The organism is Labrys miyagiensis (assembly GCF_030160835.1).
Lineage (GTDB): Bacteria > Pseudomonadota > Alphaproteobacteria > Rhizobiales > Labraceae > Labrys > Labrys miyagiensis.
Genome location: NZ_BSPC01000008.1, coordinates 1 through 55,380, shown reverse-complemented (window position 1 = coordinate 55,380; position 55,380 = coordinate 1). Strand labels below are relative to the sequence as shown.

Sequence of the window (55,380 nt, the reverse complement as noted above, 5' to 3'; positions counted from 1 at the left end):
ATTTTTATTCGGAGCGCCACCTCGTCAGCCGACAAATATACAAACAGAGACGCTCGGCCGCCCTGGCCGAAGGGCGGACCGTCGCGGCCTAAACCGAGCCTCGGTTTGACCTCCGTGCATCTGGCAGAGACAACTTAGGGTTAGTCTGACAACACCCTCGGGAGGTCTTCCTCAGTAGCCATTGCAATATAGTCCCAAAAGTTGGGCGCTAAATCAGGCGCCCGCACTCGAAGCTCGGCTGGACGACGCCGGCCGCATTTGCCGCGACCTTCCACTCGCGTCGGGATCTAGCGCTGCGCTCCGCGAACAGCTCTCCGGCGGCGCCGCCGGGATGAGCCCTAACCTTGGAAAATTCCAGCACCCGCTGGCCTAAAATCGGGGGCACTTTACTGTTCAGCGCGCGATTTCGAACTGCTCTTGTTCTGCCCCTACTTGGGTGCTGCTCCAAGAATATAGCCGCCCTCCCAATGCCAGATCTTCTTGTCGTCGACCGTAACGTTGAGGATAGCCTGGAAACCTGCCAACGACCCACTTCCGGCCGAGAATGCGCAGTGTCCGGTGGGCGGAGTCGCGGTGTCATAGACGATGCAATATCCTATCGTGGAATCACCTGGCGCTACTGCGAGAACAACGGAACTACTGGTAAAGAGGGGGCTGTTGGTTACGGGGCCGTAGTAAAGAACTTTTGTGCCAACTGGTATCTCTTTCAAGGTTGATTCAACAATCGTACAAAAGCTAGGGGTCTCGCCGGAGTAATTGCTGCAGTCTTTGGAGAACTTGAGCGGCTGGAGTTTTGGCTCATCCGCCGCTATCGCAGGTGCACTCAGAGCGGAAATAACAAAGAGACTCGCGACCAGAAAAGTGCTGCTTGCGGACATTTTCGGCTCCTGTGTTTGATTACCCCAACTTGCATATCATTAAGCGTGCGCTTTTTACGTGCACAAGTCCAGACAGGAAATCCGAAGTGTCTGAAAGAGGTCTTGTAAGAAATCCCGGTAACCCGGAGGGTATTTGCGCAATCTTATTCGTGAGGATTGGCGCCGTCAGATCATATTTTCTCGTGACCGATATTTCAGGAGACAGGCCCAATAACTCAAGCAGTCCGCCTGAGCCGGTCAGAGATCAGACCGTGGAACAAGGCATCACGATGAATGGGCTGGCGTTGAACCGACTCCGCATCGATTTATACGACCCGAACGGCCAGGCGGCCGATGTTACTACCGCGACCATGTTATCGGCGGACCAGACGCTTTCTTGGTCATAATCAATATTGCCCATGATTTTGCACGAGCCATCCGGCAAAAGCTTCTGCGCGAAATCGCGGCAAGATAAACCGAGGCAGGCGGCCCTCGTTCAATGAGTGCTGCGAATTCGGAATGGGCAGCTATTGACGCTTCGCCTCATCCCAGGCCGGCTTTGCGAAGTCCTTCGATATAGATGGCCCGGTCCTCCGGACGGACGAGCGGATGGTACTTCTCAACCCAATCGGCAGAGAGCTCAGGCTGGAGCCGTTTTGCTTCGGCGAGCGCCGCCGTAGCGGTGTCAGCATCGCCGGTTTTGCCGGCGGCCGCCGCGAGCGTCCGCCACGCCGATGTGAACCGTGGTCGAAGCTGTACCGCGCGCCGGTTTTGAACGATGCTTTTCTCGTACCGTCCGGTCACGAAGTAGCAAAGCGCACTCGCGGACTGATGAAGCGATTGGTGAGGGTCGCGCGGACTGAGCCGCATTGCCTTGGCAAGATGCTGAAGTCCCTCGTCGCCGGCGCCTGCAAATCCATGAGCCGCACCGAGCACGAGATATCCCAGGGCGAAATTAGGGTTTAGCCAGACGGCCTCTTCCAGCTCATTGACGGCGGCTCTGGATCGCCGCGATAGCATGTGTACAAAGCCAAGCGCCAAGTGCCCCCATGGATCCTCACCGTCGCGTTCCACCGAGCGGCGGGCCGACTCCAAGGCGAGACCAACGCCATCCGCGTGGGGTACCCAGCCCATATGGGCCCCCGTGATGTATGCCCAAGCCAGCAAGCTACGAGCTCGGGCGTAGTCCGGATCAATTGCGATCGCCTGTTTGAGATTGGTCAGCGCCGTCTCGATTTCCCTTTCCCCCCAGGTCCAGAGTTGAGGCATCGCACGCATCACATAGGCCCACGCATCGATGCTCTCGGGCGGCTTGTTTTGGAAGCGCCGGTTCTCCGCTGCGTATAGCTGGGGTTCGATCGAAGCTACGACGTTCTCGGTGATCTCGTCCTGCACCGCGAATATGTCGGTTGCCGCTCGGTCGTAACGATCTGCCCAAACATGAGTGCCAGTGCTCGCATCGATCAACTGGCTCGAGACGCGGAGACGGTCGCCAGCCTTGCGCACGCTGCCCTCCAGGACATAGCGCACACCGAGGTCGGCTGCGACCTGGCGCACATCTGGAGTATCGCCCTTGTATGTGAAGGTAGAATTGCGGGCGATGACGGAAAGCCAGCGGAGCCTGGAGAGCCCTGCGATGATGTCTTCGACCATTCCGTCAGCGAAATATTCCTGTTCCCGATCGTCGCTGAGATTGACAAAGGGGAGGACTGCCAATGAGGGCCCGTTTCCAGCTTCCATGATTGAAGACGCGACCGCGTTCCTGCGCTCGATATCCGTGTTGCCTTCGACAGAGCCCACGAAGCGGTACCCCACCCGTGGTATCGTCGTGATCCACTCTGAACCATCGGGCGACGTCCCGAGATGCTTCCTGAGCGATGCGATCTGAACCGAGAGGTTCGTCTCCTCGACGGCGGAACCTTGCCAGGCGGCATCTATGAGAGCGGACTTGGTGAGCACTTCGCCTGGGCGGCTCAAAAGGGCTTTCAGCAGAAGAAACGCGCGATAGCCGATTGGCACCGGCTCACCATGGCGCAAAAGGGTTCCCGCCCCAGGACGGAGAACAAAGGGACCAAAAGCCAACCGCTGCTCAACCATAGCGGTAATTTACAACTTTTCGCACCTTTTCGGAACCATTAGGGCTCGCTTTAAGACATCGGGCCACGAGTCGCTCATCTTCTTTCGACAGAATAAGGAGGAGCGATCATGTCGGCGATTGCATTTGAAAGGCCGTTTGCCGATGTTGCGGATCCGACGGCGCGACCAGCAAACGAAGCGTGCTCTCGCGAGGAGGAGTTCCGCGCCACTCTTGATAGCTACATCGCTCGCTACGTTGCCGAACAGGCAAAGCGCGCCCCAGTGGTCGGCTGCAGCAATAATCCCTACTCGCTGATATGGCTTCAGCCCTTGCGCCGTCTCCTGGAGGCGATCCGCGAGATTTGGCTGTTTTCGAACGAATTGGGCGATCGGCCGATGCCTGAGCCAGTAGTCGTGTGCGGTGCCAAAGACGAGCCTGGCAGGGGATTCGCATAACGACGTTAATGGCTCTCACATACCGCATTTAATTCTGAGCCCCCACATGCGAGCCCGACGCGCCCAGCTCAGAGGTGGCGGAAGCGATAGACGCGGGCCAACTTGTTTGGCGCCGTCATCAACTCGTCGGCTCGATCGAAGCCTGCGTCAAGACCCATTCCGCTCCATGTCGCTGACGTCTCGGGATAGTCCGAGGCACGATGATGACTATCAAAAGAAGCGAATTCTTCATCGTTGATCGCTGGCCATTGTGGGCGGATCTGACGGAAGCGTTCCATCCAACCCTCCCGATCTTCACCCTCAAAACAGGTCGTCTCCCAAATCAGAAACAGGCCATGACGAGGAAGGAAATTGTGGGCTGTGTCAGAGTAAATTGCCCGAGGCTGGCCCGGAAGGGTAGGGAGCGAGGATGGCGCGCCCCAAACCCAATCTGTTTCGCTATTTCAATTCGTCGCCGGAGGTGATCCGCCTGGCCGTGATGATATACGTGCGTTACCCCTTGTCTTTGAGGAATGTTGAGGACCTGCTGCATGAGCGCGGCATCGACATCTGCCATGTGACGGTGAGATTTTGGTGGAACCGCTTCGGCCTGCTGTTCGCCGGTGCCATCCGCAAGAGGCGGATGAGGGATGGCAACTTAAGCTGTGAACGCTGGCATATCGATGAGGCTTTCGTGAAGGTCAACGGCGAGCTCCCCTATCTTTGGCGGGCCGTCGATCACGAGGGCGAGGTGTTGGAGTTCTTCGTCAGCAAGACCCGGGACAAGACCCAAGCGTTGAAATTCCTTAAGAAAGCCATGAAGCGCTATGGTCGTCCTGAGGTCATCGTCACCGACGGCTTGCGCGGGAAATCGGCAACCTCGAGCGCCGGCAAATCGGCCGCTGGAAGAACAACCGGGCCGAGAATTCTCACCAACCATTTCGACGGCGAGAGGCGGCGATGCTCCTATTCCGGAAGACAAAGAGTCTCCAGAAATTTGTCGCGGTCCATAGCCAGATCCACAACCACTTCAATTCGGAGCGCCACCTCGTCAGCCGAGAAACCTACAAGCAGAGACGCTCGGCCGCCTTGGCAGAGTGGCGAGCCATCGCAGCCTGAACCAAGGTTCGGTTTGGCCTTCTTGCACTTGCTGGAACCAGCCTGCAGTTGCGCCGACAGCGCCCGTTCTTCGAATTCGATCCGATTTTTCCGTTCGGCGGTTACAAACAATCCGGTCTTGGCAGGGAATATGGCGGAGAGTCCGTGGATGCTTATACGCAGATCAAGTTTGTCGTTATGAGGTTCTAAGCGGAAAGGGTGCCTTGGGAAATTTCGAGGCGCCCATGTCGCCGCTCCGTTCCACAGTCATTCGACGTCGACATTCTCGGGTCACTTTGAAATCGGCGACAGAACTGGCTGAAGCCATTGGAGGTCCAAACGCGAGATTGCCGCCTCATCACATCTGTTCAGAAAACCAGCTGCACCTTCATTGCCTGTCGCCGGTCATTCGCCATTTCGAAGGCTTGCTTTGCCTCCTCCAGCCCAAAGCTCGTGGCAAGGAGTGGCTGGAGATCAACCTTGCGCTCATCAATGAGCCGTACGGCCAAAGCAAATTCCGCATGAAAGCGGAAGGAGCCCATGATTGAAATCTCCTTAGCGACGACGAGATTCTGCGGGAGGGATACGTCACCGCCGAGTCCAAGCTGAACGACGATGCCGCGTGGCTGCATGACGTCGAGCCCGGCACGCAAGGCCCGCTCATTGCCGGAACATTCGAACATCACACCGACACTGCCTTTGTCCGCCGCGAGCGCCGCGAGCGTTTCCGGCTCTGTCGCCACATTGATGGTGCAGTCGGCGCCCAGCGTGCGCGCGATAGCCAGCGGCTCGTCTACGACATCCGTCACGATGATCTCGGCTGCTCCATGAAAACGTGCGGCAGCCACGACCAGGGCGCCGATCGGCCCGCAGCCCGTTATCAGGATCCGCTGGCCCAGCAGAGGCCCGGCGCGTGAAATGGCGTGGAGCGCAACCGCGAAAGGCTCGACCAGGGCGAGTTGGGCCGCGGTGGCGTTCATCGCCGCCTCGCATTGCACCGCGTCGCAGACGAGCAGCTCGCGGAAGGCGCCCTGTACGTGGGGCATGCGCATGGCACTGCCATAAAAGCGCATATCTACGCACTGGTTGGGCAATCCTTGCAGGCAATAGCGGCAATGAGCGCATGGCCTGCTGGGATTGACGGCGACCTGATCCCCCAGGCTGAGCGAGCTGACATCCGATGCGATCTCGATGATTTCGCCGGCAACCTCGTGACCGAGGATCATGGGCTCCTGCAGCTTTATGACGCCGAAACCACCATGGTTGAAATAATGCAGGTCCGAACCGCAGATGCCGCCGGCCTTGACCCGCACCATGACCTGTCCTGCGCCAAGGCGACCGGGATCACGGTCTTCCACGCGAAGATCCCTGGCAGCGTGAATTACAAGAGCGCGCATGACGACCTCTCAGGCGACCGGAGTGAGGAGGGGCCGGCCGGCAAAATGGGCCGCAAGATTGTCGCGGACGAGCTGGCCCATCGCCTGCCTGGTTTCCACCGTGCCGCTGGCGTGGTGGGGCTGGAGCACGACGGTATCGATCGCGGCAAAACGCGGATCTATCGATGGTTCGTTCCAGAATACGTCGAGCCCGGCGCCGGCGATGATCTTGCTTTCCAGCGCGTCGAGCAGTGCCGGCTCATCGATCGTGGAGCCACGAGAAACGTTGACGAGAAAGCCCTTTGGCCCGAGCGCCCGGAAAACCTCGGCGCCGACGAGCTTGTGAGTCGATGCGCCGCCGGCCAGGGTTACGATCAGGACGTCCGACCAGGCAGCAAGTGCGAGAATATCGGGGAAGAAAAGGTGCGGCGCATCCGACCGGGCCGATCGGTCAAAGTAGCCGATCTCGACATCGAAGCCGGAGACGCGCCGGGCGATGGTCGAGCCGATACGCCCGAATCCGACAATGCCGACTTTCTTGCCATGAAACCGCGTAACCAGCCCCATGTTTCCCTGTGCCCAAGCACCGGAGCGGACATGGGCGTCCCCCGCCGGAAGGCGCCGCATGGTCGCCAACGCCAGGCCGACGGCAATATCGGCGACGTCGCCGGTCAGGACATCGGGGGTGTTGGTCACCCGGATGCGGCGCTCGCGGGCCGTCGGAAGGTCGATGGCATCGGTGCCGACGCCGTAGCAAGCAATGATCTCAAGATTGGGCAGCGCGTCGATCAGGGCCTTGTTGGCCCCGAGTTCGCCGCGCGTTGCAATGGCACGGACAGAATTGCGGTTCTCGGCGAGCGTGTCGCTCCCCTCTTGCTCCCATAATTTGTGCAGGCGATAGGAGGCTTCCATCGGCAGCATATCCCAGTCGGGATAGGGGCCGAGCATCAAGACGTGGGGCATCGAGAAATAAGATTGCGGTGCCGATACGGGGCCGCTGACATTCACGGGCGTCTCTCCTGATGATTCTTGTGTTATCGATATCATATATTTCGCTCAACACAAGCCGCCTATGTGGCCGATGGTACGAAATCCGGCAGGAATTAGAAAGATTTACCTCCAGGACACGATTGTGTTGACAATAAAATTGTTATCGATATCATTTCCAACACTTCGAGTGTCAGGTATCTCGGCCGCTATGAGGTACCTAAAGGGAGGTTTTCGTGGCGTTGTTCGATCTCAGCGGGCGTAGGGCGCTCATTACCGGTTCCAGCAAAGGCATCGGCTTTGCCGTCGCCGAGGCGTTGGCGTCTGCCGGCGCAGCGATCGTTCTCAATGCCCGCGATCCCGATCGTCTGGAAGTAGCCCGATCAGTCCTGGCCGCCAAGGGCTACGACGCCGTGTCGGCGGCTTTCGACGTCACTGATCCGGACGCCGTGGCGCTGGGCGTAGGCGACATCGAAGATACGTCCGGCCCGATCGACATTCTCATCAACAATGCCGGCATTCAGCATCGTGCTCCCTTGGAAGAGTTTCCGCTCGAGGCCTGGCGGCGTCTCTGCGCTACCAATATCGACAGCGCCTTCCTGATGGGGCAGGCGGTTGCACGACGGATGATTCCGCGCGGCCGCGGCAAGATCATCAACATCTGTTCGGTGCAGAGCGAATTGGCGCGGCCGGGAATCGCGCCCTATACCGCTACCAAGGGGGCCATCAAGATGCTGACCAAGGGCATGGCAACCGACTGGGCGCGTCACGGACTTCAGATCAATGCCATCGGGCCTGGTTATTTCAAGACCGAGCTCAATGCCGCGCTGGTCGCCGACACCGCCTTTTCCGGATGGCTGGAAAAGCGTACTCCGGCCGGCCGCTGGGGCGAGGTGCATGAACTGGCCGGGGCGGCGATCTTTCTGGCGTCCGAGGCATCCAGCTTCGTCAACGGCCATATTCTCTACGTCGACGGCGGCATTACGGCGAGCCTGTGACCATGCGCAGGGCGATCGTTGTGATGGGCGTGAGTGGTTCCGGGAAATCGAGTGTCGGCGCGGCCCTGGCGGCGAGCCTCGCGATCCCGTTTGTCGATGCAGACAGTCTCCATGCACCAGAAAGCATAGCCCGGATGGCTGCTGGTCTGCCGTTGACCGACGACGACCGCTGGCCGTGGCTGTCACGCGTCGGGACGCATCTGGCCGATACGGTCACCTATCCACGCGGCATCGTGATCGCGTGCTCATCCTTGAAGCGCGCATATCGCGACCGCATTCGTGCGGGAGCGGGACGTACTGTGGCCTTCGTCTTCCTCGATATCGAGCCTGAGACGGTGCATACGCGTCTCGCCATGCGCAAGGATCACTTCATGCCCGCCAGTTTGATCGAGAGCCAGTTCGCGACCCTGGAGAATCCCTCAGCGGACGAAAAGGATGTCCTGAGGCTGGCGGTCACGCGTGGTGTCGAAGAGATTGCAGGTCTGGCCTGGATTGCACTTTGCAAACGCGGCACGGATGAGGGCACCGGACAGGAGACCAGCCGATGAGCGTACACGACAGGCCTGCTGTCTCCATTGTCGGAGCGGGAATCATGGGCTCCGCCATCGCCACGCGGTTGCTGGCAAGCGGACATCATGTGACGGTGTTCGATCTCGAGCCGGTCAAGGTTGCGGCTGTTGTCGCAAAGGGTGGCAAGGCAGCGCAAAGCGCGGCTGAGGCGGCGAGGGCGAGCAGCTTCGTCATCACCAGCCTGAACTCGGCCGCCATTGTCCACGCTGCCGTATTCGGGGTAGGCGGCATCGCGGAGGGAGCAGATGCCGAGGGATTATTGATCGATATGTCCTCGATCGATCCGGTCTCGACCCGTTTGTTCGCAGGGGACCTGGCCTCGAGCACAGGCATGCGCTGGGTCGATGCACCGTTGTCAGGCGGAGCGCCGGGAGCGCTGGCGGGGAGACTCACCGTGATGGCCGGCGGAGCGCCGGAAGACGTGCAGCGGGCTCGGTCCGTGATGGACAGCCTTTGTGCCAATTACACCCATATGGGGCCAAGCGGAGCGGGGCAGACCACCAAGCTGGTCAACCAGATACTCTGCGCCATCGGTTTTCAGGCGGTGGCCGAGGCGGTTCGACTGGCGGAAGCGGGTGGTGTGGATGCCACCCGTCTCGCCGAAGCCTTGAAGGGCGGGCGGGCCGACAGCAGCATTCTGCAGGAATTCGGCCCCAAAATGGCTCGCCGCGACTATTCGCCGACCGGGCGCATCGACAACATGATGAAGGATCTTGAGGCCGTGCAGGCGTTTTCCAGCGGCGCGCGCCTGCCTCTGCCGTTAACGGGCCTGATAACGGAGCTGCATCGCTCCTTGTTGGCCGCCGGCCTCGGCCCGGCTGACACAGCCGCTATCATGCTGCAGTTTTCGGGCTTTCGCGAACAGTAGCAGACATGTGAATCGTCGAGGTCGGTAAACGAAAGATAGGCCTGCCTTGCCGGAAGACAAAATGTTATCGATAACATCTTCAAGCGGCGCAGCGCCAAGTTCAGTTCAAAGAGGGCCCTCATGGCCCCAACCTGGGAGGGGAATGTCATGGCAGGGGAGGGAGCTCTGCGCTTCGAGAACGTCGTCAAGACGTTCGGAGGCACACGTGCCCTTAAGGGCGTGAGCCTCGAGGTATCCCGCGGCGAGGTCGTTGCGTTGTTGGGGGAGAACGGCGCCGGCAAATCCACGCTCATCAAGATTTTGGGTGGCATTTTCCGGGCCGACAGCGGCCACATCACCATCGGCGGCGAGCCCTATCGCCATCGAGCCCAAGCCCGCGGCGCGCGCCAAAGCGTTGCCTTCATTCATCAGGATCTCGGCCTGGTCGAGTGGATGACAGTGGCTGAGAATATGAGCCTGCCGCAAGGCTTTTCCGGACGTCGATGGTCCGGTGTCATCGATTGGCGGCAGGCCGAGCGCCGCGCCGAGACGGCACTGAAACTGGTGGGCTGCGATATCGATCCGACCATGCGGGTCCACAGTCTCAGCCGTACGGAAAAATCGCTCGTCGCCATTGCCCGCGCCTTGGTGGTGGATTGCGATTTTCTCGTGCTCGACGAGCCCACCGCCAGTCTTCCCGCCGATGAAGTCGAGCGATTGTTCGAGGCGGTGCGCCGCCTGCGCTCGCGCGGTGTCGGCATGATCTACGTCTCCCATCGCCTCGACGAGATCTTCCGTATCGCCGACCGCGTGGTGGTGATGCGCGACGGCCTCAAGGTCGGCGAGAAGCCGGTGGCGGAAACCACCCCTGATGAGCTCGTCAGCCTCATCGTCGGCCGCTCCACGCTCGATCTCTTCCGCAAGGCCGAATACCACTCCGGACCGGCCCGCGTGGTGTTGCGCGACGTGGTCACGCCGGCCGCCGGCCCCGTGAGTTTCGACGTGCACCAGGGCGAGCTTCTCGGCCTCGTCGGATTGCGCGGAGCGGGCCAGGAGGAAATTGGCCGCACTTTGTTTGGGGCAGCGCCCCACCGCGGCAAGATCACGCTCGACGGCGGGAGCCCGGACCTTTCCTCGCCCAGGGCGGCGCTCAAGGCGGGCATCGGACTTGTCGCCCGAGATCGCATGGAAGAGTCGCTCGCACCAGCGCTCAGCATTCGGGAAAATGCCTTCCTCAATCCCGGTGCGGCAGGGCGGGGCCTGTTCTCGCCGCTCTCTCCTTCGGCAGAGGCGCGCAATGCTGTTCAACTTGGCGAGTCGGTCGGGTTGCGGCCCAATGATCCGGATCTGCCGATCGAAGGACTGTCGGGTGGCAACCAGCAGAAAGTCGTGGTCGGGCGTTGGCTCGCCACCGGGCGCCGCCTTCTCGTGGCAGAGGACCCGACCGCCGGGGTCGATGTCGGTGCCAAGGCAGACATCTACCGCCTTATCGCCCGCGCCCTTGAACAGGGGCTCGCCGTCATCGTGGTCTCCACCGATTTCGAGGAGATCGCCCATATCTGCCACCGCGCCCTGGTGTTCAACCGAGGCAGGATCATCGCGGAACTCGCCGGCGCCGGCCTTACCACCGAGGCGGTGATATCGGCCGCCTCCGCTTCTGAAGCCGCGTGAGCGATACAAGGAGACGTCATGTCAACCAACTCGATCAAATCCGATGCGCTCGAGCCGACGCGCGGCGAACTCAAGAATGCTTCGGGCACCGAGCGCCTGCTTCGGCGCCTGCCGGTCTACGGCTTGCCGATCCTGACGGTTCTGCTGATCATGCTCTTCTCGCTGATCCTCCCGCAGACTTTCCCGACCATGCTCAATGTCCGTTCGATCGTGTCGGACAAGGCGATCATCGCCATGCTGTCCCTGGCAGCCATGATCCCGATGGCGGCCGGCAAGATCGATCTCACCGTCGGCTACGGCATCGTGCTCTGGCACATTCTCGCCATCAGCCTGCAGACGCTGTTCGGCTTGCCCTGGCCGGTCGCCGTGCTGGTGGTGATTCTGCTCGGGGCGCTGGTGGGCCTGCTCAACGGCCTGCTGGTCGAGGTGGCACGTATCGACAGCTTCATCGCAACCCTCGGCACGGGCACGGTGCTTTACGCCGTCGCACTCTGGCACACCGGTGGCCGGCAGGTCGTGGCGACGCTGCCGCAGGGCTTCCTCTCGCTCAACGGCACCATGGTGCTCGGTCTGCCGATCACGGGCTTCTACGTACTCGGCCTTGCCTTCCTGCTGTGGCTCATCCTCGAGCATCTGCCGATCGGCCGCTATCTCTACACCATTGGCGCCAATCCGAAGGCTGCGGCGCTCAACGGCATTCCGGTGCAACGCTACACCATGGGCGCCTTCGTTGCCTCGGGCGCGCTTACCGCTGTGGCGGGCGTGCTACTCGCTTCGAAGCTTCGCATCGGCCAGGCCAGTGTGGGGCTTGAATATCTGCTGCCCGCCCTGGTCGGCGCCTTTCTCGGCTCGACCACCATCAAGCCCGGCCGCGTCAATGTCTGGGGCACCGTGGTTGGCGTTGCCATCCTCGCCGTCGGCATCGCCGGCATCCAGCAATTCGGCGGCTCATTTTGGGTCGAACCCATGTTCAACGGCGTGACCCTGCTCATCGCCATCGGCATTGCCGGCTACGCCCAGCGTCGCCGTGGCTCTGCCATCCGGAACTTCAAGAAGACGGGCGCATGACGAGCCGTCGCAATCAGGAGGGAACTATGTTGAGACGAACTGTACTAATGGCGGCTGCCAGCGCGGCAACGCTCATGCTTGCGCCTCTTGCCGCACATGCCGACGCCTTCGTCGACGAGGCGAAGGCGGTGGTGGCCAAGGCGGGCGCTCGCGCCGACAAATGGGACGGCCCAACCACAGGCCCCAAGGCCGCCGGCAAGAAGATCGTTGTCTATGTGGCAGGCGACATGCGCAATGGCGGCATCCTCGGCGTGGCCCAGGGTGTGAAAGAGGCGGCCGGCGTGATCGGCTGGGATTATCGCGAGATCGACGGGCAGGGCACTGTCTCAGGCCAGGCGACGGCGCTGAGCCAGGCAATCGCGCTCAAGCCCGATGCCATCGTCGTCGGCGGCAGCGATGCGGTGGAGCAGAAGGCAGGTCTCGAGGAAGCGGCCAAGCTGGGCATCACCATCGTCGGTTGGCACTCAGGTCCCAAACCGGGCCCCCTGGATGGCACGCCCGTATTCGCCAATGTCACCACCGATGCCATGGAAGTGGCAAAAGTCGCGGCAATGAAGGCGATCGCCGATTCCGATGGCAAGGCCGGTGTCGTGATCTTCGCCGACTCCACCTACGCGATCGCTATCGCCAAGGGACGCGCGATGGAAGCGGTGATCAAGCAATGCGCGGGCTGCTCGGTATTGTCCTTCCAGGACACGCCGCTTTCGGATGTATCGACCCGCATTCCTCAGCTCACCACCACGCTGCTGCAGCAAAATGGCGCCAAGTGGACGCAGTCACTGGCAATCAACGACCTCTATTATGACTTCATGCCTCCGGCTCTCTCCGCCGCCGGCATTGCCGGTGATGGCGACCCGCAGAACATCTCGGCCGGCGACGGCTCCGAGGCTGCCTACCAGCGTATCCGGGCCAAGGATCATCAGGCTGCGACCGTGCCCGAGCCGCTTTCCATGCAGGGCTGGCAGCTCATCGATGAGCTCAACCGCGCCTTCGCCGGCGAGAAATGGTCGGGCTACGTGCCCGGTGTGCATCTGGTGACGCCGGACAACATCGCCTTCGACGGCGGTCCGAAGAATGTCTTCGACCCCGACAATGGCTATCGCGACGCCTACAAGAAGATTTGGGGCGTGAACTGAGCCGGCTGAAGGCCGAACTAGTCGTAGCTGGCGGCGGTGATTGCCGCCGGCCCCTTCTCTCTCCCGAGGCAGTCTTTTCATGTACATACGTTGCGCCTTTTTCCGCGGCCGTGCGAAGCCCGGCTTCGAGGATGCCTTCACCCATTTCGTCCACGAGAGGCTGGTCCCACTCTGGACCCAGTTTCCGGGTGCCGAGGAGGTGCGCGTGTTGCGTCAGGAGGAGGCCGACGTCATCGAACCACACTACGAAATGGTGCTCGCCATCCGTTATCCCTCCCGAGAGGCCATCGAGCAGGCACTCGCCTCGGACGTGCGGACCCAAAGCCGCTCTGTGACGGCTGATCTCGTCGAGTTGTTCGACGGCGATATCTTCCACACCGTATTTCGAGCCGACCAGTATCCCTTGTTGGTGGTTTGAGGGCGGTGTCCGGAAGATGAGCGATTACGATATCCTCGACGAACGATTTGCAGCCCTGATCATCGGCCACGCCCAGCTGGAAAGACTGTGGACTGGGTGCCGTTGGGCGGAGGGGCCGATCTATGTGCCGGCGGCCAAGTCCGTCTTGTGGTCTGATATTCCCAACGACCGCTTGATGCGCTTGGATGAGACGGATGCCTCCGTCAGTGTTTTCGAGAGCCCCTGTGGCTATCACAACGGTCACGCCCTCGATGCAGCCGGCAGGGTCGTGGCTTGCGAGCATGGTGGAAGACGCATTTCCCGGCTGGAGGCAGATGGGCGATGGACGATGCTCGTCGATCGTCATGAGGGCAAGCGGCTGAACTCCCCCAACGACGTCGTGGTGAAATCGGACAGGTCGATCTGGTTCAGCGATCCGACCTACGGCATCGACAGTCACTATGAGGGCCACGCGGCGCCATCCGAGATTGGCGCATCACAGCTCTATCGTCTCGATGCATCGTCAGGCGAACTGACGGCTGTTGTCACCGATCGCGTCCGCCCGAACGGCCTGGCCTTCTCGCCGGATGAAACAATCCTCTATGTTGCCGACACCGGCGCCACTCATGTTCCAGGCTTGCCCAAGGCCATATATGCCTATGACATTGAGCCAGATGGACAAAGTATCGGCGCGGCCCGGACTTTCGCCATTTGCGATGCCGGCTTCTTCGACGGCTTCCTGGTTGATCGCGACGGCAATCTGTGGACCTCCAGCGCCGATTCGGTGCGCGTCCATGCGCCGGATGGTGTCCTGATCGGCCGTATCCTTGTGCCGGAGATCGTGTCGAACCTGTGTTTCGGCGGGCCCAAGCGCAATCGTCTTTACATCACGGCGCAGACTTCTCTCTACGCTATCTACGTTAACAACCACCCGCCGGGGTGGTAACGCGTTCCGGCGACAAATATCATTGGCCTGAAAAGACCACCACTGGACATCTTGATGGCGAGCGAAACCGACAGACCGCTGAAAAGCCCGCCAACCATGGCTGACGTGGCCGAGCTTGCGGGCGTATCTACCATGACCGTGTCGCGCGCGCTCAAGAAAGGCGGCCCGATCTCCGAGAAGACCCGCCGCAAGATCATGAATGCGGTCGACGAACTGGGCTATGTGCTCGATCAGACGGCCGGAACGCTCTCCTCGAAGCGATCGGGTTTCGTTGTTGCCCTGGTGCCTTCGATCAATAGTTCGAACTTCGCTGATACGGCGCGTGGCATCACCGAGGCGATCGAAAACACCGGCCTTCAGCTTCTTCTCGGCTACACGGATTATCTGATCGAGAAAGAGGAACGGCTGGTCGAGTCAATGCTAACGCGCCGGCCTGAGGGGATCATTGTCACCGGCGGTCGGCATGCCGACAGAACGCGTCGGCTGCTTTCAGCCGCAGGGATCCCGGTGATCGAGACCTGGGATATTCCGGACAATCCGATCGAACATGTGGTGGGGTTTTCCAACGCCGCCGCTACGAATGCACTCGTCCATCACCTGTATGGTCTCGGCTATCGCAATATCGGCTTCGTGGGCGGTACCAGCAACCGCGATACCCGCGGCGCCGATCGGCGGCTTGGCTATGCGCAGGCGATCGAGCAGCTTGGCCTGCCGCGCGGAAGGGTCATCTCCTTCGGCAAGCCGCCCATCTCCATGGAGCAAGGTGGGGAGGCGATTGCGCATCTGATGTCGCAATGGCCAGATGTCGACGCAGCCGTTTGCGTCTCCGATCTTTCGGCCTTCGGGGCACTCATGGAGTGCCACAGGCGCGGCTGGGCCGTCCCCGGCCGTATTGCGATCGCTGGCTTCGGTGACTTCGAGGTGGCGCGTTGTTCCTTTCCGCGCATTACCACCATCTCCGTGGATGCGTTTGAAATCGGCCGTGCTGCCGGGGATCTCCTGCTGAATGCGATCGAGGCGAGCAGGGAAGGGCGGCGCATACCGCCCGAACTTATGCTCATGCCGTTCAAGGTGATCCAGCGCGAGAGTACATAGTGCAGGGCCTGTCGAAAATAGAAGGGAGGCTGACAGCATTAGCCGCCAACCGGCCCTTCATCGTCGATTTTGTCGCGCGCTAGGGCAAGAAACTTGAAGGACCGGGCCTTGAAGTCGGTGTAATAGACCGTCTCGCCATTGCCGTTGGTATATTTGGCCTGGCCCATAGTTCCCTTGGCGTGAACCAGGTCACCAACGCTGCGTTGGGCCTCCACCCAATCCGCTGTGGCACCAAACGCGGTTACCGTGTTCCAAAGGGTTTCTGCCTCGTACTTTCCCTCGGCGATCTTAACGTCAACGTTGGCGCTCAAGTTGACCCTAACCACCTTTCCGTGGCGCGTGATTTTGCCGATCCGGCCTATGATCCTTGTAAATCGGCTTCAAAGATTAGCCCCCGTCGCGCGAACGTTAACCTATTGATATTATGTGCAAAATTCCATGATGGATGGGGACAGGATCGGTGCCGATCGAGACCCCCTCAAATTCCAAATTATCGTGCTTTTTCAGCCGACTATGGTCGCGCCGTTAGGGGTCAACCTTTGGCGCCGATTTACATAAATACCCATCGATCGCGAAACAACAGTCGAGGAGATCCCCAAGGTTGATCGATGGCATCCTTCATCAAACGCAGACTCGTAAAGAGGATGAGTGACCCGTCACCTCAAAATGGTGTCTTCCATCAACTAGGGAGCTCTTGGCGCTCGCGCGAGAAACAAGCTAAGAATCACTGGCGGCGCGCCTCGAGGCAGCACCTTCGTCTCAGCACCTTGTGGGCCAATCGCTCCCAACTTCGAGCCGTGGAGCGGGCCGTGGGGGTGCCAATACTGCGCAGCTAGCGGCAAATGACAGGCACGGGCATGGACACCCCCAACGTAGTAATCTTCAATTTCCTCTCGAAGCTACCAGTTACGATCGCGCGCGATATCCAATTTCAGGTTTTACTTCATGCCTTTGACATGCAGCCAGCGCTGCACCTGGACTTTGTCGCTATCCTGGACAGCAAGCTTGTGAAAAGTACTGGACTTGAAATGTTCAGTTCCACCCTCAAGGTCGTGGGTGTGACCGAATACGTGCTCGGGCGCACAGTCACTGACGGACCCAGGAACGAAGTAAATTTGAAAATACTGGCAGCGCGACTGCCCGACGACCCGATCGCTCAAAAAATAGCACTAGGCCAAGGGCTGCGCGCTCGACACTTCGAGGCTGCATTTCATTCCTGGAGAGGGCTTCGAGATGCTGCGCTATCTCAAATGCAGCTTTCGGACTTTGAAACCAGATGTCTACTGGAACGCCTCAGTTGAGGGTATAGGCGAGACAGGTCAAAGCGGCCGAATTCGGGGTCGAGAAGTTCGTTGGCAATGCCGACCTGAATGTAGTCGTGGAAATCGTCCGCGGAGTGCTCCACCATTTCGGCCTGCATGGCCTGCTTGGGCCGTCCGCAATGAAGGTCAGAGCTTCTCGACGCAGCTTGTCATTGAGGAGACGGGCACTGACCTTGGCATAGTACGGCTCCGTTTCGATAAGGGTGCAGGCGGCGAGGATCGGCGCCAACGCCAACTCTTCCTGGCTGATGCCGTCGTAGAGATTGCGTTGCGTCTCCGAGACCATTGCCTTGGCTTTTCTGTCTGCAAGTTCGGCACAGGCTTTGAGCACAAGGGCCTGCAAGCGAATGAGATCGAGCGGCACAAGCGAGCCATCGCGGGTCTTCATTTGTAGGTCGGCATCGACAGCCGTGTTCACAAGCTCCTTGCCGGCTCCCTCCTCGTCTGCTTGATCGAGGACACGGCTAAAGCATTGTATTTGAGCACCCAGCCAGGCCGGATCGTTGGGCGAAACTCAAAAGGATCTTGGCTTTGTCGAGCTAGTTGGGAACAACGGGGGGAAGTATCGGCCTTCAGCGTCGACCTTCTCGTCTGGCACTTCCTCCTCCGTGTGTAGCTGCGCCGTCACTCCGACCCGACGGATTGAAGCCATCGTGCGCTTAACGCCTGATACAAATACGGTGCCCCCATCCTCGACCTCATAATTGTATACCTTAGCCATCTTGCCGTCCTAAACCTCAGCGTTCATCGTAAAATCTCGTGCGTGTCACCGAATAGATGGCTGGCCCGACAAGGGAAGTAAGGCCGAACGCCAATGGCCGACCACTGGCGTCGATACAGCCGACCTCGGTCATCGAAAGCATGGCTTTTCCCTTTGCGGCGTTGGAGGCCTGGTGCTTGCCTATCAGCAATAAACCCTGCTGATGGTGGCCAATGCGACATCGCATGCGGAATTGGATATTGTCCACAGTCCGTGCCAATCTCAACTCCCGCCTGACAAAGTGGGGACAGAAGGATGGTTGGATAACGGCGAGCGCCGTTGTCAAAGCTTCCTCCCGGAACACCCCGTCCGGTCAACTGATGGTGATGGCAGGTCTCCTGGCTCACGGGTCGTAGCGACATCCGCCTTCCCAGCCTTCGGCCAGTGGCATGGTGGATGTTTGCTTGCCGCTCACAGTTGCGGGGGCAGCCGCGGCTTTGGCACGAATACCTACCGCGTTCCCTTTTCATCCCGAACCTCGCGGTCCAGGAACCATCGCAGTGACCATAGGATGCCTTCGACGCGCTGACAACGGCAACGTAGATGCAGGCCCGCAGAACTGCCGGGTAACGAACGGAGGCGAGGACTTTCATCCCGCCTTATCGAGTCGATCGTCTGGGCAAATCGTGTTGCAGCCTTAGGGAGCGTGGGCGCAGAACAGGCGCCCGTTTAATGGCTCTCAAGATTGGCTTGCTAGCGAACGGCTATTTCCAACCGGTGACGAGGGTCGAACTTTCGAAAATGTTCGGGCGGGAGATATCGCGGGACCTGATCGCCAATCTGCGCAGCGATGGCTTAGTCGGGACCGGGCCACGCAGCCCCCAGCTGGGCGCGCCCTATACCTATGTCACCACGCTGGGGTTCCTGGAGCGTTTTGGCTTCCAGACCCTGCGCGACCTGCCCGACCTCGAAAGGCTGGAGGATGCCGGCCTGCTCAGCAAGGCGCGGCTGCTGGCAGAGAACCTGCCGGCGGTTCCGGGTGAAATGGAGGGCGAGGGCAGCCGGGAGGAGGATGCAATTGAAGAGGTAGAAAGCTCTTCGGGATTCGGCGTTGCTTCATCCGAATGAAGGGTCGCGATCTGCGGTTTTGCCCATGGTTTCGAAGCTAGGAATGCCCTATATGACGGTTATTCCCCTGACCTATGTTGAGGCGCGCGGCGTACATCCATGCCAACAAGCTGATTGCTCGCGCGTATCCCGGATCGATCCAAAAGACCGTCAGATTGGGCGCATTGCGCTGACGGTCTTTTCCGGAGCGTGATTTGTTTCTGAAACGCACTGGAGGGGACTTTTTTGCCCGTACATTGCAGTTTCTCCGACGGAACGACGATGGCGAGTTGGGTTATTGAAATATTAGGATGTGATACAAGGTAGCTGACCGGAACCGATAGGCCCGCACGCATGACTTTTCTCATTCACAATCGCCGTTATGAGGGAAGCAAGCTTCACAGTTCCCTCGAACGGCCGAACATACGGATCGAGCATCGGAGCTTGAATTCGACTGTTCTTCCGCCTGTTACATGCACATGTAATGCTATTTCGAGCGCTCTTGCAGGCCGCACACCTGTCCGTTGGAAGGAGGCAGGCGCCGTCCGGCGAGTAGTGGCGGTTCAGCCCGGCATCGCAAGCATTCTGCCTGTGGGTTTTGACGAAACGGAGACCGAGATCGTTTCCCCGCTCGAATGCCTTTACATTTTCCTCTCCCCTTCGGTGACAGCCGCAAGTTCCTTAGCTGATTTTGACGTCGATCCGCCGAGAGCGGAGCTGGTCCGCGCGCCAAGAGTGTCGGATCCCCTTCTGAAGGAGGTTGCGGCCGCCCTTCATGGCATCATCTCTCGACCGCCCGAGCCCACCGATCGACTGTTCATCGACAGCGCCAGTTCAATGCTCGCGGCGCATCTCGTCTCCAAGTACTCGAACATCTCGCGGCGCGCCGCGCCGCCCTCGCCAAGCCTTTCCTATCAGAAGCTGACGCGGGTGCTGGACCTGGTCGAGTGTCGCTTTGCGGACGCGATCGGGTTGGATGAACTAGCTGCGGAAGCATGCCTTAGCCCGTTCCATTTCTCTCGTATGTTCCAGAAAGCCACAGGTCTCTCACCTCACCGATACGTTGCCGAACGCCGCGTTCAGGAAGCGAAGAGCAAACTCGCGGAGGGGCGCTTGTCGTTGGTTGAGATAGCGCTGGAGGCTGGCTTTGGATCGCAGGGCAATTTCAATCGCATTTTCCGAAAGCACACAGGCCTGACTCCGGGCCAGTTCCGCAACGAGCATCGCGGCTCCCGGACTTGAGCAAGAACAGCCCATAGCTCCGCAAGATCCGCAAATACGCGGGCCGCTCAGACGTCGTTTCTGAAGCTCGACCCTGATCCCGAGGCCGTTGTTGGCGGAAGCAATCAGGCGCAACTTTCGGAGGTATCCATGTCCACCAAGCCAAGCATCGTTTTCTGTCACGGAATCTGGGCCGACGGTTCATGCTTCAACAAGGTGATCCCGGCTTTGCAAGCCGACGGACACGAAGTGATCTCTGTCCAATACGGTCTGACCTCATTCGAATACGATGTGGCGGCCGTGAAGCGCACGCTCAATCGTGTCGGCAATCCGGTCCTTCTTGTGGGCCATTCCTATGGCGGCGCCACCATCACTGCCGCGGGCGTCGACAAACGCGTCGTGGGCCTCGTCTACATCGCGGCGGTTGCCCCAGATGCCGGCGAGACCGTGCAGAACCAGCTCGACAAATTCCCATCGGATATTTTCTCTCGCGTCGAGGTCGCCGATGGGCGCGCCTGGATGTTGCCGAACGGCACCGAGTTCTTCGCCGGCGACCTCTCCGCGGAAGATCAGAAACTCGTCTGGGCCACGCACTACCCGCCGGCATTTGACCTGTTCCATCAGCAGAAGCTCGGGGCGAACGACATTGCGTGGAAGTCGAAGCCGAGCTGGTACGTTCTGGCCACTCGGGACCATACCGTGCATCCCGATCTCCAGCGCTGGGTCTCCAAGCGCATGGGAGCGACGACCACCGAGGTGGAGAGCAGCCACGTCCCGATGCTGTCCCACCCCGATATCGTCATCGACGCAATCCGCAAGGCCGTGGCTGTCGTTAAATAGAGCTGACGGTTGCCGATAACCGCGCGTATCGAAGGGCGAGAGAGACCGTCGCGAAACGGTCTCTCTCGTCTATACGATTTACTGCTGACGGTCCTTTTTCAGGCGCAATGCCGAACGCGTGCGTGCCCGAGAGGCGAATAATCGACCGATCGATGTCGATAGTCGCTGAACCCGAGCAAATCGCGGATGTCGAAATTCTCCTTTGAATTCAAGAGCGCAATTTTTCTGACGGATCACGGAGACGGCTCTTCATCACAGCCAGAAAATGTTTTCCTTGCCAGATCAATACGTTACCATGTCTCAAAACAATCGAGTGGGGACCTTCAATCGGGGTCAACCTAGCGGATTCGCAGAACGGGGTTTATGGCAGGTCGGTGGTCGACCGATCGCGCCTCATGGAAGCGTTGAACAAGCTGTCAATGCCTGAACGACAGACCCTCGTTGCTCACTCCAGATCGGGAAGTGAGGCGCCTACAAGGTTCCAGCAAAGGCGGGAGCGAATTCGATTGCCATGGACCTCGTAACGCGTTACATAACTGTAACGCGTTACGAGACTGAGGTGTCAAGATGACCGCAGCAGAAAGAATGAAGGCGATGCGCGAGCGGCGTCGATCTCGCGACATGCGGGAGGTGCGTCTGAGCCTTCCTGATGCAAGAGTTAGCGCGGTTAGGAAACGTATCGCCGCCCAGGTGGCGCGGCTCGATCGGAAGGCTGAGCACGACGCATTGGACTGGATTGAGGCCGTGTCAGAGTTTGATGACGATGCGGCGCGGTGACGTTGTGACAGTGGCGGCTTCCGGCGATTATGGCAAACCTCGACCAGCGGTTATTGTGCAAACAGATGCATTTCCAGCCGAACACGCATCCGTGGTGATCTGCCAAATGACGTCCGACCTGTTTGACGCTCCGGATTTTCGAGTGACAGTCGAACCCGGACCCGCCAACGGCCTGCGACTGAGATCCCAGATTATGGCCGACAATCCCGTGACGGTTCGTCGGGAGAGGATCGGAAACAGGATAGGTGCTCTGTCGCCATCCGACATGACGCGCCTAAATGCAGCGCTAGCCTTCGTCATGGGCTTGGCTGACTGAGCACGCTAACACAAGAGCCCTCGCAGGTTCCAACAAAGGCAAGATTGCCCTCGGCGAAGCTGAGAGGAGGCGGCCGGCCGATCTGGACAGCGACGGCCGGCCCGTGCATCGATGAGCGCGTGTCGCTCACGGACGAACGCGGATGATCGGCTTCCCCTTGCGTCGTTCGGTCGGGATGAGGGCGGCGACGGCGTCGTCGAGGGTCGCGATGTTGCCGATGTTCGTCCGCAGTCGTCCGTCCCGCACTCGCTGGACGATCTCACTCAGTTGGGCACGATCGGACTCGACAACGAAGTCGACCGCGAGGCCGTCGACGGGCCGCGCCTCGGTCGGCCCGACGATGGACACCAGCGTTCCTCCCGCTCGAATCAGGCCTGCGGACCGCTTCTGGATGTCGCCACCGATGACATCGAACACCAGATCGACGCCGCCGACGTCTTCCAGCGCGTCGTTGTCGAGGTCGACGAACTCCTGCGCGCCGAAGTCGAGCACCTTCTGACGGTCGGCCGCGCGTCCGGTGCCGATGACATACGCGCCAGCCTCGCGCGCGAGTTGCGTCACCATCGTCCCGACTGCGCCCGCCGCGCCGTGCGCGAGGACGCTCTGCCCCGCCTGAAGGCGGCCGCGCTGGAACAGTCCCTGCCACGCGGTGAGGCCCGAGATTGGCAGGCTCGCGCCCACCGTGAAGTCGACGTCGCCTGGCAGGGGCGCGAGGTTGCGTGCCTCGATGGCTACGTACTCCGCCAGGGTGCCGTCACGATACCAATCGGCGAGGCCGAACACTCGCTGTCCTACCGACAGTCCCGTTGTGCCGTAGCCGAGAGCGGTGACCACTCCGGCCAGCTCGTGGCCGGGGATCGACGGTGTTCGGTCACGGTCGCGGCGATCGGTCCAGGTCGAGGGCCACTCCATCTCAGTCGGAACGAACCCCGACGCATGAACCTGAACGACGACGTCGTTTATCGCTGCTTGCGGCTCGGGCCGCTCCGCTAGCTTCATCCCAGCCATTCCCGCAGCCTGGTCCGTCACAATGATTGCTTTCATCGTCCACCTGCCTGTGTGTGTTAGCTCGTCATCTTCCGAATTCCTTTGCAGACGAGCGAAAATGAGAAGGCGAAACTCGATGGGTCCAATGACCAGTGGTAATTGAATCGATGCCATCGACGCGGCGTGCAAAAATCAACGGTGGCAGCGACGATGCGTTCGGATCTTCATCGGCTTCTCCTTCTATCAGCCTGAAGATGCCCCTCATTGGGCCGGAAAAAAGTGCCAAGAACCCGAAGAAATTGTGTACTACGGCCGGATGGGCAGGCCGCTAAACCTGAGTTTAGACCGCACGGCAAAGGTTCCCTTGGCGGAGCAGATCCGAAAGGGGGTGAGCACCGCTATCGAGGATGGAGTGCTCGAGCCCGGTGCGCGGTTGCCTTCATGGCAGGATCTCGCTGCCCAGCTTGGTGTCGCGCGCGGCACCGTGCGGACTGCGTACGAGAAGCTGGCTGCCGCTCAATTGATCGAGGCCTCGCGGGCGACCGGCACGCGCGTCGCCCAGCGTCCTCGCGCCGTCGTAAGGACCGAGCCGCCGCCGGACGCGGGCTCGTTCATGAGTATCTATCAGGAAATGACGCAGGGGCCTGCGTTCTTCCAGATGGGTGTGCCGGCAATCGAGATCTTTCCGGCGACCTTGTTCGCGCGGATCCGCGCGCACGCGGTCCGTGCCGAGGCGAGTGCTTTCCCCCTCTATCCCGATCCTCGCGGCGAGCTCGTGCTAAGGCGTGAGGTCGCGGGCTATCTCGCCGTCGCCCGCGGCATCACTTGCTTGCCATCGCAGGTCATCATCACTGGCGGCTTCAGCGCCGGGCTTGGCCTAACGCTCAGCGTTCTGGGCCTTGGCGGGCAAACGGCCTGGATCGAGAACCCAGGCTTCCCGTGGTCCAGAAAGGGACTTGAGCTCGCACGATTGTCCCTCGCTCCGATCCCGGTTAATTCCGAGGGTATCGATATCGATCATGGCCTGCGCCAGCATCCTGACGCCAAGCTCGTCATCGTGACCCCTGGTCAGCAGGCGCCGCTCGGCCCCGCCTTGTCGCTTGAGCGCCGCATTCGCCTGCTCGAGTGGGCAACTGCTAACAAGGTTTGGGTGATCGAGGACGACTATCTGAGCGAGTTGCAACTGGCGGGTAGGGCCGCGCCAGCGCTCGCATCGCTCGACCGCGACGGACGCGTCATTCACATTGGCTCATTCAGCAAGACGATCAGTCCGACTGTTCGGCTCGGCTTTCTGATCGCGCCCCTCGATCTGATCTCTCGGTTCGCGGAGGTGGCAGCGTGTCTCGCGCCGCCGCCTTGCCCCGCGGTACAACTCGCAATCGCCGCGTTCATGCGCGAGGGCCACTATATGCGCCATCTCCGACGCACTAAGCACGCTTATGCTGCCAAGCGACAGGCGTTGCTAGACTGCCTTGAATCATCCGTCAGCACTGATCGTCTTGCCGCACCCGGTCTGGCCGTGCTGCTGAAATTGCCGAAAGGAACATCGGATGTGGCCGTGGCACGCGAAGCCTTGACGTACGGTATGTCTCCGTCGCCACTTTCAGCCTGGTATGCGTCGCCTGACAGCGCCGATTCCGGGCTTCTGCTGGGTGTTGCCACCGCGCCAACGAGGAACCTTGCTCCAATCTGTGATCAGCTCCTCGATCTAATCCGTCGGTCCACCGACCGGCAGACATAACCTCAGAATCTTGATTTCAAGGACCGGACGAAGATGTTGGCCTCGCTATTCCAAATACGGCGTCAGCACATCTTCGATCCATTTCATGAATGCGCGGACTCGGCGCGACAGATTGCTCCTATGTGCCACGACGAGGGACACGGCGAGCGCCCGGCGACGAAAATCGGGTATGATCTCCACAAGCGCTCCACTCTCCAAGTATCGGCCAATCCCCAAGAGTGGCGCCTGAATCAGGCCAAGGCCGGCGAGGGCAGCGGCTTCGTAGGTCTGCGCGCTGTTGACATGTAGCGCACCTGGCAACTGAAGCGTCGCGTAGCTGTCGCCGTCCGGATATTCCCATCCGTAGGGTCTTGCGCCCAGCATCGTCGAAAAATGAATTGTCCGATGTTCCTGGCGCTGGAGATCTTCCAGCGATCGAGGGACGCCATAGCGCGCCAGATAGGCGGGACTGGCGGCGTTGACCATGCGCAACAGGCCCAGCGGGCGGGCAATCAGCGTCTCGTCGCCGATGGGACCAAGTCGCAATACGCAGTCAAACCCCTCTTGAACCAGATCAACTTGCCGATCCGTACTCGACACCTCCAGCTCCAACTCGGGGTGAGCCGCCATGAAATCCGGCAAGGCCGGCACGATTGTTGTGCGCGCCACCTCGGTTGGAAGATCGACGCGCAATCGCCCGCGAAGCGCCACGCGATCGCTCGCGAACATTGAGTGCAGATCATCAACTTCAGCAAGCAGATCGCGGGCACGGGCATGGAATGCACGTCCGTCCTCCGTCAACCGCACGCTGCGCGTCGTCCGGTGCAGGAGCCTGACACCGACATCTTCCTCCAGCTTCCGGACCGCCGTTGAGGCCCTCCCCTTTTGGATGCCCAGGCTATCGGCCGCGTGGGTGAAGCTCCCCATTTCCGCGACCGTTATGAAAATGAGGATGGGCTCGAGATTCTGCATTTTCATGCCTCGGCATTGTTCATCACAGGGAGAACAGTGAGTGCAGTCTGCGTGCTGCAAACGAGTGGGGGTCAAAATTGGACGCCGATCCCCCGCTCTACGGGGTCAAATTTGCACGCCGAATAACAGCGCGATGAAGCCCCGTTGCGCCAAGGTCAGGATGCGATCCCGGTCCCGGGAAGGCCAGAAAGACAAGTCGAGCCGCCCCATCGCGTACTAAGTTCTTGCGAGTGACAGTCCTTGAAGAATTCCTTCATTCTTGCCCGCAGCTTTTTGCAGTGGGACAAGGCCATGACAAGACAGATCGGATCGGATCGTCATCGGTGCTTCAACGGCAGCAAGAACTCACCGGGCGTGGGTTACGCGAAGGCTATTGCCCACCACGGCGAGTTGCTCCAAGGCGTCTTTGAGGGCCAGGACGGTCGACTTCACAGAGGGTTGTTAACGCTCCCAATGTCTTTGCGGCATTCGCAGGCGACATTCTGGCCGAGCAAGGAGGTGGGCGTCCGGACACGTCCGGGGGACCGGCTGAAAGCCAGCCGGGCTGCGTTAGCCACGCTTGAGTATCTCGGACTTAACGGATGCGGTGCCGACCTCACGCTCGAGAGCGACATTCCGGTTGGACATGGCTATGGCTCTTCGACCGCGGACGTTGTCGCCGCTATTCGGGCAACGGCTACGGCGTTAGACACCGAACTCCGGCGTTCGACGATCTGCAGACTTGCGATCGCTTCTGAAGCTGCAAGCGATGCCATCGTCTATGCAGATCAGGCCGTCCTGTTCGCGCATCGCGAGGGTTTTGTGCTCGAGCATTTCGGGGACGAATATCCCCCGCTTGTCGTAGTTGGATTTCAAGATCTCCAGGCCGTTCCCATCGATACCCTCAGCACCCGCCGTGCCAGATTTGACATAGAAGAAATCGAGATTTTTCGTGTACTTCGTGGCTTGACCTCCCGCTCTATCCGGTACCAGGACCCACGACTTCTGGGGCAGCTTGCCACCATGAGCGCACGTATCAATCAACGCTATCTTCCGAAGGCCGGATGGGATCGCGCGTTAGAACTTGCACGGCGCTCGCAAGCCTGCGGCATACAAGTTGCCCACAGCGGCACTCTCTTCGGCATCTTGCTGGATGGAATGGACCCAGCCGCAGCGACGCGGGCAAATGCTCTTGCTGATCAGGCAGCTCAGGCCGGCTTCAGTGCTATCCAGGTCTTCGCAATCAATACGGAAAGGAGGATGTTTGCATGAACGGTGCAGCCGATTATTTGCGCGCATTCGAGACACCTCGCTTTGCCTGCCTGTCGCCCAATCTCTACGCCGCCAGCTTTTCCCTGATGAAACTTCTTCCCGCTCGCTACATGGTTGACCGAGCCGCGGCCTCCGGTCGCCTGGAACGCGGAGGCCACATCATCGAGACGACCTCGGGCACATTCGGTCTAGCGATGGCGATGGTATGTGCGATCCGCCAGTATCAGCTCACCTTGGTGACGGCCTCAACGCTTACCGAGCCCCGATTTACGCGCAGGCTCGAGCAACTCGGCGCCAAGCAAGTCATCATCGAAGATCCAGTTGGGGATGGCAATCAGAGCGGTAGGCTCGAACATCTGCGCGAGATGCTTCATGGCCATGAAAGCGCCTATTGGCCAAGGCAATATGATTGTGCCGACAATCGGCTCGCTTATAGCCGGCTCGCGGACCTTGCAATTCGCTCCTTCGGCCAAATTGATTGCCTCGTCGGCTGTGTCGGCACCGGCGGGTCCCTGTGCGGAACTGGCCAGTTCTTGCGCAATCTGTTTCCAGATCTTTCGATCCTTGCGGTTGATACACATCGTAGCGTCTTGTTCGGACACCCTGCCGGCAAGCGCATGTTGCGTGGCCTCGGAAACAGCATTCTGCCCGAAAATGTACTTCACCAGTTGATCGATGAAGTCCATTGGGTGGGCGCGCTGCCAGCCTATGCCATGGCCCACGCTCTCGTACGCGAACACGCTCTGTTCGTTGGTCCATCCAGTGGCGCCGCGGCGCTTGTGGCAAGCTGGTATGCCAAACGAAATCCGGATGCGAAGACCTTGGTCATCATGGCCGATGAGGGCCATCGCTATCAGGACACGATCCACAACAATATCTGGTTAGCTAGCCTTCCGGGGTGGCCTTGCCAAATCCCTTCGGAACCCGTCCGGCTCGATCGAATAGCGCCTGCTGAGGAAACGGCTTGGACCACCTATCCGTGGGGACGAAGAGCGCTGAATGAAATCGTGCAAAGCTGATTCCAAAGATGATTGGGCGTCAAACCTGGGTTCGTTCGCTGGCCACCGGGAAGCGGACTTCAGACAGGGTGCGTGACACGTCGCAGAAAATCGCGCGTGCGCTCCTTTTGCGGATTGTTCAGCATTTGCGTGGCATCGCCCTGTTCAACGATCCGGCCGCCGTCGAGGAAGAGAACCGTGTCAGCCACCTCCCGCGCAAACTGGATTTCATGGGTCACAATCAGCATCGTCATATGCTCTTCCGCCAGGCTCCGCATAACCGCCAGGACTTCGCCGACCATCTCCGGATCCAGCGCAGATGTCGGTTCGTCGAAAAGGATCAGCTCTGGGCGCATAGCAAGAGCCCGGGCGATTGCCACGCGCTGCTGTTGCCCCCCTGAAAGGGAGGCGGGATAGGCGTCCGATTTTTCTCCAAGGCCCACGCGTCGGAGGAGACTGAGGCTTCGCTCACAGACTTCATCCCGCCCTTCCTTGAGAACATAGAGCGGTCCCTCCATGACATTTTCAAGGGCGGTGCGATGGGGGAACAGATTGAAGCGCTGGAAGACCATTGATGCGCGCATGCGCACGTCGTGGATAGTCCTCGAGCGTGCGTCGACGACCACACCGCCGACCCTAATAAGGCCGCGCTGGTAGCACTCCAGCCCATTAATGCAGCGTAAGAGCGTGGACTTGCCCGAGCCCGACGGCCCAATCAGGCAAACGACCTGGCCCTTGGCGATCCGGGCGTCGATCCCCTTCAGGACTTGGAACTCGCCGAACGACTTATGGACATCCTCGAAGATGATCATCGCCCCTCCGAGAAAGAAGCTTCCACTCGGTGCATCAGAAAATTCAAAGGAATGGTCAGGGATAAGTAGAGGAGGGCGACGAGCGTGAACACCGTCATGCTGTCGAAGGTCGAGGAAGCAAGCATCTTACCATGCATGGTCAGGTCAGCGACCGAAATCGTCGACACTAGCGAAGAGTCTTTCAAGAGCAGCACGATATTGCTGGCGTAGGGCGCCAACGTGATCCTGAAGGCCTGGGGAAGAATGACGCGGCGCATCATCAATGGCCGTCTCATGCCAATCGACTGCGCTGCCTCGAACTGCCCTCGATCCACGGCCTGTATCCCCGCCCGGAAAGTCTCGGCAAGATAACAAGAGTGGGCAATTGCTAGACCCAAGATCCCGGCCTGGAGCGCCGACAAATCGATGCCGAGATCGGGTGCAGCGAAGTAGACATAGAGAAGAATGACCAAAAGCGGGATACCGCGGACAAACTCAATCAGCAGTCGTGTAGATACTTCGAAGACACGTATACCGGAGGTTCGCAGAAGAGCCCAGACCAGGCCCATGCCCGACGCCAGTACAAGGGCGAGAACCGTGACCAGAACTGTCAGACCCAACCCATGAAGAAGAAACGGAAGATAGTCGGCAGACTTTCTCAGAAACGAGTTCATACACGCACTCCGAAATCTGTACGAAGGGCAGCAGTCAGCATCAACGACCACTCTAGGCGACCCGCACCTAAGCAAAGTCCCGGCTCAACCACAGGCAAACACCTCTCAAAGGCCGTAGTGAGCGAAGATCTTCGATAGGTCGCCATTTTGCTTGAGCTTGGCGATGGTGGCATTGACACGGGCAAGCAAGGTCTCATTGCCTTTGTCAACCGCGAGCGCGACCTGCCCAATATGCATTGCCTGGTAGCCTGGGACTAGGCGCACGCCCAGTTCCGGCCTCTGCGCCAGCTCATAGGCGACAATCGGTCTATCCGCGAAACCAGCCTTGAGGCGACCGAGCTTTACGTCATGCATAATATCGCCGATCGACTCATACTCTCTGACCTCACCGAACAAATGCGTCGCCTTCAAATCGTCAGCAATGGCTGAACCGATCGGAGCGCCGACAATTTCGCCCCTCAAGGCTTGCATAGAATAGTTGGTTGGGTCGTCCGCCCTGACGAACATCGCCTCACCGTATTCGTAGACAGGTACGCTGAAATCGAGGACCTCCTTGCGCTTTTCGGTTACGAACATGGCAGCAGAAATCAGATTAATCTTGCCCGTAGTCAGGGCCGGAATAAGCGCTGGAAACGCTGAGATCTGGAAGTCTGGCCGCATGCCATTCTCGGTGGCAATCTTCGTCGCCAGGTCGACCATTGCACCCGTCGGCGCTAGCGACTTCGTATCAACAAACGTGAAAGGAACGCCAGTCGTGGTAATACCGACTGTCAGAGTGTCCTGAGCATTGGCGCGAGCGGCCACGAGCGCAGCGGCAGTCACCAGGCAGGCGACTATGTTTTTCCTAGGCATTACAAGTCCCCTTGGATTTACGTAGACCGGCAGCCGGATCCAACTGCGGTCAAGGCTTCAGCGGCCCCCACCGCCCCAACTTCAAACGACTTCGCCGTCCCGCAGATGGGCTAACGCTTCGTCCTGAGAATGGAATACGGCTTGCCGATGCTCATTACGGACTACTCGATCCAAATCTTTCAAGCCGCTCCCCGTGACCACCGCGACGACACTTTGTCCGTCTTTGATGATCGCTTGCCGCCTGAGCATCGCAATGGCGGCGAAGGGCGTTACAGAGGCAAGCTCTGCAAGAATACCCTCTCTTCGGGCGAGTTCTTCCTGAAGTTCGATTAGGCCTTGATTGCTCACGGGAACTGCGGCTCCCCCGGATGCGCGCAGGGCATTCACCGCCTGAAATGTACTTCGCGTTGTACCGATCGAAACCGCGAGTGTGTCGAAGGCTGCTGGCATCTCGGCCACGAGATCCGTTCCTTCCGCCAGCGCCCTTGCCAGGGAGCCGTGAACCTCGGCAGCAACCAACCGGGGCGATCGCTCGATCACGCCCCGAAGACGCAAATCCTCAAAACCTTGCCAGACGCCAGCCAGGGCGTCGCCGTAGCAGACCGGCAAGACACACCAGTCCAGTGCCTTCCCGTTCATTTGCTCCACCAGCTCGTAGGCTATTGTCTTGTACCCTTCGATGCCCAAGGGATGGCTGCCGATAACCGGCGCTCGAAACGGGGAGGTCACGAACCAGCCGAACTCTTTGGCGCAGGTGTCCAACAGCGGCCAGCGTTGAGATTTGTCGAGGAGTGGCAGGACCGTCGCCCCATATTTCTCAGCCTGGGCCAGCATGGCACCGGTTGTCCCGGCGAACGTCACCACGACGCATTTTAGGCGAGCGCGAGCCGCGTAGGCGGCCAGGGACGCGCCGGCATTGCCCGATGAGGCGGTAGCAACCACCTGGGCTCCCAGAAGACGGGCCATGGAAACCGCCACTGTTGAGAAACGATCCTTATGTGACCAGGTCGGGTTCTCGGACTCGTCCTTGATGAAAAGGTCGGATATCCCGAGGCTTGCTCCCAAGGCGCGGGCAGGCAAGAGAGTAGTCAGTCCTTCCCCAAGACTGATTGCATCCTCAATCGAACAAGGCAGAGAGTCTGCATACCGCCACAAAGAAGGCACTCTATCCTGCGCTATCGGCGTGTTGGCCCGCGGGCGTATGTTTTCGTCATAGACGACCTTAAGATTGGTGGGAGCCTCCTCAAGGCAATGGGGACATCCGCTCGGAACGATTTTCATCGTTGCGGAAAAAAAGCGGCGACACCGCAGGCACGAAAAGCCCGATACGCGCATCATGGCAGCACCTCGATCAACTCACCCGTGGTGCTCATGAGCCGTTCCGCGCCATTGGCGCGAACCACTATCATGTCCTCGACTTGCAATCCCCAGCGCCCCAGTTCGTAATAGGGAGTCTCGACGCACAGGACCATGCCTTCCTCGATCGGGTCCCTGCTTGAACCAGTGAGCGAGGGCGCATCATAGCCATCGAGCCCGATGCCATGCCCGACGTGATCTCGCCTGTAATGAGGAATGCCTTCTTTGCGGACCACGTTGACGACTTCATCAAAGATCTGGCAGGCGGCCATACCAGGTCGGATGGTGTCGCAGGCATGCTCGACGCCCCGCAGCAAGGCATGATGAAGGCGCTTTGCTTCTGGAGGCGCGCGGCCGAAGACAGCGTTGCGTGCGATGTCGGCGCGATAGTGGCTAAAACGGCCGCCCACATCGAAGCGAATGATCTCGCCAATGCGGAGTTTGCGCTGGGACGGCTGGACATTGGCTAGGGCGCTACGTTCCCCAAAGCCAATGCATCCTAGGACCGGCATGCCGCCTGACTTGATGGTCTCGGTGTGAAAGGCGTAGGCGAGTTCCTGTTCCGTTGCTCCCTCCTTGGCCACAGCGAGAGCTGCCTCGATCGAGCGTTCGGCAATATGGGCGACTTGTCTAAGGCGTTCGATCTCGTGAGGAGTTTTCACGGACCTAACAAAACGAAGCAGCTCCGATCCTGAGAGCCACGTTACCTTCGGCAATGTCTCCTTGAGCCGATTGAAATAGCCCGATTCAAGGCCTGCTTCCTCGATAGCTATTCTGGCCGTGGATAGTCCCTTGTCCTTGATCGCCGTGATTAGCGCAGCAAGGGCGTCGGCAGCGGAGGGTCTTTGCTTGAGCTTGAAATAGCGTTGATCGACAGGATCACGAATGAGGGCGCGATCGATCTCGAGCTGGAATTCGCCATAGGGGCGCACATCTGCCACACACGGCGACTGGTCGGCAAACAGGTCAAGTGAACTGGAGCTGGTAACAACCGCCGGGCGAATACCGGCGTCCAAGGGCCAGAGCACATAAGCCTGCGGGCCGCGCCGTATCCATTGGGAAAGAGCCCAGAATCCGCTCGTGTAAGTGACATTTTCGGCGCTGGTTGCAATGACTGCGTCAAGGCGAAGTTCAGCCATGCGTTCGACAAGACGACGTTCATTCAGCAACATCACTCGGATCCTTCCCAAACGGGTCTGTTTTTTCCCGATAGCCAAGGCTGGTCGAAATGCGCGCCGCAGCAGCGATGATCATCTCGCCGACCTCAGCGATTTCGATCTGGGGACCGACGGCCTTCGGATAGGCCACGCTGATAGCGCCGATAATTCTGGCGCTTGCGTCAAGAACCGGAGCCCCGACGGCAATGAGTCCAACGAAGTTCTCGTCAAGCGATGTCGTATATCCAGCCGCTCTCGCAGCTCGGATATGGCCATGCAGCTTGCCGACGTCCGTAGCCGTTCTGTGTGTATGTTGCTTGAAAGGTCCGCTTCCGAGGATCTCGACAATCTGCTCAGGCGTGAGATTGAGCAGAAGGGCCTTACCCATCGCCGTGGAGTGGAGCGAAAACGTCTCGCCCGGGGAGGAGCGGATGACAACGGGGCTCTTGCTTTGCACAGCGAGCAAATAGATGCCCTGATCCCCTCGGCGTATCCCCAAAAACGCATTCAGACACGCCGCCTCAGCCAGCAGTTCAAGCTCCCCCTGCGAGGCGCGGACTAATCGATCCTCGCGCAGCATGTTTTGTGCCAAGGAAAGCAGGGAAGGACCGAGCCGGTAGCGCCTGGAGGGTGGGTCCTGTTCGACATAAGCCACTTGCGCCAACGTATTGAGGATACGCTGCACAGCGGGAGCACTCAGGTCGAGGCGGCGTGCCAGTTCCCTGACGCCCAAAGGTTCGTCAGAAACTCTAAGTAATTGCAGCACGGACAGCCCACGTTCCAGTGATAGGTTTCCGGTCATCGTGTTCCTATATACGGAATAATGTTCCTTATTTTGATGATAAGATCATGGGTGATATCCGCCTGTCAATGCGAATGTTCACTATAGTGTGTCGTCTAAAGTGAACGTCGTGACGACCATGGCCCAATGGATGTCCACGCCAGGGTCGGCCTCAATGTTCAGCGCTTGCGTCGCGAGCGCCGGTTTTCGCAGGAGGAACTGGCGTTCCATTCTGGTCTGACACGTGGTTATTTGAGTGCGATTGAGGCGGGTCAGCGCAACGCGACCTTGCGCATTTTGGACAAGCTAACCCAGGCTCTTGGCGTCGATATCAGCGAATTATTTGTCAGGCCACCTGGGGATTTCCCAATCGAAGTGCCGAAGAGCAAAAAGATCAACAACTCAGCCCCTTAGACCCTCCAGCGGATTTATGCCTTTAAGCCTCATTAACATGGTGGGGCAAAGTATGGTCGAGCAACATTTCAACCTCTACTTGTAATGAAATGGCGATCGTCTCGATTGTATCGAGGGTCGGTGAATTCGCCTCTCGCTCAAGCTTTCCGATATAATTGCGATCCAATCCCGCGAGGTCAGCCAGCTGCTCCTGGGTGAGCCCAGCCCTATTGCGCAGAAGCCTTAAATTTCGCGAAAACACAGCCGTCAATTTCATGCCATGAGGCAGCCATAGAGCTCCTCACGCCTCCACCTACTATAGTAATCATTCGTATTCTGTGTTCTTGCTGTAACCGCTGGTTCGGACTTATGCTCCCAATATAGCTGGGGTGAGTAGATCTGATAAAGTTTACCTATGCGAGAACAATAATGCAAGGAACGATTATTGATATATTAAGTGCGATACATTGTATCGACCACGCGCCTTCATCAGCTGCTATCGTTAAGGAGCTTCAGGCTTATACAGCGCATTACGGCTTTACGGCTTGCCTCATTGCGCGCCTTCCCGCTTCGCACAGCGGCCACTGGCAAGACCTGATCCTTTGCAATGGGTGGCCGATTGATTGGTATGCTCACTACCTTCGCAAGAAGTTTTACCGGCACGATCCCTGCATAGAGCGCTGCCGAACGACTTCCGAACCATTTTTCTGGCGCGACCTCGATCAGCATTCATTGTCGCGGCCGGCACTGAACGTCATGAAAGCAGCGTCGATATTTGGCCTATGCGATGGAATCTGCATCCCATTTCATGCCGCTTTATCCGAACCGGGCACCGTCAGCTTTGCCGGAAAACGCCTCGACCTACCACCGCACGCCCTTCTTGTTCTCCACGCGCTGTCTCATCACGCCTTCTATTCCGCACTGAGATTGGCAGGTCAGACCAGACGCGCCGAGCCACCCGCATTGTCGGAGCGCGAAAGAGAAATCCTGCAATGGACCGCGGCGGGCAAGACAGCTTGGGAGGCCTCCCAAATACTTGGAATCTCCGCGCATACCATCAACACGCATAGAAGAAACATACGCCAGAAATACCACACCTCCAACAACGCCCAGACTGTCATCGAAGCGATCCGGCGTCATCAGATCCATTTATAATCGATCTTCAGACATGGGAGCAGTCGACATGAGCGAAACTGCCTGGGAAGACGCTCTGGATATTTCTGCGTTTAGCGCGGAGGCCAGCGGTGCGTTAACAAAATTACTTTGGGCTATGGGCGAGTGCTCTCTCACTGGCAGTGATGTTGCCGACCAGCGCGCAGTATGGGAGGGTTTCAAGACATGGGAACTGCTTCTTCTCGAATGCTCGCGGCATACCATCGAGCGCGTACGCGACTATCTGCTCATGAAATGCGGTCCTGCGGACCAATGAAGGTAATTTTTATAGAGTCACCGTTCAAGGTCGCCTGCTTATCTACAACTCTAGCAGAAACCTATGCGAAACGTCCCGACGCGATCGTGCCGGGCATTGGTCATGTGAGGGACTTGCCGAGAAGGGCCGACCGAGGCGAGGCACGTCGGAAGCCGCAGCCGTTCAAACCGCAGCACGTCCTTATGCATGGGACAGAATGTTTCCTGCGAAGGGCTAAGGGCCAATTCGAGCCTGGCAGTCGGATATGGCTAAGCGCGGAGCTGAATCGCCAGGGAGCGTCGATCAGACAGTACACCATTAAAGCGCCTGAGCTTCATACTCGCACAACTGGGCATCCTGCCTTTTCAGCGCTGGCCGCAGCCGCGATTGGAAAGGCGACAGCCAGCCCGCGCACATTCGATGGCTGTGCGACGGGCCACTTATGGTTCCTGCCGCACCGCTCTAAGGCCAATCTCGCCAAGAAATTGGAGGCAGAAGCGCTCGTCGCACGGGCGAATTGTGCTGCGATCATGCAAATCGTGCTCGATCGCGACGATACAATAAAGATCGGATGTCACCGATCCCCTGCCGAGGGAGGTAGTGGGCTGCACGAAATTTTAAATGGCCGGTCCCGCTTCTTCGAAGGGCGATTCACGTGCGAACTCCCAGAGCGGCCCGATGGGATAGCAGCTCGCGCACAGCGTCACGAGCAAGTGGGTGGAAAGGCTTACGATCATCCGATTGGCGCGCCAGCGACCCTGGCGCACGAAATCCTCGTTCCGCCGTCCACAGCAATGCAGCAAGCAGAAGAACGGACGGCGAGGAGGAATGGCATGCCTCTTCCTCAAGGCGCCAAGGACAGGATTAAGATCCGCGCGGCCTTTCTCTGGGTGCAAGCCGATCGCCTGGGGAGCGTAGCCGCCCTTGCCAGCGAGGCTCAACTTGCTGCCTTGCGGATCTACACAGCAAACGAGTACTTGGCGCCGATACAGGACAAGCTTCTGGCGGCTCTCAATCGCGTCTTTCAAAAGCGCCCAGAAAAGGCAGCAGGGGCGTGATGGAAGGCAGGATCGACACACGAATTCTCGACGACATTCGGAGCAGAATCCGACTCTCCGATTTGATCGGGAATGATGTGAAATTGGCGCGGTATGGCACTGAATTTCGGGGCCTGTCGCCGTTTCAGGATGAAAATACGCCAAGTTTTACAGTGAATGATACCAAGGGATTTTGGCATTGCTTCTCGTCGAAGAAGCACGGCGATCATTTCCAGTGGCTGCAGGACTACAAGGGCATGGCTTTTCGCGACGCTGTGAAGGCACTAGCGGATGTGGCACGTATTGCCTTGCCGGAGCCGACTGCGGTGTCGACGGGTCGACTGCCGTGCAGGGCGGCGGCTAGTGCTGCCTGCGCGGCGGCTGCTTCCTACTGGCGGGGACAGTTGTCAGCCCAGGTTGAGGGTAGGGCGGCTCGCGACTATCTGGCTGGGCGCGGCCTAGACCAGGCCGAGGTCTCCGCTCTCGGCTTGGGTTGGGCGCCACATTCATCGAGGGGACTGTTCGAAGCTCTTCGAAAAAAGGGGGTTGGCCGCAAAGCCATGTCTGATGCCGGCCTGCTCTCCCTCGTTCACGATGGCGCTGGCTTCTTTCGGGAACGGATCATATTCCCGATCACGGATCAGCGTGGGACGGTCATCGGCTTTGGCGGAAGACGAATTGGTGTGGGTACGGGCGACGGTCCGAAATACCTAAACAGCCGCGAAACGGTCCTATTCAAGAAGCGGGAAGCCTTATACGGCCTCGACGTCGCTATGCCGGCAGCCGCACGGCGTGGCCGCATAATCGTTGTCGAGGGTTATACAGATAGAATCGCCATGGCGCGTGCCGGCTTCGCTGAGACGATCGCGGTGCAGGGATCGACGGTCGATTTCGCGGTACTTCGGCGGCTCCTGCCGAAGGTTGCCCAGCGCGTCATTCTGTTCGACGGTGATAGGGCAGGGAAGGCGGCTTATGATCGGATGATAGACCACGCCTTGTTAGACGCGGCCCCCGGATGCGTCACCAAGTTTGCGAACCTAACCACGGGGGAGGACCCCGACAGCTATCTGAAGGGCCATGGCTCGGCTGAAATGGAAACCATCATCGCCGGTGCAATCGGGCTCGAGGAAGCGTTGTGGCGGCGAACCATCGCGCGGTGTGGCGGTGATCTCGGCCCGGAGGGGCGGAGCGCCGTCGTCGGCGAACTTATCCGATGTGCCGATATGATCGTCCACAGCGAAACCAAGGCTTGGTTTCACACCACGCTTGCGTCACGCGTCGTTTCAGAATTCGGCGCGCGCCGGCATCTTAGGGAAGTGCTTTGACGTCAGTCGCTGGCACGCCGGCCGGGGCCGATCCCGGGGATGGAGGGTTCTCTGACATATCCAGGCGCTCGCCGGTGGTTTGCATTTGAGCCCGGCAAAGAGCTTCAACGGCATCTGCCTTGATGACGTAGCTCTTGCCGCTGCGGGCGCCGTTCGCTCCTGGCGTGAGTTGGGTCTGGACGACGCCACGCGCTATCAACTTCTGCCCGATCAAACCAACGGCCGACCGCTGGGCTTCGACGAACTTGGCGATGGAGGTCTGGGTCGCCCCTCGACCCTGGAGGGCTTCGCTTGCTACGACATTCAGAAATGCGAGCTGCTGGAAGCGGGCATTTCCCGTATCGCCGGGAAACCGGCTGCGCAAAATGGCGCGAGCCAACAGCGGCAGGTCAATGTGGGGAGGCGGAGGAGACGGCGGTGCCAACGCCGTAGCCGGTACATGGTCGTCCACGACATCCAGGCCGATTCTGACCAGGCGCGCGATCATCGTCGGAACGCGCAACTTGTTCTCCCGAGCGAGCTCGGTGACGCGCGCGTGGTCATCCTTCGGCAGATGAGCGAAGGTGTTCACGAGCTCCCCGAGCAAGCGCTCCGACCAAGCACGCCTATATTCGTTCAGGCGTCGTTTTTTTGATTCATCGGTCGACATAGCTCGTCATTTAGACGCGTTCACCGCATTGAACAAGATTGCGTTTGGATCCTGCAGGTCCTGCGCTGCCCAGAGCCCCACCTTGGCATTCTTCGCCGCTGCTTCTGCAACAATATATGGCGTGTAGACTGGCTTTCCCGCGAGAGTGAAAGCCGCGAAAGCGTAGCCCTGCGTGATCATGATGGTCCCAAGATCGAGATTGTTGGCCCCGACATGCGCGGTACAAACCACGAGAATAGTGGCCGGCTCGCTCTCAGCCGTGCCGTTGATCTGGGCGATCGGCGTGCAGGCCGGACGGGTGTCTTTTATAAGCGCACCCAGCATGACGGCTGAAGCCTCCCCGCAATCCAGCCTTGCGCCGGCGGGGTTGGTGTACTGCGTCCCTCGAATGCAAGACTGCACGCCATAGAGGCGCATTTGCAGACCATTTTGCTGCCAGGTGTCGCCCGTGATGAGCGTGACGCCGCTCTGCGGTACCGCGAAGGGCTGAGCCGGTTCACCCTGGGCCTGCATCGGCATACCGGCGATCAAGCCAAGGCATGCAAGCAAAGTGGGCAGGGCAGGGGGACGGACATGCGTGAAATCCATGGAAACGTCCGACAAAAACGTGGCGTGGTCAGTCGACAGGGGGAAGGGCTAGACGGCATCAGCAGTCAGACCGTTCCAACTGGAACAATCATGTCACTGGAGCTGACTGCGGGGATGTTGCCGGTGGGAGTGGTGGTCGTGCTCGTCGCAAGATCGCCGCCACCGACCATGCAAGCGCCACCGTCAGCGGTCTGCGCAGTGAAGCAACTGACGTCGTAACCGGAACCGGATATTAGATAGCTGCAAACGCTCGTACCGTTGCCGTCCCTGGTGCCGGGAGCATTGCAGTTGAAGTCCGAATTCACGAAATTCGCGAGCTTACCATTGGAGGCGCACCCGAACTGGCAAGCCTTCAAAATCGAGGATTGGGTTAGCGTGGCGCACTGGCCGCCGTAACAAACTTGCTGGCCCACCGCTGATGTCAGACCGTTCTTCGAGGCTTGGTTCCAATTGTTTTGCTCATATTGGGTCCACGCAGCAACCTGTGCGGAGGGATCGCTCTCGAACTGTTGGGGCGTACCGCTGTAATACTGGCTAAAGGTGCCCCCTGTCACTGACCCCTTGGCTGAGCAGAATTGAAAGGCCCCATAGCACGTTACACCGTTGACCGTGGGCGAGGTGCTGTTGAAATTGCCCTCGCTCTTGCTCACCGCGGCGGCGTAATCGGCGCAGTTCGCTGGCATGCCGGCCTCGGCAATGCTCGTCGCGCTCTGGCCGGCCCATGCCGTCGTCGCGAGGAACATCGATGCGAGTGCCAGCGCGTCAAAGATGACGCGCACAGATTGATGGAGACGACGCATTTCAAGGGGCTCCCACATCATACTTGCCGGTGAAACCGTTGGCGGAGTCGTCGACTTCCTCGGTCGTGATCGTCTTGAAGGTCGCTGAGAGGGTCGCCGTGCCGCCCATGACGAGCGACGGGTTCGCGACAATCTTCCAGCCGCCATCCTTGCTCTTGAAGGCGAGCACCGCCTGGCAGTCACTCTGCGGCGAGCACTGGTTGTCGAGCATGGAGAGAATCCACTCGCCCGTGGGAGTCTTGAGCGTCGCGGTGTAGATGCTGGGAAGGTGCGGAGGGTTACCGAACGGGGAGAAGTCGCTTGGCTTCCAAAGGCCGTCAGGATCGTGGCTGACATTGGCGTGAGCGAGCGTCGGCGTCAGGTGAAAGGCTTTGCTCTCCGCGGCCTGGGTCGGCGTGAAACCGCACAAGGTGGCCGCAAAGGCGAGGGCAGGGGGGATACAGCGCATGGGTTAACTCCTTGGAATTGCCTAAGTGGCGCCGACTGGCGTTACGGCACCAACTGTTTGTCGAGGGAGATGATCTCAGAACAGCCGGGCACCGGCTCGTGGTTGACGATCACACCGGTTTTGAAGGATCGCGCGCCGATGTCGTATGTCGCATAGCTCACGCTATTCGAAGGGTCGCCACTCGTGGGGGCGTTCAACTCGAGGAAGCATCCCATACGGCCCGCCGCCGTGGTGACCGCACCTGCCTCATAGATGGCGATCTTGAGAGGACAGAATTTTATGGAGGCGTTGTCCGCGGCAATGTCTGTCTTCGCGGTGCAGCCGGTCGAGGTGTCCAGCAGCGAGAGCACCGCGACGCGCTGAGTGTCGCGTACCACGAAGTGGACTTCGGTGGCGGGCGCATGTCCGCCGGTGTATTGCGTGTCGCCTTGATCCGAATAGGCCTTGTCGTTGGCAGCAATTTCATTGTGCCAGAGCTCGGCATAAGGAGCCGCGTCTGGTGCTGGAGGCGACTCTCCAAGGTTCGAGTAGATCATGGGGCGCCAGTCATCGGGCCGCGACGAATTCTGCGCCCGGGCATGCGTCGATGCGAGCAAGAGGCCGGCAATCAAAGGGAGAGTCAAACGTCTTGGCAAGGCTATCCCCTCAGCTATTGCGCCGCGGACCTGCGACCGCGCGGATGAGGCGAAACACGATCTGGGAGACGAGCCAGCCTGTGATGGCCGTGATCAGGACGGACCAGCCCAGGTGCTGCCATGTCGCCTTGGCGCGATACCCCGCGATGACCCAATCCACGCCCGCGAAGATAAAGAAAATCGCAAGACCAACGAGCAGGACCGCCATGATGACCATGACGAGCCAGTCGCCTTCATTGACGAGACGAACGTTCTGGGCCGGGCGAAACATCATCGACATCTCCTTTTGAAGTGGGTGAACGGTAAGGTCCGTCCCGTCCCTCGTTCGCGGGCGAGCCAATCTCAAGGGCGACACGGTCTTGAAATTATTGCCGAGTGTGGTCGAGACGACCGCCAAGCACCTTTGCGCACGGCCATGCGTTTTCAGGATCCGTGCAGGGCAAACCAGAAGGTGAAAGGGGCCCGCCCCGGCGTTGAGATCTCAACGTTGTAAGGATCGGACCGCGTCGGTCTTGCTGTCGCGCTGACAGCTACCGTCGGTCCCTCATTTCGGAAGCCACCGACGATTGTCGTAACTTGCCCACACAGATTGCCGTTTCCATTGGGCTGCCATTCCTCGCCGCCGCTCGAGGAGTTATCGACCATGGTCCCCGCGACAGTGCCTTCGGGGCAGGGCAGATAGGGCTGATAGTTAAGGCCCCCGACCTCGCCGCCCTCGGGACAAGACGGCCACGGGTCGCCCTTGCCGAGCATCTCGAACAGCTTTTCCATCTTCGGCACGCAGGCGGGAATGCCCGACCAACTCGGATTCACGGCCGCGGCACATAGGAGGACATAGCACCCAAGGGAGGCATCCTGCGCATTCACAGGGGCGGGCGCGACGCCAATCAGGAAGGCCATTCCGATTCCTGTAAGGAGGCTTGGAACGGGCTTAAGATCGCGCGGGGATCGGTGGTTGAGGCGAGGAAAATTCACGGTGTGAACTCCGCAATTTCACTTGATCATCAATCATAACGTCATATATGTTGCGACACAATCATTTTTGCAGTGCTTCGGACCGTATCACCGTGACGATTTTAATCACGAAGCACTTTATATGACGCGTTGGAGCTTGGGGTACATGGGAAGTCGGTATGCCGCAATGTTGTCGGGGGTGGCGCTCTTGGGGGCTGCCGCGATGCAGTCCGCATCGGCGGATGAAGCAAACCCACCGGTGGCAGCGCTTGGCCCCGTCAATGTGACGGTAGTCGAAGGTGCAAGTGAAACCACACGAGAAACAGCGCGAGCGAATGTTGCCGCTCAGAACGACCAGAATGGCATCAGTAAGGCAATTCTCGGGTCCGATACGCGGAGGCAATTGGGCTCAAGCCCGCTTGTGGTGGACATCAAATATCGCGCCCCGGATGGCCCGCGCTGCCCGGATGGCAACGTCCCCGCCGATACCATCAAGGAGATGATCCAGTCGGAGGCACAAGCGCAGGGCGTTGACGCCAAGCTCGCGCTGGCCATCGCCGAAAAGGAAAGCGATTGGGGTCAAAACAACAATTCGGATGCTGGCGCGCGCGGCCCCATGCAGCTGATGCCGGACACGGCCGCGCAATATCGCGTGAGCGATATTTGCGACGCGGCGCGGAACATCAAGGGCGGGATCACCTTCCTCAAGGATCTCGACACGGAGTTCGGCGGCAACGTGTTTCTAATACTGGCAGCCTATAACGCCGGGCAAGAGGCCGTCTATAAGGCGCGAGGCGTGCCCGCCTACCGCGAAACCGTCAATTACGTCGCGACCGTGGCCAATGCTTACTATGGCTACGACAATGCTTTGCAGCGCGGCAAAGGAGTACCGGTGGGCTCGGGCCATGTCGTGCCGATCTCCGATACGCAAGGAGCCAAAGCCGAGAGCCAAGGCATCCTCCTCATCAACCAGCCATCGACCGAAAAGCCGACCAATCCATGGATTGGCGGAACGGTCCTCTACGTAGGTAACACCGGAGACGGAAACTGATGAAGTTGAAAGATAAATTGGTGAAGGCGATTGCACGGCCCCGCCAGGCGGCCATCTTGCCGCTAGCTTTGGCCGGGACGCTGTTGACGTTTCAGGTGAACAGCGCCCTGGCGCAGACGGTCGGCGGCGGGGCGGCAGGCATCGCCCAACCGATCATCACCATCCTCCAACAAATCCAATCCGTCATGCTGGGCCCGCTGGGGGTCTCGGTATTTGTCATAGGCCTGATTGCGATCGGCATGGCTTGTTTGCGCAGCGTGATCCCGTGGGGATGGCTCGTCGCCTATTTCGTCGGCTCGGCCATCGCGTTCGGCGCGCCCGAGATCGTGAGCACCATTCAATCCGCCGTCGGCGGCGGCTGACGGTCATGGCTTACCAACCGGACGCCGTCCTCAAGATCTCGCCGCTTGTCGTCCCACTGACAAGGCCGACGATGATGTGGGGTGTTCCCAGAGGTGCCTTCATCGCACAGGGGATGGGTGTCACCACGGTCTTCGTGGTCTCCCATCACCTTGCGATGTTCCTCTGGTTCATCATCACTCACCCCATTTTGTACATGCTGACCATTCGTGATCCGTATTTCGTCGAAATACTGAGGGTGAAGCTCACGAAAACGATGCCTGTCCGGAACAAAGCGTTCTGGGGCGCGAACTCCTTCTCTCCTGACTAGGCTTGCTTCTATGACGCTTGCAAAGAACGTTCGAACCTCATTGGCCTATGGCGCGGAGCTTGGCCGCGAGGCGAAAGTCGCCGACCACGTACCTTATACGCGCCATGTCGATGAGAGGACGTTGCGCACCAAAGACGGCATGCTTGTTCAAATCCTGAAGATCGAAGGCTTTTGCCACGACACGGCGGACTACTCGACGATCGACCAGATGGCGGAGTACCGCAACACCTTCCTCCGGGCGCTCGGTGACAGCCGGTATGCGGTTTATGCGCATATCATTCGTCGTAGTGTTCCCACGCACATGCCAGGCGAATTCAAGAATCCCTTCGCCAGGTTGGTGAACGAGCGCTACATGGATTCACTCAAGGACAAGCGCCTTTACATCAACGATCTCTATTTCACGGTGCTCCGAAAACCCAGCTTCCGCGGCAAGGTGGGCTTTGCCGACAACATTTTTCGGTTCTTCGGCCGCCATTCTGGCGCCACCGGGGACAATGAAGAGGCTGAAGCCCTCAAGGAACTGACGCAGCACGTTGCCGCATTCGAAACCGACATGCGCCGGATTGGCGCCCGCGTGCTGAGAATCATCAAGGAAGTCAGCATCGAGCGCGTCGGCTTAGTCGAGTTCATCGACGTGAAGGATCTGGAGGAAGTTGAAGGAGAGGCGACCGCCAGCCGCGAAACGGGCGGTGAAAAGCGCCTTTACCGTTTCCGATCCGAGCCTGTGGAGTTCCTGGCGCAGCTCCTCAACGGCGGCGTGCCGATGGTCATGCGCTTGCCGCGCATGCCGCTCAACGAATATATTCCAACCAGGCGTGTGACTTTTGGCAAGCGGGAACTGGAACTCCGCGGCCCAGCCGACACGGGCACGCGGTTCGGCGGCTTCATCGGCGTGCGTGAGCTACGCGGCGAGACCTTTGCCGGCGTCTTTGACGCCATGCTGAAAATCCCCGGTGAATTCATCGCAACCCAGTCCTTTGCCCTGAGCGACCGCGCGGAGGCGATCCAGCACATCAACCTCGTCGAGAGGCAGCTCGCCTCATCCGACGAACGCGACACCGTGTTGGTGAGCCACATGCGCACCGCCCGTGACGAAGTGGCGAAAGGCGAAGGGGTCAACGGCTTGTACCACCTGACGGTGATGGGACTGGGGAACACGCGCGCCGAGCTGGAAAAGGCAGTCCAGCTGCTGACGAAGGTCGTGACGAACCAAGGCGTCGTGCCCGTGCGCGAGGACCTTAATCAAGAGGGGTGCTTTTGGGCTCAATTGCCGGGCAACTTCGAATATATCGCGCGCCGAATGACGATTTCGTCAGCCAATTTCGTCGGGTTCGCTTCATTCCACAACTACGCGGTCGGCAAGCGTGAGGGCAATCACTGGGGACCGGCGATATCGCTCCTCATGTCGAAGAGCCAATCGCCCTACTACTTCAATTTCCACGTTCGCCAGCTCGGCAACTTTTCGGTCATTGGGCCATCCGGCTCGGGCAAAACCGTGGCGCTCTCCTTTCTCTCGTCGCAGGCGATGCGGGTCAATCCGCGCCTCGCCTTCTTCGACAAGGATAGGGGCGGGGAGGTCTTCATCCGAGCCATGGGCGGCCAATATGAAGTCTTGCAGCCGGGCAAGCCCACCGGCTTCAATCCCCTTCAGGTCGATGACACGCCAGCCGACCGGGATTTCGTGACGCAGCTGATCAAGCTCTTGGTCCGTCCCCGCAACGAGGGACGGCTGACGGTCGAAGAGGAACGCATCGTCGAGCGAGCGGTGGATCAGCTCTTTCAATATCCCAGGCGTGAGCGGCGCATGGACATGGTGCCGGAACTGCTGAGTGGCAGCCAGAAGGCGCACAGCGACGACATCGCGGCCCGCTTCGAGATCTGGCTCACCGACAGGGGCTGGCTGTTCAACAACGACGTTGACAGATGGGACAACGAGAACGGCATTGTGGGCTTCGACCTCACGACGATTCTAGATGACGAGGACACCCGATCGGCGGCGCTGTTCTACATCTTCCATCGCCTGGAAGGCATGGTCGACGGTAAGCGTCCCTTCATGCTCTTCATTGACGAGGGCTGGAAAGTCCTCGGCGATGAGCGCTTCTCGGCCAAGCTGAACGATAAGCTCAAGACCATTCGTAAGCTTGTCGGCTTGGTTGGGTTTGGCACGCAGTCGGCCAAGGACGTCATCAGCGCGAAGATCGCTCACACCCTGTTGGAACAGACCTCCGTCAACATATTCTTCCCAAACGTCAAAGCCGATGCGTCGAGCTACCAATCCTCGCGCGATGCCAATGGGCAAGAAAACGGGGGGTTCAAGCTTACGGACACCGAATTCAACTGGGTTCGGACGGCGCTGCCGGAGTCCCGCGAGTTCCTGATCCGATCCGAGCATGACTCGGTCATCGCCAAGCTCGATCTTTCGATGATGCCCGACCTGGTCAAGGTCATGTCGGGAACGGTTGAGTCAGTGGAGGAGTGCGCTCGCCTGCGCGCCCGGTACGGCGAACAGCCCGATCAATGGCTTCCCTATTTCTGCGGCTGGAAAAAGGAGGCTACTCCATGAGAACGCTTCTCGTTGCGCTCGCGACCACGACATTGTTGGCCGCACCGGCATTCGCTCAGGGTGTACCTATCAGCGACGCGCAGCGGCTCACCAAGGAAGTCGGCATCGCCAACTGCATGCGGAAGGCAGCATCCGCCAACCAGTCCACTGTGTCGCCCTCGCAGGGCACGACCCGCAGCTTGACCACGCCAGGAGCGGCAGGGCAGTCGGCTCAAGTCGGCACGCAATCGGTCGCCGGAAGTGCGGTTGATGGCTCCGGCGCGGCCTTGGGAGTGAATACCACGTCGGTAGGCGGCCTCGACCTCGCCTCGCTGCTGCAGGTCCCGAACAGCATCAGCTCCCTGCAGACTGGCACCTTCGCCCAGGTGCTGAACGCGACGGACCTCGTAGCGACAGCGCTGCAGAGCAACGCCTCGACTGAGCAACAGGTTCAGGGCGTAATCGGCTCTGCCCAGGGCGAACAGGCCGCTTTCGACCAGAATACCGCGGCACGCATCGCCTCCGCCTCGGTCTGGAATCAGGCGATCCAGACCGCAAACAACATGCTCGCCCTCCAGACCATGAGGCTGAACGGGGAACTTGCCGCGCGGGCCAAGGCAGCCACCGTGACGTCGTTCACGCCGCCAACGAGCGCATCAAAAGGCACTCCTGGCACAGGTAGCATCGGCCTGCAGGCCCCGGGCAACTCCTTCAGCCCGCCCGGCCTGACCACTGCGGTAAATCCGAATGACACGACAACCGCGGATCTTCCCGACAACGTCATCGTGAACGGCAACTAGGGGGCACACCTATGAACCAACGAGAAGTCAATTGCCTCTCGCTCGGCCTGGCGATCGGTCTTTCTAAGTCGGGCGCAGAGGTTTTTGCCCAAGGCATCCCTATCATGGACGTAACCCACCCGCGACAGGATCCAGACAAGCCAGCACCCGCGCGGGGTGGGCGCGCCTTTCCAACCAAGGCGACAGCCCGATGGCAGCCAGAAGTCCAAGCCATGAAATCTTTGAAAAGGGCCTTCCTCCGCCTAAGCGTTGCGATCGGCGCATTCTTGATCACCGCCGGGGCTGCGTTTGCCCAGGGTGTGCCCGTCATCGACAACGCTGTGCTCACCCAGGCGACGCAGACGGCGGGCAACACGTCGCAGATCATGAACTCGAACCAGCAGATTCTGCAGACCGTCAATAAGACGCTTGCGGCTCTGACGGGGAACCGCGCGACCGGCGATCTGTCTCAAGCGGCGCTCGGCTCCGGCTTTAATTTGGGAGGGGCCCCGAGCTTTAGCGCGCTGCTGCAGGGCGGCATGTCCTGGGGCAATCTTGGCCAATATGGTACGCAGGCGACCACCATCTTGAATGCACTTAATCTCGTGAAGAGCTTGAGCGGCAATATCGGCAACCCTACCGGCCAGGACAAGGCCTATTCGGCCGCTGTGAATACAGCCGCGGCGTTGACCGCGATGATTTCCGGCTCGCAAGCCAGCGCGGCATCCCGTACACAATCCTTCCAGGCGGCTGCGCAGCAGATCGGCACCGCCATCGACGTCAAAGGCAGTGTCGATCAGAATTCGCAGCTGCAGGTGCAAACCGGCCTCACGATCAACGAGTTGATCGGCGTCCTGAATGCCAACAACGCCGCGATTAATGCCCAGCAAGCGCAAGATCTCGCCGCGCAGGCGGCACAGGCCCGCGTCAACAACTTCACGCCGTACAATGGTGGCGCCCAGTAATGCGGCGTCTCTTTGTCACAATCGCAGTCGCAGCGCCGCTCATGTCGCTCGGGGCCTGCTCGCATGCCGATCTCACTGCACCCTGCTCAGCTTCGATCGCCTCCGTGCGGTTTGCGTCTATCTCGAACAGCGGCGCGAAGGGGCAGTTTGGCCACCGATGCGGGCCGATGCGTCCGATCAACTGGTAACCAAAGGCTCGACCCGTGAACGCATCGGATATCTTCGGCACGATTTTCGGACAGGTCGACGCCCTTGGCCTGGCGATTGTGCAATCGCTCTATCAGGCACTTGCCGGCCAGCTTGGCCAGGCGTTCTGGGCAGCTGCGACGCTATGGATCATCTGGTGGGGCTACGAGATGATGTGGGGCAAGGTCGGCGTCACCGCTGGCGTTTTCATGACACGTGTTCTGAAGCTGATGGCGATCTACACCATGGCGTTCCAATGGGCGACCTACAGCACCCTTGTCGCCACAGCCTTCGAGAAATTACCCGACAGCATTGCCAACGCCGTCTGCTCAGCCTCCGGAAGCACGGCATGCGGCAACGGCGCCTCGGGTGTCGCGGGCAATCTCGATGCGATCTGGTCGGCGGCGGAAGCGGCAAATCTGTCCATCAGCTCACAGGCGAGTTATCTGAGCGGCTGGGGCTTGATCATTCTGGGCTACATCATCCTGATCGTGACCGGCCTGATGTTGGTCGTCGCCGCCGGCCTGATCATCCTGACAAAGATCGCCTTGTATCTGTTACTGGCGCTCGCGCCGATCTACGTTTCGATGGCCCTGTTCCAAATGACCTCTTCGATGTTCAACGGGTGGATGACGCTGCTCTTTCAAACGGGCTTGGTCTTGCCGTCGATCGTCTACGGGATCCTCGGCGTCATGATCAAGGTTGACCAATCCTTTCTCGCCAATCTCCAACAGGGGTCGGCGAACGGGGCCACTCCGAACATGGACTTGATCGGCCCCTTCCTGTTGGTGGCCGGCGCCTCGGCCTACCTGTTGGTGCGTTCCGAAAGCATTTCTCACGCTATCGCCGGCGGCGCCCGCCTCGATGCGACGGGCTTCGTCAATTACTTCAAGCGCGCGGCGGCGACGGCCGCCGGCCTCGGCGCAGTTGCGGCGGTCAGCGGTGTGGGCATCGCGGCGGCGGCATACCGAAACCACCCGAACAACCCAAACAATCAGACAAGTCCCTACGCTGGCAATCGAAGCGCGGCCCTGGAGTCCGCCGTTCGAGAAGCGCGCTCCTAGCCCACCCGTTCTGAGGCAAAATTGAATGTTCAAGGCGTCCGCGAAATCGGCGCAGGGGTCGCTCATTGACTCGCGCTACTACACCCAAGGTGAAGCCTGGGAGAAATCCACCTATCGCATGATCAAGGCGCGAGGCGCGGTCTGGCGGCTCACGGCCCTGTTGAGCATGGTGGCCAATATCCTCCTCGGCCTTGCGTTGATGCTGCTGATCCCCACGCAGCACACCGAGGTCACGGTGTTCGAAGTCGACCACACCACCGGCTATCTTCATCTCGTTCAGCCGCTCGAGGAGACCCGGGCGCTGAAAGACAACGAAGCTGTCACGGCCTCGAACATCGTCCAATTCATCAACGCGCGGGAGACTTATGACCCCCACCAGATCGCGTTCAACAACAACAAGGCGTTGCTGTTCTCGTCGGCGGGCGCGGCAGCCGACATCAAGGCCTTGTGGGACAGCACCAATCCCAAGAATCCACAGAGGCTGTACGGGCAAAGTGGTTCCGTCACTGTGGGAATCGAGAGTCTCAATTTTCTGAACGCGGAAACGGCCCTGGTGCGCTTCACCACGACGGTGATCACGCAAGGCGGACCCCCGGCTGGCCTCACATACTACTGGTCCGCGAACGTCCGCTTCAGGACGACAAACGCCCCAATGCGCATGGACTACCGCATGGTCAATCCCACCGGCTTCCAGGTCACCGATTATCGCCGCGACCAGGAGCGTGTCGCGCCCGTCGTGAACAAGGATGCCGCCCCGTGAAACCCGCGTTGAGACTTGCAACGGGAATCATCGTCGCCAGCGTGAGCTTGAGCCTACTGCTCTGCGGTGCCGCCCTGGCAGAGTCGGATCCCCGTTCTGTCCGAGCCGATCCACGCATACGAACAGTGGCCTTTCAAAAGGACAACGTCGTCCAGGTCCTAGGGATGATGGGCGTCGCCACCATGATCGAGTTCAACGCAGACGAGCGGATCGCCACCGTCAGCATGGGCGACACCGTTGCCTGGCAGGCGGTGCCGGACCAGACCCACGAATTCCTGTTCATCAAGCCGCTGCGAGCCAACGCCGTCACCAATCTGAACGTCGTGACCACGAAGCGGGTCTACACCTTCATGCTGCATGGCGACCCACCCGGCAACACGCGGCGCGCGGTGATCAAGCTGCGCTTCAACTACCCCGAGGAAGCCAGCGACGCCCAATTGCTCCCGAAAGCAGAGGCGATGGCCGCCAACCCCAATCTGGCGGCAGCGCAGTCCGATCCGAGCAAGCTGAACTACGACTACGGCTACAAGGGCAGCTTGGAAAACAAGCCAACCGCCGTCTTCGACAACGGCGTGAAGACGTTCTTCCAATTCCAGACGGGCAAGGACAGCCCTGGCATCTTCCTGGTCAAGGGCGACAATTCCGAGACCCTGATCAACTATCACCGGGAAGGCGACTACGTCGTCGTCGACAGGGTCAACAAGCAATGGACCCTGCGCAACGGCTCGGTGACGACCTGCGTCTTCAATCAAAAAATCGATCGCTAGCGGCGAGTAGGGCAGTTCCTCAAATGACGAACAATATGGATTTTGAGCACGAGGCCGGCATCGACGAGAGCGTGGTTCCGGCGCACGGAAATCGGCGCAACAGGCGCTTCCAGATGACGCTTATTGCTGTTGTCCTGGGCGTCCTGGCCGCGGTCTATTATTTCTCCTACCTCAAGCAAGGCTTCAATTCGCAAGCTCCAAAGCAGGAAGAATTCAAGACAACGCAGCTCGATCAGGATTATTCCTTCAATAATCCTTCGGGCAAATCGGACAACAGGCTGGTGATCGCGCCGCCCCCGCCCGAGCCGCCCAAGCCTGTCGTATCCGTGGTCGCGCCCGCGGCTCCGGTTGTGGTTGCTCCTGTCCCGCCGGTCGACGATGGCACCGCCAAGCGCAGAGCGGAGGAAGAAGCGGAGATGAAGCGCCGGCTGGAATCGCCGATGATCGTTGTGGGCGGGCAGGGCGGTGTAAGTGCGGCGCCCGAAGGAGCCGGTGGTCTCGGTAATACTAGTGGCGATGGGAGTGGCGGCGTCTCGGACTACAAGGAAGACGATCCGAATAGGCGCTTTGTGAGCGCCATGTCCTCGCAGGCCGTCGAAACGGTGCAGGCGTCGCAGAACAAGCGCATCGACGCGCTTATCCCGCAAGGGACGATCATCCGTGGCGTGTTGGAAACCGCCATCCAATCGGATCTGCCGGGCATGGTCCGGGCGAAGCTGTCAGAGGACGTTTATTCCTTCGACGGGCGCCGCGTGCTGCTCCCACGCGATACCATGCTCACCGGCACTTACCGGTCCGGCATAGCGCGAGGGCAAACTCGGATCCTGATTATTTGGACGCGAGCGCTGCGGGCTGACGGCACGTCCGTCGCGTTGGGATCCTACGGCACCGACGATCTCGGTCGCTCGGGCCTGTCGGGTGAGGTTGACAACCACTATCTTGAGCGGTTCGGCTCCGCCGCCGCGCTCTCGATCATCGGCGGCGTCAGTTCCTTCATCGCCGGGCTTAACATTCATGGCCAGAGTGAGAGCGGCTCCTCGAGCAACTCCCCAGGCTACCAAGCCCAATCTCAGGCTCAGCAGTCCATTTCGCAGACCATGAGCGACATGGCGAATACGGCGCTGCGCGATTCCATCAACATCCCTCCCACCATCAACGTCGACCAGGGCACGCCGATCGCCGTCTTCATTCAGCGCGATCTCGTCTTCTCAAGTCTTTACGAAAGTCCGGTCAAGGAAGCGCTCGATGAGCTGCGTCGAAACAAGTACGCCCGCTCCAAGTGAATATCCCTGGAACGACATGGCACCCGGCCTGCGCGCTGCTGCCGAACCTATCCGGCAGTGGCTCGAAGATCCGGATGTCCTCGAAATCATGTGTAATCGGCCTGGCGAGATTTTCGTTGAAAAGCTCGGCGCCGAGCAGATGCTTCGCTTCGAGATCCCGGCGCTCACCAGGGAAGCCATCGAGAAACTTGCCCACCGCGTTGCCCACCACAGCAGCCAGCATGTGAACAACGAGACGCCGCTGCTGTCGTCGGACATGCCCAATGGCGAACGATTTCAGGCCGTGTTGTGGCCGGCAGCGCCGCGCGGCGGGGCGTTCACGATCCGCAAGCAAGTCATCAGGGAGATGAGACTTGAGGAATACCTCGACCGCGGCGGCTTCGACAATGTGAAGATCACCGGCCCCCACCACGTCATTGCCGAAACCATCACACCGCAGGATCGTGAATTCATAGCGATTCTGAAGGGTGATCGTCCCCGCGACCGGCTGGAAGCCGTGCGCTACGCCTTCAACCAGGGCATCACCAATATCATCAGCGGGGGCACGTCGAGCGGTAAGACGACCCTCTTTAATGCAGCCATGAAGGAGATTCCTCAATGGGAGCGTTTCGTAACCATGGAAGACACGCCCGAGCTGAGGCCTTGGCAGCCCAATTGGGTTCAGTTGATTGCATCGAAAGGCGACCAGGGCCGCGCGAAAGTTCAGATGCCCCAGCTCCTCGAGACAGCGATGCGATTGAGGCCTGACCGGCTTTTCATGGGGGAAGTCCGCGGCGCCGAAGCTTTTACTTATCTCCAGGCGCTGAACACCGGTCATTCGGGGTCCTCCGGGACCACTCATGCGAACAATCCGTGGGGGGCTTACGAACGCCTGGCAATGGCGGCGCTCATGGCGAACATGAACATGCCGAAGGCTGACCTGATCGAATTCGCGCGATCCGTCATTCCGCTGGTGTTCCAGATCAATCGCTCGCCCGCCGGTAGGCGAGGCATGACGGAAATCTATTTCAGCAAGTGGGAAATGGCCGCATGAGCAGGCTGTTGATAATCCTGGGACTGGTCGCTGGCGCCGTCGTGCTTGCCGCGATCGGGGTCTTCCTCGGCAGTCTATGGTCGCTCAATTACGCCGTCGCCTATTACGCCACTTTCAGATCATGGGCGGTCTATACCGCTTATGCCCATGGCGACTATCTGCTGCCAATAAGGCAAGCTGAACAATACGGCTCGGATGCGCGCATCCATCACATTGTGGGGGTGGCTTGCCTTACCCTGGCCGTCGAACTGGGGGCCATAAGCCTGTTTGCAATCATCCTCCTCTTCCGTCCCTTCAATGCAAAGCCGCCGGCGGGCGGTGCTCGTATGGCCTCGCGCAATGATCTGCGGAGGGCCGGGTTGCTCGACGGCATTCGAGGAAAAAGCATCCTGCTCGGCCGGATCGGCAGGCAGGACGTGCGCTACTCGGGTGACAGCCACTTTTTTGTCAATGGTCCCACCCGGACCGGTAAGGGCCGCGGCTTCGTGCTGACCAACCTTCTCGAATGGGACGGATCCGCGATCGTCCTCGATGTGAAGCAGGAAAATTGGCTTCTCACCGGTCCCGCGCGCGTGGCGATGAACCAGAAGGTCTATCTGTTTGCGCCGGGCACGGCGGAATCTCACCGCTGGAACCCGCTCGACTTTATCCGCCCCTGGCCAGAGCGCGCCACTGATCTGACCAACCTTTCCAAGACGATCGTGCCGTTGCCGGCGAAGGAATCGCAAACCATCTGGAAGGAGACTGCGCAGGGGTTGTTTGCCAGTGTCGTCGGTTACGTCCTTGACAGCAAGACCATGGCGGGTCGGAGGCATCTGCGCTCAGTGCTTCGCCTGTTCACCGGGGAGGATAAATTCTCCGACGTCTTGCGCAGGATCCTCAAGGAGGAGCCGGACCTAAACCCCTTCATCCTTGACGGCTTCCGGTTGCACCTGGCGCGGGAGGCAGAGCAGCGGCTTTCCTTCGAAGGCAATATCGTCACGCCGATGTCGCCATGGAAAAACGCGCTGATTGCCGCGGCGACGAGTGCCAGCGATTTTGACATTCGCGAGCTGCGACGCAAGCCCTTTTCGATCTTCATTGGCGTGCCCGTGAGCGACTTTGGCACGGCCGAGCCGATCATCCGGCTCATGATCCAGCAGATCCACGACATCATGCTCGCGCGTCTGCCCGATCCGGTAGAAGAGCCGCACAAGGTTCTGCTCATGCTCGATGAGTTCTATCAGTTCGAGCAGCTGCCGGAAATCGTCAAGCGGGCGCCGCTGGTTGCAGGTTTTGGCATCATCATCGTGGTGATCGCTCAAGGCATAACGCAAATCGACGATCGATACACCGCTGCTACCCGCAAAGCCTTCCTCGGCAATATGGAGGTCCGCCTCTACATCGGCGTGGGCGACGTGGAAACCGCCGATATCGTCTCCAAGGAAATCGGCAACCATTACGTGGAACGGGAAGGGTGGAGCAAACAACAAGGTGGCCGCTCTTCGTCAAGCGGGCGCTTTGAGTTTGTGCCGCTTCGGACCGTCGCCCAGATCACCGGCCTGTCTGATAAAAAGACGCTGCTCTATATTCGTAGCGTCGCCACAGCGGAATTGGCGAAGCTCAATTTTTATACCGACAAGGACTTTCTGAAGCGTCGCAAGGCAATCGAGGCTCGAAACCTCACATTGCCGGAGCCTAGCCTTGAGCTCCTGGGCGAGTGGCCCCTGTTCGAGGAACAGCCCGCTCCGCACGAAATGGAGCGCCTCCGCCCGGCCGCGGCGGCGCCGGGGGCCGCCGGAGCAGCTCAAGAGGGTCTGTCGCCCGATATCGTCAGCCGAGCCAGCGCGGTGTTTCGGCGCCCTGACAAATTTTTCAACTACGCGCGGCTGGCCCTGGCGGCGGCCGACCACCACCTCGTTGTTGCTCTCCTGAAGGGCCTGCGCACCAACCCGAGCGTTTATGGAGAATTGGCGCCCAGCCAACAGCGCGGAATGTTCAGGAAGGCCATTGAGCCCGGGACCGCGGCGGTCCAGGCCCTGCGCGAAGCGGTGATCGCGGCGCGACGCGCTGTCGTAGACGATCGCGCGCGACGCTACGCAACGGGAGAGATCCTGCAATCCGTGCCGGCTGTAGAGCCAATTGCATTGGCTGCTTCACCTAGCATTCAAGTGGGCGGCTCGGCTGCGGCGTCGCCGGCGCAGAGCACCATTGTCGCTCCCGACGCGCCCACAAGGAGGGCACCAGAGGGCGATGACGCGTTCGGCGGCTTGCCGGTCATGATCGAGGGAGCAGCCATTGTGGCGAGGCCGGCGACACTCTCTGAGGATACCGACACAGGCGCGATGCGAGCCGCGCTCCCAAGCGGCCCGGTTCCAGAGAGTCACCGCGATGAGGAAGCGATGAATATACATGAGATTGCAAGTAGCGCCTCTGAATTGTCCGCTATGGAGAGCATTGTTGATAGCGTTTCTGTGAATATGCGGGGCGACGCCGAAGGTTCCGACACCGAGAGTATCCAGCGTATACGCAGTTCCATTGCCTCCGTCCGCCGACTTATCGACACTGGACTGTCAGACGAGCCACGAATAGGGAGCATCGAGCCTGCGGGAGCTCTGTCTTAGCCTCTGTCTTAGCTCGATAGAGAAGTCCTTTTTTGTCCCCGTTAGAAATGTCACTTCGAGC

General features: G+C 59.7%; 61 protein-coding genes, 3 pseudogenes and 1 riboswitch (1 of these 65 only partly in view). Of the genes and pseudogenes, 41 read left to right on the top strand and 23 right to left on the bottom strand.

The window, feature by feature from the left end; genetic code table 11:
- A pseudogene (locus QQL24_RS05580) lies at positions 1-92 on the top strand (IS6 family transposase); it begins 616 nt to the left of the window's first position.
- Between the two features lie 336 nt (positions 93-428).
- On the opposite strand, the gene QQL24_RS05575 reads toward QQL24_RS05580, so the two are convergent.
- Positions 429-878, bottom strand: a complete 450-nt coding sequence (locus QQL24_RS05575; protein ID WP_284310909.1) for a hypothetical protein — start codon at positions 876-878, stop codon at positions 429-431.
- An 11-nt stretch (positions 879-889) separates the two neighbouring features.
- Here QQL24_RS05575 and QQL24_RS36540 point away from each other — a divergent pair.
- Positions 890-1,159 (top strand): annotated as a pseudogene (locus QQL24_RS36540) (hypothetical protein); the annotation flags it as partial.
- A 26-nt stretch (positions 1,160-1,185) separates the two neighbouring features.
- Positions 1,186-1,332, top strand: a complete 147-nt coding sequence (locus QQL24_RS05570; RefSeq protein ID WP_284310923.1) for a DUF1194 domain-containing protein — start codon at positions 1,186-1,188, stop codon at positions 1,330-1,332.
- Between the two features lie 68 nt (positions 1,333-1,400).
- Here QQL24_RS05570 and QQL24_RS05565 read toward each other — a convergent pair whose 3' ends face one another.
- Positions 1,401-2,894, bottom strand: a complete 1,494-nt coding sequence (locus QQL24_RS05565; protein ID WP_284310908.1) for a winged helix-turn-helix domain-containing tetratricopeptide repeat protein — start codon at positions 2,892-2,894, stop codon at positions 1,401-1,403.
- Positions 2,895-3,062: 168 nt separating this feature from the next.
- Between QQL24_RS05565 and QQL24_RS05560 the strand changes: the two genes are divergently transcribed.
- Positions 3,063-3,389, top strand: a complete 327-nt coding sequence (locus QQL24_RS05560; protein WP_284310907.1) for a hypothetical protein — start codon at positions 3,063-3,065, stop codon at positions 3,387-3,389.
- A 68-nt stretch (positions 3,390-3,457) separates the two neighbouring features.
- Here QQL24_RS05560 and QQL24_RS05555 read toward each other — a convergent pair whose 3' ends face one another.
- The gene (locus QQL24_RS05555; RefSeq protein WP_284310906.1) at positions 3,458-3,667 is read right to left on the bottom strand and encodes a hypothetical protein; all 210 of its coding nucleotides are present in this window, start codon (positions 3,665-3,667) and stop codon (positions 3,458-3,460) included.
- 131 nt (positions 3,668-3,798) lie between these two features.
- Here QQL24_RS05555 and QQL24_RS05550 point away from each other — a divergent pair.
- Positions 3,799-4,209 (top strand): annotated as a pseudogene (locus QQL24_RS05550) (IS6 family transposase); the annotation flags it as partial.
- Between the two features lie 326 nt (positions 4,210-4,535).
- Positions 4,536-4,676 carry an aldehyde dehydrogenase family protein gene (locus QQL24_RS36415; RefSeq protein ID WP_348536433.1) on the top strand — a complete coding sequence of 47 codons (141 nt, stop codon included), beginning with the start codon at positions 4,536-4,538 and terminating at the stop codon, positions 4,674-4,676.
- 158 nt (positions 4,677-4,834) lie between these two features.
- Here QQL24_RS36415 and QQL24_RS05540 read toward each other — a convergent pair whose 3' ends face one another.
- Together QQL24_RS05540 and QQL24_RS05535 are read right to left on the bottom strand one after the other, a co-directional pair.
- A complete protein-coding gene (locus QQL24_RS05540) occupies positions 4,835-5,863 on the bottom strand; it encodes an L-idonate 5-dehydrogenase (protein WP_284310905.1) in 1,029 nt (342 codons plus the stop codon).
- Between the two features lie 9 nt (positions 5,864-5,872).
- Positions 5,873-6,805, bottom strand: coding sequence for a 2-hydroxyacid dehydrogenase (locus QQL24_RS05535; RefSeq protein WP_284310921.1), 933 nt, complete (start codon positions 6,803-6,805; stop codon positions 5,873-5,875).
- A gap of 260 nt (positions 6,806-7,065) precedes the next feature.
- Between QQL24_RS05535 and QQL24_RS05530 the strand changes: the two genes are divergently transcribed.
- The 9 genes from QQL24_RS05530 to QQL24_RS05490 all read left to right on the top strand — a co-directional run bounded on the left by QQL24_RS05530 (position 7,066) and on the right by QQL24_RS05490 (position 15,557).
- Positions 7,066-7,827, top strand: coding sequence for an SDR family oxidoreductase (locus QQL24_RS05530; protein WP_284310904.1), 762 nt, complete (start codon positions 7,066-7,068; stop codon positions 7,825-7,827).
- A 2-nt stretch (positions 7,828-7,829) separates the two neighbouring features.
- Positions 7,830-8,375: a gluconokinase gene (locus tag QQL24_RS05525; protein WP_284310903.1), complete on the top strand. Its 546-nt coding sequence runs from the start codon at positions 7,830-7,832 to the stop codon at positions 8,373-8,375.
- A complete protein-coding gene (locus QQL24_RS05520; RefSeq protein ID WP_284310902.1) occupies positions 8,372-9,265 on the top strand; it encodes an NAD(P)-dependent oxidoreductase in 894 nt (297 codons plus the stop codon). The genes QQL24_RS05525 and QQL24_RS05520 overlap by 4 nt, the downstream gene beginning before the upstream one ends.
- Positions 9,266-9,412: 147 nt before the next feature.
- Positions 9,413-10,915, top strand: a complete 1,503-nt coding sequence (locus tag QQL24_RS05515) for a sugar ABC transporter ATP-binding protein (protein WP_284310920.1) — start codon at positions 9,413-9,415, stop codon at positions 10,913-10,915.
- 18 nt (positions 10,916-10,933) lie between these two features.
- Entirely contained in the window at positions 10,934-11,983 is a 1,050-nt protein-coding gene (locus QQL24_RS05510) for an ABC transporter permease (RefSeq protein ID WP_284310901.1), read from the top strand.
- 26 nt (positions 11,984-12,009) lie between these two features.
- The gene (locus QQL24_RS05505; protein WP_284310900.1) at positions 12,010-13,119 is read left to right on the top strand and encodes an ABC transporter substrate-binding protein; all 1,110 of its coding nucleotides are present in this window, start codon (positions 12,010-12,012) and stop codon (positions 13,117-13,119) included.
- Between the two features lie 79 nt (positions 13,120-13,198).
- A complete protein-coding gene (locus QQL24_RS05500) occupies positions 13,199-13,537 on the top strand; it encodes a hypothetical protein (protein WP_284310899.1) in 339 nt (112 codons plus the stop codon).
- A 16-nt stretch (positions 13,538-13,553) separates the two neighbouring features.
- Complete coding sequence (locus QQL24_RS05495; protein ID WP_284310898.1) at positions 13,554-14,462, top strand: SMP-30/gluconolactonase/LRE family protein; 909 nt, start codon at positions 13,554-13,556, stop codon at positions 14,460-14,462.
- A gap of 96 nt (positions 14,463-14,558) precedes the next feature.
- A complete protein-coding gene (locus QQL24_RS05490; protein ID WP_284310919.1) occupies positions 14,559-15,557 on the top strand; it encodes a LacI family DNA-binding transcriptional regulator in 999 nt (332 codons plus the stop codon).
- 38 nt (positions 15,558-15,595) lie between these two features.
- Here QQL24_RS05490 and QQL24_RS05485 read toward each other — a convergent pair whose 3' ends face one another.
- The gene (locus QQL24_RS05485) at positions 15,596-15,901 is read right to left on the bottom strand and encodes a single-stranded DNA-binding protein (protein WP_284310918.1); all 306 of its coding nucleotides are present in this window, start codon (positions 15,899-15,901) and stop codon (positions 15,596-15,598) included.
- A 513-nt stretch (positions 15,902-16,414) separates the two neighbouring features.
- Here QQL24_RS05485 and QQL24_RS05480 point away from each other — a divergent pair.
- Complete coding sequence (locus QQL24_RS05480) at positions 16,415-16,858, top strand: hypothetical protein (RefSeq protein WP_284310897.1); 444 nt, start codon at positions 16,415-16,417, stop codon at positions 16,856-16,858.
- On the opposite strand, the gene QQL24_RS05475 is transcribed toward QQL24_RS05480, so the two are convergent.
- Positions 16,851-17,297 carry an ATP cone domain-containing protein gene (locus QQL24_RS05475; RefSeq protein WP_348536431.1) on the bottom strand — a complete coding sequence of 149 codons (447 nt, stop codon included), beginning with the start codon at positions 17,295-17,297 and terminating at the stop codon, positions 16,851-16,853. The genes QQL24_RS05480 and QQL24_RS05475 overlap by 8 nt on opposite strands.
- Positions 17,298-17,950: 653 nt before the next feature.
- A riboswitch (cobalamin riboswitch) is annotated at positions 17,951-18,151 on the bottom strand.
- A gap of 160 nt (positions 18,152-18,311) precedes the next feature.
- Between QQL24_RS05475 and QQL24_RS05470 the strand changes: the two genes are divergently transcribed.
- The 5 genes from QQL24_RS05470 to QQL24_RS05450 all read left to right on the top strand — a co-directional run bounded on the left by QQL24_RS05470 (position 18,312) and on the right by QQL24_RS05450 (position 21,840).
- Positions 18,312-18,707, top strand: coding sequence for an SMC-Scp complex subunit ScpB (locus tag QQL24_RS05470; protein ID WP_431310642.1), 396 nt, complete (start codon positions 18,312-18,314; stop codon positions 18,705-18,707).
- 534 nt (positions 18,708-19,241) lie between these two features.
- The gene (locus QQL24_RS05465; RefSeq protein ID WP_284310896.1) at positions 19,242-19,928 is read left to right on the top strand and encodes a helix-turn-helix domain-containing protein; all 687 of its coding nucleotides are present in this window, start codon (positions 19,242-19,244) and stop codon (positions 19,926-19,928) included.
- Between the two features lie 129 nt (positions 19,929-20,057).
- On the top strand, positions 20,058-20,747 hold the full coding sequence (locus QQL24_RS05460) for an alpha/beta hydrolase (RefSeq protein WP_284310895.1): 690 nt from the start codon (positions 20,058-20,060) through the stop codon (positions 20,745-20,747).
- A gap of 567 nt (positions 20,748-21,314) precedes the next feature.
- Positions 21,315-21,524, top strand: coding sequence for an antitoxin MazE-like protein (locus tag QQL24_RS05455; RefSeq protein ID WP_284310894.1), 210 nt, complete (start codon positions 21,315-21,317; stop codon positions 21,522-21,524).
- Complete coding sequence (locus QQL24_RS05450) at positions 21,505-21,840, top strand: type II toxin-antitoxin system PemK/MazF family toxin (protein ID WP_348536430.1); 336 nt, start codon at positions 21,505-21,507, stop codon at positions 21,838-21,840. Before QQL24_RS05455 ends, QQL24_RS05450 begins: the two co-directional genes overlap by 20 nt.
- Positions 21,841-21,966: 126 nt before the next feature.
- On the opposite strand, the gene QQL24_RS05445 is transcribed toward QQL24_RS05450, so the two are convergent.
- A complete protein-coding gene (locus QQL24_RS05445) occupies positions 21,967-22,884 on the bottom strand; it encodes an NADP-dependent oxidoreductase (RefSeq protein ID WP_284310893.1) in 918 nt (305 codons plus the stop codon).
- A 259-nt stretch (positions 22,885-23,143) separates the two neighbouring features.
- On the opposite strand from QQL24_RS05445, the gene pdxR reads away from it, so the two are divergent.
- Positions 23,144-24,568, top strand: coding sequence for a MocR-like pyridoxine biosynthesis transcription factor PdxR (pdxR, locus tag QQL24_RS05440; RefSeq protein WP_284310916.1), 1,425 nt, complete (start codon positions 23,144-23,146; stop codon positions 24,566-24,568).
- Positions 24,569-24,613: 45 nt separating this feature from the next.
- Here pdxR and QQL24_RS05435 read toward each other — a convergent pair whose 3' ends face one another.
- Positions 24,614-25,519, bottom strand: a complete 906-nt coding sequence (locus tag QQL24_RS05435; RefSeq protein WP_284310892.1) for a LysR family transcriptional regulator — start codon at positions 25,517-25,519, stop codon at positions 24,614-24,616.
- A gap of 240 nt (positions 25,520-25,759) precedes the next feature.
- On the opposite strand from QQL24_RS05435, the gene QQL24_RS05430 reads away from it, so the two are divergent.
- Both QQL24_RS05430 and QQL24_RS05425 read left to right on the top strand, forming a co-directional pair.
- Positions 25,760-26,770 (top strand): GHMP family kinase ATP-binding protein, encoded by a 1,011-nt coding sequence (locus QQL24_RS05430; protein ID WP_284310891.1) that lies wholly within the window; start codon positions 25,760-25,762, stop codon positions 26,768-26,770.
- The gene (locus QQL24_RS05425; protein WP_284310890.1) at positions 26,767-27,789 is read left to right on the top strand and encodes a cysteine synthase family protein; all 1,023 of its coding nucleotides are present in this window, start codon (positions 26,767-26,769) and stop codon (positions 27,787-27,789) included. Before QQL24_RS05430 ends, QQL24_RS05425 begins: the two co-directional genes overlap by 4 nt.
- A 59-nt stretch (positions 27,790-27,848) precedes the next feature.
- Here QQL24_RS05425 and QQL24_RS05420 read toward each other — a convergent pair whose 3' ends face one another.
- From QQL24_RS05420 to QQL24_RS05395, 6 genes are all read right to left on the bottom strand, one after another.
- Complete coding sequence (locus QQL24_RS05420) at positions 27,849-28,580, bottom strand: amino acid ABC transporter ATP-binding protein (RefSeq protein ID WP_284310889.1); 732 nt, start codon at positions 28,578-28,580, stop codon at positions 27,849-27,851.
- The gene (locus QQL24_RS05415; RefSeq protein WP_284310888.1) at positions 28,577-29,233 is read right to left on the bottom strand and encodes an amino acid ABC transporter permease; all 657 of its coding nucleotides are present in this window, start codon (positions 29,231-29,233) and stop codon (positions 28,577-28,579) included. The genes QQL24_RS05420 and QQL24_RS05415 overlap by 4 nt, the downstream gene beginning before the upstream one ends.
- Positions 29,234-29,338: 105 nt before the next feature.
- Positions 29,339-30,085, bottom strand: a complete 747-nt coding sequence (locus QQL24_RS05410; protein WP_284310887.1) for a substrate-binding periplasmic protein — start codon at positions 30,083-30,085, stop codon at positions 29,339-29,341.
- 81 nt (positions 30,086-30,166) lie between these two features.
- Positions 30,167-31,423 carry a threonine synthase gene (locus QQL24_RS05405; RefSeq protein ID WP_284310886.1) on the bottom strand — a complete coding sequence of 419 codons (1,257 nt, stop codon included), beginning with the start codon at positions 31,421-31,423 and terminating at the stop codon, positions 30,167-30,169.
- Positions 31,420-32,613 carry a M24 family metallopeptidase gene (locus QQL24_RS05400; protein WP_284310885.1) on the bottom strand — a complete coding sequence of 398 codons (1,194 nt, stop codon included), beginning with the start codon at positions 32,611-32,613 and terminating at the stop codon, positions 31,420-31,422. The genes QQL24_RS05405 and QQL24_RS05400 overlap by 4 nt, the downstream gene beginning before the upstream one ends.
- Positions 32,600-33,400: an IclR family transcriptional regulator gene (locus QQL24_RS05395; protein ID WP_284310884.1), complete on the bottom strand. Its 801-nt coding sequence runs from the start codon at positions 33,398-33,400 to the stop codon at positions 32,600-32,602. The genes QQL24_RS05400 and QQL24_RS05395 overlap by 14 nt, the downstream gene beginning before the upstream one ends.
- Positions 33,401-33,526: 126 nt before the next feature.
- On the opposite strand from QQL24_RS05395, the gene QQL24_RS05390 reads away from it, so the two are divergent.
- A complete protein-coding gene (locus QQL24_RS05390) occupies positions 33,527-33,793 on the top strand; it encodes a helix-turn-helix domain-containing protein (RefSeq protein ID WP_284310883.1) in 267 nt (88 codons plus the stop codon).
- Positions 33,794-33,815: 22 nt separating this feature from the next.
- On the opposite strand, the gene QQL24_RS05385 is transcribed toward QQL24_RS05390, so the two are convergent.
- Positions 33,816-34,049, bottom strand: a complete 234-nt coding sequence (locus tag QQL24_RS05385; RefSeq protein WP_284310882.1) for a helix-turn-helix domain-containing protein — start codon at positions 34,047-34,049, stop codon at positions 33,816-33,818.
- 152 nt (positions 34,050-34,201) lie between these two features.
- Here QQL24_RS05385 and QQL24_RS05380 point away from each other — a divergent pair, with 152 nt between their 5' ends.
- The 4 genes from QQL24_RS05380 (at position 34,202) to dnaG (ending at position 37,542) form a co-directional block, all read left to right on the top strand.
- Positions 34,202-34,927, top strand: coding sequence for a helix-turn-helix transcriptional regulator (locus QQL24_RS05380; RefSeq protein ID WP_284310881.1), 726 nt, complete (start codon positions 34,202-34,204; stop codon positions 34,925-34,927).
- A 28-nt stretch (positions 34,928-34,955) separates the two neighbouring features.
- Complete coding sequence (locus QQL24_RS05375; protein ID WP_284310880.1) at positions 34,956-35,201, top strand: hypothetical protein; 246 nt, start codon at positions 34,956-34,958, stop codon at positions 35,199-35,201.
- A gap of 509 nt (positions 35,202-35,710) precedes the next feature.
- Entirely contained in the window at positions 35,711-36,238 is a 528-nt protein-coding gene (locus tag QQL24_RS05370) for a hypothetical protein (protein WP_284310879.1), read from the top strand.
- Positions 36,238-37,542, top strand: coding sequence for a DNA primase (gene dnaG / locus QQL24_RS05365; protein WP_284310878.1), 1,305 nt, complete (start codon positions 36,238-36,240; stop codon positions 37,540-37,542). Before QQL24_RS05370 ends, dnaG begins: the two co-directional genes overlap by 1 nt.
- Here the strand turns inward: dnaG and QQL24_RS05360 are convergent.
- From QQL24_RS05360 to QQL24_RS05330, 7 genes are all read right to left on the bottom strand, one after another.
- Positions 37,526-38,191, bottom strand: coding sequence for a hypothetical protein (locus tag QQL24_RS05360; protein WP_284310877.1), 666 nt, complete (start codon positions 38,189-38,191; stop codon positions 37,526-37,528). The two genes, dnaG and QQL24_RS05360, sit on opposite strands and share 17 nt — an antisense overlap.
- A gap of 6 nt (positions 38,192-38,197) precedes the next feature.
- Positions 38,198-38,779: a thermonuclease family protein gene (locus tag QQL24_RS05355; RefSeq protein ID WP_284310876.1), complete on the bottom strand. Its 582-nt coding sequence runs from the start codon at positions 38,777-38,779 to the stop codon at positions 38,198-38,200.
- Positions 38,780-38,844: 65 nt separating this feature from the next.
- Positions 38,845-39,579 carry an acyltransferase gene (locus QQL24_RS05350; RefSeq protein ID WP_284310875.1) on the bottom strand — a complete coding sequence of 245 codons (735 nt, stop codon included), beginning with the start codon at positions 39,577-39,579 and terminating at the stop codon, positions 38,845-38,847.
- A 1-nt stretch (position 39,580) separates the two neighbouring features.
- Positions 39,581-40,027, bottom strand: coding sequence for a hypothetical protein (locus QQL24_RS05345; RefSeq protein ID WP_284310874.1), 447 nt, complete (start codon positions 40,025-40,027; stop codon positions 39,581-39,583).
- A gap of 41 nt (positions 40,028-40,068) precedes the next feature.
- Positions 40,069-40,563, bottom strand: coding sequence for a hypothetical protein (locus tag QQL24_RS05340; protein ID WP_284310873.1), 495 nt, complete (start codon positions 40,561-40,563; stop codon positions 40,069-40,071).
- A 109-nt stretch (positions 40,564-40,672) separates the two neighbouring features.
- Entirely contained in the window at positions 40,673-40,936 is a 264-nt protein-coding gene (locus tag QQL24_RS05335; protein WP_284310872.1) for a hypothetical protein, read from the bottom strand.
- Between the two features lie 149 nt (positions 40,937-41,085).
- Complete coding sequence (locus tag QQL24_RS05330; protein ID WP_284310871.1) at positions 41,086-41,562, bottom strand: hypothetical protein; 477 nt, start codon at positions 41,560-41,562, stop codon at positions 41,086-41,088.
- Between the two features lie 97 nt (positions 41,563-41,659).
- Here QQL24_RS05330 and QQL24_RS05325 point away from each other — a divergent pair, with 97 nt between their 5' ends.
- From QQL24_RS05325 to QQL24_RS05270, 12 genes are all read left to right on the top strand, one after another.
- Positions 41,660-42,667: a lytic transglycosylase domain-containing protein gene (locus QQL24_RS05325; RefSeq protein ID WP_284310870.1), complete on the top strand. Its 1,008-nt coding sequence runs from the start codon at positions 41,660-41,662 to the stop codon at positions 42,665-42,667.
- Positions 42,667-43,029, top strand: coding sequence for a TrbC/VirB2 family protein (locus QQL24_RS05320; protein ID WP_284310869.1), 363 nt, complete (start codon positions 42,667-42,669; stop codon positions 43,027-43,029). The genes QQL24_RS05325 and QQL24_RS05320 overlap by 1 nt, the downstream gene beginning before the upstream one ends.
- Before the next feature lie 5 nt (positions 43,030-43,034).
- Positions 43,035-43,337 (top strand): VirB3 family type IV secretion system protein, encoded by a 303-nt coding sequence (locus QQL24_RS05315; protein WP_284310868.1) that lies wholly within the window; start codon positions 43,035-43,037, stop codon positions 43,335-43,337.
- A gap of 10 nt (positions 43,338-43,347) precedes the next feature.
- Positions 43,348-45,900, top strand: a complete 2,553-nt coding sequence (locus QQL24_RS05310) for a VirB4 family type IV secretion/conjugal transfer ATPase (RefSeq protein ID WP_284310867.1) — start codon at positions 43,348-43,350, stop codon at positions 45,898-45,900.
- Positions 45,897-46,679 (top strand): hypothetical protein, encoded by a 783-nt coding sequence (locus QQL24_RS05305; protein WP_284310866.1) that lies wholly within the window; start codon positions 45,897-45,899, stop codon positions 46,677-46,679. The genes QQL24_RS05310 and QQL24_RS05305 overlap by 4 nt, the downstream gene beginning before the upstream one ends.
- A gap of 212 nt (positions 46,680-46,891) precedes the next feature.
- Positions 46,892-47,623, top strand: a complete 732-nt coding sequence (locus QQL24_RS05300; protein ID WP_284310865.1) for a type IV secretion system protein — start codon at positions 46,892-46,894, stop codon at positions 47,621-47,623.
- A gap of 203 nt (positions 47,624-47,826) precedes the next feature.
- A complete protein-coding gene (locus QQL24_RS05295) occupies positions 47,827-48,873 on the top strand; it encodes a TrbL/VirB6 family protein (protein WP_284310864.1) in 1,047 nt (348 codons plus the stop codon).
- Between the two features lie 25 nt (positions 48,874-48,898).
- Positions 48,899-49,633 (top strand): VirB8 family type IV secretion system protein, encoded by a 735-nt coding sequence (locus QQL24_RS05290; protein ID WP_284310863.1) that lies wholly within the window; start codon positions 48,899-48,901, stop codon positions 49,631-49,633.
- On the top strand, positions 49,630-50,400 hold the full coding sequence (gene virB9, locus QQL24_RS05285) for a P-type conjugative transfer protein VirB9 (protein WP_348536429.1): 771 nt from the start codon (positions 49,630-49,632) through the stop codon (positions 50,398-50,400). Before QQL24_RS05290 ends, virB9 begins: the two co-directional genes overlap by 4 nt.
- Before the next feature lie 23 nt (positions 50,401-50,423).
- On the top strand, positions 50,424-51,683 hold the full coding sequence (gene virB10, locus QQL24_RS05280) for a type IV secretion system protein VirB10 (RefSeq protein WP_284310862.1): 1,260 nt from the start codon (positions 50,424-50,426) through the stop codon (positions 51,681-51,683).
- Positions 51,646-52,716, top strand: a complete 1,071-nt coding sequence (gene virB11, locus QQL24_RS05275; RefSeq protein ID WP_284310861.1) for a P-type DNA transfer ATPase VirB11 — start codon at positions 51,646-51,648, stop codon at positions 52,714-52,716. Before virB10 ends, virB11 begins: the two co-directional genes overlap by 38 nt.
- Complete coding sequence (locus tag QQL24_RS05270; RefSeq protein ID WP_284310860.1) at positions 52,713-55,319, top strand: type IV secretory system conjugative DNA transfer family protein; 2,607 nt, start codon at positions 52,713-52,715, stop codon at positions 55,317-55,319. The genes virB11 and QQL24_RS05270 overlap by 4 nt, the downstream gene beginning before the upstream one ends.
- Positions 55,320-55,380 lie beyond the last annotated feature (61 nt).

Coding starts and splice junctions, on each gene's coding strand:
- QQL24_RS05575 (WP_284310909.1), bottom strand. CDS start 878: ATGTCCGCAAGCAGCACTTTTCTGGTCGCGAGTCTCTTTGTTATTTCC.
- QQL24_RS05560 (WP_284310907.1), top strand. CDS start 3,063: ATGTCGGCGATTGCATTTGAAAGGCCGTTTGCCGATGTTGCGGATCCG.
- QQL24_RS05555 (WP_284310906.1), bottom strand. CDS start 3,667: ATGGAACGCTTCCGTCAGATCCGCCCACAATGGCCAGCGATCAACGAT.
- QQL24_RS05540 (WP_284310905.1), bottom strand. CDS start 5,863: ATGCGCGCTCTTGTAATTCACGCTGCCAGGGATCTTCGCGTGGAAGAC.
- QQL24_RS05535 (WP_284310921.1), bottom strand. CDS start 6,805: ATGCCCCACGTCTTGATGCTCGGCCCCTATCCCGACTGGGATATGCTG.
- QQL24_RS05525 (WP_284310903.1), top strand. CDS start 7,830: ATGCGCAGGGCGATCGTTGTGATGGGCGTGAGTGGTTCCGGGAAATCG.
- QQL24_RS05520 (WP_284310902.1), top strand. CDS start 8,372: ATGAGCGTACACGACAGGCCTGCTGTCTCCATTGTCGGAGCGGGAATC.
- QQL24_RS05515 (WP_284310920.1), top strand. CDS start 9,413: ATGGCAGGGGAGGGAGCTCTGCGCTTCGAGAACGTCGTCAAGACGTTC.
- QQL24_RS05510 (WP_284310901.1), top strand. CDS start 10,934: ATGTCAACCAACTCGATCAAATCCGATGCGCTCGAGCCGACGCGCGGC.
- QQL24_RS05505 (WP_284310900.1), top strand. CDS start 12,010: ATGTTGAGACGAACTGTACTAATGGCGGCTGCCAGCGCGGCAACGCTC.
- QQL24_RS05500 (WP_284310899.1), top strand. CDS start 13,199: ATGTACATACGTTGCGCCTTTTTCCGCGGCCGTGCGAAGCCCGGCTTC.
- QQL24_RS05495 (WP_284310898.1), top strand. CDS start 13,554: ATGAGCGATTACGATATCCTCGACGAACGATTTGCAGCCCTGATCATC.
- QQL24_RS05490 (WP_284310919.1), top strand. CDS start 14,559: ATGGCTGACGTGGCCGAGCTTGCGGGCGTATCTACCATGACCGTGTCG.
- QQL24_RS05480 (WP_284310897.1), top strand. CDS start 16,415: ATGGACACCCCCAACGTAGTAATCTTCAATTTCCTCTCGAAGCTACCA.
- QQL24_RS05470 (WP_431310642.1), top strand. CDS start 18,312: ATGGCTCTCAAGATTGGCTTGCTAGCGAACGGCTATTTCCAACCGGTG.
- QQL24_RS05460 (WP_284310895.1), top strand. CDS start 20,058: ATGTCCACCAAGCCAAGCATCGTTTTCTGTCACGGAATCTGGGCCGAC.
- QQL24_RS05455 (WP_284310894.1), top strand. CDS start 21,315: ATGACCGCAGCAGAAAGAATGAAGGCGATGCGCGAGCGGCGTCGATCT.
- QQL24_RS05450 (WP_348536430.1), top strand. CDS start 21,505: ATGACGATGCGGCGCGGTGACGTTGTGACAGTGGCGGCTTCCGGCGAT.
- QQL24_RS05445 (WP_284310893.1), bottom strand. CDS start 22,884: ATGAAAGCAATCATTGTGACGGACCAGGCTGCGGGAATGGCTGGGATG.
- pdxR (WP_284310916.1), top strand. CDS start 23,144: ATGGGCAGGCCGCTAAACCTGAGTTTAGACCGCACGGCAAAGGTTCCC.
- QQL24_RS05435 (WP_284310892.1), bottom strand. CDS start 25,519: ATGCAGAATCTCGAGCCCATCCTCATTTTCATAACGGTCGCGGAAATG.
- QQL24_RS05425 (WP_284310890.1), top strand. CDS start 26,767: ATGAACGGTGCAGCCGATTATTTGCGCGCATTCGAGACACCTCGCTTT.
- QQL24_RS05420 (WP_284310889.1), bottom strand. CDS start 28,580: ATGATCATCTTCGAGGATGTCCATAAGTCGTTCGGCGAGTTCCAAGTC.
- QQL24_RS05415 (WP_284310888.1), bottom strand. CDS start 29,233: ATGAACTCGTTTCTGAGAAAGTCTGCCGACTATCTTCCGTTTCTTCTT.
- QQL24_RS05410 (WP_284310887.1), bottom strand. CDS start 30,085: ATGCCTAGGAAAAACATAGTCGCCTGCCTGGTGACTGCCGCTGCGCTC.
- QQL24_RS05405 (WP_284310886.1), bottom strand. CDS start 31,423: ATGATGCGCGTATCGGGCTTTTCGTGCCTGCGGTGTCGCCGCTTTTTT.
- QQL24_RS05400 (WP_284310885.1), bottom strand. CDS start 32,613: ATGTTGCTGAATGAACGTCGTCTTGTCGAACGCATGGCTGAACTTCGC.
- QQL24_RS05395 (WP_284310884.1), bottom strand. CDS start 33,400: ATGACCGGAAACCTATCACTGGAACGTGGGCTGTCCGTGCTGCAATTA.
- QQL24_RS05390 (WP_284310883.1), top strand. CDS start 33,527: ATGGATGTCCACGCCAGGGTCGGCCTCAATGTTCAGCGCTTGCGTCGC.
- QQL24_RS05385 (WP_284310882.1), bottom strand. CDS start 34,049: ATGAAATTGACGGCTGTGTTTTCGCGAAATTTAAGGCTTCTGCGCAAT.
- QQL24_RS05380 (WP_284310881.1), top strand. CDS start 34,202: ATGCAAGGAACGATTATTGATATATTAAGTGCGATACATTGTATCGAC.
- QQL24_RS05375 (WP_284310880.1), top strand. CDS start 34,956: ATGAGCGAAACTGCCTGGGAAGACGCTCTGGATATTTCTGCGTTTAGC.
- QQL24_RS05370 (WP_284310879.1), top strand. CDS start 35,711: ATGCAAATCGTGCTCGATCGCGACGATACAATAAAGATCGGATGTCAC.
- dnaG (WP_284310878.1), top strand. CDS start 36,238: ATGGAAGGCAGGATCGACACACGAATTCTCGACGACATTCGGAGCAGA.
- QQL24_RS05360 (WP_284310877.1), bottom strand. CDS start 38,191: ATGTCGACCGATGAATCAAAAAAACGACGCCTGAACGAATATAGGCGT.
- QQL24_RS05355 (WP_284310876.1), bottom strand. CDS start 38,779: ATGGATTTCACGCATGTCCGTCCCCCTGCCCTGCCCACTTTGCTTGCA.
- QQL24_RS05350 (WP_284310875.1), bottom strand. CDS start 39,579: ATGCGTCGTCTCCATCAATCTGTGCGCGTCATCTTTGACGCGCTGGCA.
- QQL24_RS05345 (WP_284310874.1), bottom strand. CDS start 40,027: ATGCGCTGTATCCCCCCTGCCCTCGCCTTTGCGGCCACCTTGTGCGGT.
- QQL24_RS05340 (WP_284310873.1), bottom strand. CDS start 40,563: ATGATCTACTCGAACCTTGGAGAGTCGCCTCCAGCACCAGACGCGGCT.
- QQL24_RS05335 (WP_284310872.1), bottom strand. CDS start 40,936: ATGATGTTTCGCCCGGCCCAGAACGTTCGTCTCGTCAATGAAGGCGAC.
- QQL24_RS05330 (WP_284310871.1), bottom strand. CDS start 41,562: ATGGCCTTCCTGATTGGCGTCGCGCCCGCCCCTGTGAATGCGCAGGAT.
- QQL24_RS05320 (WP_284310869.1), top strand. CDS start 42,667: ATGAAGTTGAAAGATAAATTGGTGAAGGCGATTGCACGGCCCCGCCAG.
- QQL24_RS05315 (WP_284310868.1), top strand. CDS start 43,035: ATGGCTTACCAACCGGACGCCGTCCTCAAGATCTCGCCGCTTGTCGTC.
- QQL24_RS05310 (WP_284310867.1), top strand. CDS start 43,348: ATGACGCTTGCAAAGAACGTTCGAACCTCATTGGCCTATGGCGCGGAG.
- QQL24_RS05305 (WP_284310866.1), top strand. CDS start 45,897: ATGAGAACGCTTCTCGTTGCGCTCGCGACCACGACATTGTTGGCCGCA.
- QQL24_RS05300 (WP_284310865.1), top strand. CDS start 46,892: ATGAAATCTTTGAAAAGGGCCTTCCTCCGCCTAAGCGTTGCGATCGGC.
- QQL24_RS05290 (WP_284310863.1), top strand. CDS start 48,899: ATGTTCAAGGCGTCCGCGAAATCGGCGCAGGGGTCGCTCATTGACTCG.
- virB10 (WP_284310862.1), top strand. CDS start 50,424: ATGACGAACAATATGGATTTTGAGCACGAGGCCGGCATCGACGAGAGC.
- virB11 (WP_284310861.1), top strand. CDS start 51,646: ATGAGCTGCGTCGAAACAAGTACGCCCGCTCCAAGTGAATATCCCTGG.
- QQL24_RS05270 (WP_284310860.1), top strand. CDS start 52,713: ATGAGCAGGCTGTTGATAATCCTGGGACTGGTCGCTGGCGCCGTCGTG.